The 53160-nt window shown below is 34.8% G+C and carries 46 protein-coding genes and 4 pseudogenes; 40 read left to right on the top strand and 10 right to left on the bottom strand.

Annotated elements, in window-relative coordinates; genetic code table 11:
- The coding region (locus tag J416_RS14945; RefSeq protein WP_003463531.1) for an N-acetylglucosaminidase at nt 1-2724 on the top strand (2724 nt) is incomplete at its 5' end.
- Nucleotides 2725-2746: 22 nt separating this feature from the next.
- Here J416_RS14945 and J416_RS01770 read toward each other — a convergent pair.
- Entirely contained in the window at nt 2747-4759 is a 2013-nt protein-coding gene (locus tag J416_RS01770) for an acyltransferase family protein (protein WP_003463534.1), read from the bottom strand.
- A gap of 262 nt (nt 4760-5021) precedes the next feature.
- Between J416_RS01770 and J416_RS01775 the strand changes: the two genes are divergently transcribed.
- From J416_RS01775 to J416_RS01795, 5 genes are all read left to right on the top strand, one after another.
- Nucleotides 5022-5606 carry a methyltransferase domain-containing protein gene (locus tag J416_RS01775; protein ID WP_003463535.1) on the top strand — a complete coding sequence of 195 codons (585 nt, stop codon included), beginning with the start codon at nt 5022-5024 and terminating at the stop codon, nt 5604-5606.
- A 2-nt stretch (nt 5607-5608) separates the two neighbouring features.
- Nucleotides 5609-5953: a hypothetical protein gene (locus tag J416_RS01780; protein WP_003463548.1), complete on the top strand. Its 345-nt coding sequence runs from the start codon at nt 5609-5611 to the stop codon at nt 5951-5953.
- A gap of 46 nt (nt 5954-5999) precedes the next feature.
- Nucleotides 6000-8051 carry a glycosyltransferase family 2 protein gene (locus tag J416_RS01785; RefSeq protein ID WP_003463550.1) on the top strand — a complete coding sequence of 684 codons (2052 nt, stop codon included), beginning with the start codon at nt 6000-6002 and terminating at the stop codon, nt 8049-8051.
- A gap of 410 nt (nt 8052-8461) precedes the next feature.
- The gene (locus tag J416_RS14950) at nt 8462-11779 is read left to right on the top strand and encodes a M14 family metallopeptidase (protein WP_003463552.1); all 3318 of its coding nucleotides are present in this window, start codon (nt 8462-8464) and stop codon (nt 11777-11779) included.
- A 129-nt stretch (nt 11780-11908) separates the two neighbouring features.
- Nucleotides 11909-12739, top strand: a complete 831-nt coding sequence (locus tag J416_RS01795; protein WP_003463554.1) for a hypothetical protein — start codon at nt 11909-11911, stop codon at nt 12737-12739.
- A gap of 36 nt (nt 12740-12775) precedes the next feature.
- Here J416_RS01795 and J416_RS01800 read toward each other — a convergent pair whose 3' ends face one another.
- The 3 genes from J416_RS01800 to J416_RS01810 form a co-directional block, all read right to left on the bottom strand.
- A complete protein-coding gene (locus J416_RS01800) occupies nt 12776-13918 on the bottom strand; it encodes a hypothetical protein (RefSeq protein WP_003463556.1) in 1143 nt (380 codons plus the stop codon).
- A gap of 3 nt (nt 13919-13921) precedes the next feature.
- The gene (locus J416_RS01805; protein ID WP_003463559.1) at nt 13922-14455 is read right to left on the bottom strand and encodes an RNA polymerase sigma factor; all 534 of its coding nucleotides are present in this window, start codon (nt 14453-14455) and stop codon (nt 13922-13924) included.
- A 119-nt stretch (nt 14456-14574) separates the two neighbouring features.
- Entirely contained in the window at nt 14575-15642 is a 1068-nt protein-coding gene (locus J416_RS01810; RefSeq protein WP_003463563.1) for an LCP family protein, read from the bottom strand.
- Nucleotides 15643-15915: 273 nt separating this feature from the next.
- Between J416_RS01810 and J416_RS01815 the strand changes: the two genes are divergently transcribed.
- The 5 genes from J416_RS01815 (at nt 15916) to J416_RS01835 (ending at nt 19163) form a co-directional block, all read left to right on the top strand.
- A complete protein-coding gene (locus J416_RS01815; RefSeq protein ID WP_003463567.1) occupies nt 15916-17082 on the top strand; it encodes a nucleotide sugar dehydrogenase in 1167 nt (388 codons plus the stop codon).
- Between the two features lie 173 nt (nt 17083-17255).
- Nucleotides 17256-18332, top strand: coding sequence for a glycosyltransferase family 4 protein (locus J416_RS01820; protein WP_003463568.1), 1077 nt, complete (start codon nt 17256-17258; stop codon nt 18330-18332).
- 166 nt (nt 18333-18498) lie between these two features.
- On the top strand, nt 18499-18726 hold the full coding sequence (locus J416_RS01825) for a DUF1659 domain-containing protein (protein WP_003463570.1): 228 nt from the start codon (nt 18499-18501) through the stop codon (nt 18724-18726).
- Nucleotides 18727-18764: 38 nt separating this feature from the next.
- Nucleotides 18765-18977 (top strand): DUF2922 domain-containing protein, encoded by a 213-nt coding sequence (locus J416_RS01830; RefSeq protein WP_003463572.1) that lies wholly within the window; start codon nt 18765-18767, stop codon nt 18975-18977.
- 48 nt (nt 18978-19025) lie between these two features.
- Nucleotides 19026-19163: a YvrJ family protein gene (locus J416_RS01835; protein WP_003463574.1), complete on the top strand. Its 138-nt coding sequence runs from the start codon at nt 19026-19028 to the stop codon at nt 19161-19163.
- 287 nt (nt 19164-19450) lie between these two features.
- Here the strand turns inward: J416_RS01835 and J416_RS15250 are convergent, their stop codons facing one another.
- From J416_RS15250 to J416_RS15615, 3 genes are all read right to left on the bottom strand, one after another.
- Nucleotides 19451-19606, bottom strand: coding sequence for a DUF1540 domain-containing protein (locus J416_RS15250; protein ID WP_003463577.1), 156 nt, complete (start codon nt 19604-19606; stop codon nt 19451-19453).
- Nucleotides 19607-19650: 44 nt separating this feature from the next.
- Entirely contained in the window at nt 19651-20928 is a 1278-nt protein-coding gene (locus J416_RS01840; protein WP_003463579.1) for a helix-turn-helix domain-containing protein, read from the bottom strand.
- 79 nt (nt 20929-21007) lie between these two features.
- Nucleotides 21008-21181 (bottom strand): hypothetical protein, encoded by a 174-nt coding sequence (locus J416_RS15615; RefSeq protein ID WP_156809476.1) that lies wholly within the window; start codon nt 21179-21181, stop codon nt 21008-21010.
- Nucleotides 21182-21303: 122 nt separating this feature from the next.
- Here J416_RS15615 and J416_RS01845 point away from each other — a divergent pair, with 122 nt between their 5' ends.
- A complete protein-coding gene (locus J416_RS01845) occupies nt 21304-21876 on the top strand; it encodes a nitroreductase family protein (protein WP_003463582.1) in 573 nt (190 codons plus the stop codon).
- Nucleotides 21877-22181: 305 nt separating this feature from the next.
- On the opposite strand, the gene J416_RS01850 is transcribed toward J416_RS01845, so the two are convergent.
- The gene (locus J416_RS01850; RefSeq protein WP_003463595.1) at nt 22182-23129 is read right to left on the bottom strand and encodes a nuclease-related domain-containing protein; all 948 of its coding nucleotides are present in this window, start codon (nt 23127-23129) and stop codon (nt 22182-22184) included.
- 583 nt (nt 23130-23712) lie between these two features.
- Here J416_RS01850 and J416_RS01855 point away from each other — a divergent pair.
- The 25 genes and pseudogenes from J416_RS01855 (at nt 23713) to J416_RS01975 (ending at nt 49392) form a co-directional block, all read left to right on the top strand.
- Nucleotides 23713-24342, top strand: a complete 630-nt coding sequence (locus J416_RS01855) for a response regulator transcription factor (RefSeq protein ID WP_003463596.1) — start codon at nt 23713-23715, stop codon at nt 24340-24342.
- 144 nt (nt 24343-24486) lie between these two features.
- Nucleotides 24487-25263 (top strand): YveK family protein, encoded by a 777-nt coding sequence (locus tag J416_RS01860; protein WP_003463600.1) that lies wholly within the window; start codon nt 24487-24489, stop codon nt 25261-25263.
- Entirely contained in the window at nt 25256-25951 is a 696-nt protein-coding gene (locus J416_RS01865) for a CpsD/CapB family tyrosine-protein kinase (protein ID WP_003463602.1), read from the top strand. Before J416_RS01860 ends, J416_RS01865 begins: the two co-directional genes overlap by 8 nt.
- 261 nt (nt 25952-26212) lie before the next feature.
- Nucleotides 26213-26974 (top strand): tyrosine-protein phosphatase, encoded by a 762-nt coding sequence (locus J416_RS01870; RefSeq protein ID WP_003463604.1) that lies wholly within the window; start codon nt 26213-26215, stop codon nt 26972-26974.
- A 147-nt stretch (nt 26975-27121) separates the two neighbouring features.
- Entirely contained in the window at nt 27122-27889 is a 768-nt protein-coding gene (locus tag J416_RS01875; RefSeq protein WP_003463606.1) for a tyrosine-protein phosphatase, read from the top strand.
- Between the two features lie 93 nt (nt 27890-27982).
- On the top strand, nt 27983-28867 hold the full coding sequence (gene galU, locus J416_RS01880; protein ID WP_003463612.1) for a UTP--glucose-1-phosphate uridylyltransferase GalU: 885 nt from the start codon (nt 27983-27985) through the stop codon (nt 28865-28867).
- A gap of 18 nt (nt 28868-28885) precedes the next feature.
- Nucleotides 28886-29572 carry a sugar transferase gene (locus tag J416_RS01885; protein ID WP_003463614.1) on the top strand — a complete coding sequence of 229 codons (687 nt, stop codon included), beginning with the start codon at nt 28886-28888 and terminating at the stop codon, nt 29570-29572.
- Between the two features lie 187 nt (nt 29573-29759).
- On the top strand, nt 29760-30923 hold the full coding sequence (locus J416_RS01890; RefSeq protein ID WP_003463616.1) for a glycosyltransferase: 1164 nt from the start codon (nt 29760-29762) through the stop codon (nt 30921-30923).
- A gap of 105 nt (nt 30924-31028) precedes the next feature.
- Entirely contained in the window at nt 31029-32438 is a 1410-nt protein-coding gene (locus J416_RS01895; protein WP_003463620.1) for a hypothetical protein, read from the top strand.
- A gap of 289 nt (nt 32439-32727) precedes the next feature.
- Nucleotides 32728-33711, top strand: coding sequence for an O-antigen ligase family protein (locus tag J416_RS01900; protein WP_169331755.1), 984 nt, complete (start codon nt 32728-32730; stop codon nt 33709-33711).
- 18 nt (nt 33712-33729) lie between these two features.
- Nucleotides 33730-34848, top strand: a complete 1119-nt coding sequence (locus J416_RS01905) for a glycosyltransferase family 4 protein (RefSeq protein ID WP_240407236.1) — start codon at nt 33730-33732, stop codon at nt 34846-34848.
- A gap of 17 nt (nt 34849-34865) precedes the next feature.
- Nucleotides 34866-35615: a WecB/TagA/CpsF family glycosyltransferase gene (locus tag J416_RS01910; RefSeq protein WP_003463632.1), complete on the top strand. Its 750-nt coding sequence runs from the start codon at nt 34866-34868 to the stop codon at nt 35613-35615.
- A 128-nt stretch (nt 35616-35743) separates the two neighbouring features.
- Nucleotides 35744-37115, top strand: a pseudogene (locus J416_RS01915) (sugar phosphate nucleotidyltransferase).
- A gap of 148 nt (nt 37116-37263) precedes the next feature.
- Nucleotides 37264-38244, top strand: coding sequence for an NAD-dependent 4,6-dehydratase LegB (locus J416_RS01920; RefSeq protein ID WP_003463649.1), 981 nt, complete (start codon nt 37264-37266; stop codon nt 38242-38244).
- A 16-nt stretch (nt 38245-38260) separates the two neighbouring features.
- Entirely contained in the window at nt 38261-39418 is a 1158-nt protein-coding gene (locus tag J416_RS01925) for a LegC family aminotransferase (protein ID WP_003463652.1), read from the top strand.
- A gap of 22 nt (nt 39419-39440) precedes the next feature.
- A complete protein-coding gene (locus J416_RS01930) occupies nt 39441-40487 on the top strand; it encodes a sugar phosphate nucleotidyltransferase (RefSeq protein WP_003463655.1) in 1047 nt (348 codons plus the stop codon).
- Complete coding sequence (locus J416_RS01935) at nt 40477-40962, top strand: PglD-related sugar-binding protein (RefSeq protein WP_003463657.1); 486 nt, start codon at nt 40477-40479, stop codon at nt 40960-40962. Before J416_RS01930 ends, J416_RS01935 begins: the two co-directional genes overlap by 11 nt.
- 154 nt (nt 40963-41116) lie before the next feature.
- Entirely contained in the window at nt 41117-42112 is a 996-nt protein-coding gene (gene neuB, locus J416_RS01940) for an N-acetylneuraminate synthase (RefSeq protein WP_003463666.1), read from the top strand.
- Nucleotides 42109-43284: a UDP-N-acetylglucosamine 2-epimerase gene (gene neuC / locus J416_RS01945; protein WP_003463670.1), complete on the top strand. Its 1176-nt coding sequence runs from the start codon at nt 42109-42111 to the stop codon at nt 43282-43284. The genes neuB and neuC overlap by 4 nt, the downstream gene beginning before the upstream one ends.
- Nucleotides 43277-43987 carry an acylneuraminate cytidylyltransferase family protein gene (locus J416_RS01950; RefSeq protein WP_003463673.1) on the top strand — a complete coding sequence of 237 codons (711 nt, stop codon included), beginning with the start codon at nt 43277-43279 and terminating at the stop codon, nt 43985-43987. The genes neuC and J416_RS01950 overlap by 8 nt, the downstream gene beginning before the upstream one ends.
- A complete protein-coding gene (locus J416_RS01955; protein ID WP_003463676.1) occupies nt 43977-45212 on the top strand; it encodes a lipopolysaccharide biosynthesis protein in 1236 nt (411 codons plus the stop codon). Before J416_RS01950 ends, J416_RS01955 begins: the two co-directional genes overlap by 11 nt.
- A gap of 208 nt (nt 45213-45420) precedes the next feature.
- Nucleotides 45421-45802, top strand: a pseudogene (locus J416_RS01960) (transposase); the annotation flags it as partial.
- A 240-nt stretch (nt 45803-46042) separates the two neighbouring features.
- Nucleotides 46043-46879, top strand: coding sequence for a sulfotransferase domain-containing protein (locus J416_RS01965; RefSeq protein WP_003463681.1), 837 nt, complete (start codon nt 46043-46045; stop codon nt 46877-46879).
- Nucleotides 46878-47411: pseudogene (locus J416_RS01970) on the top strand (UDP binding domain-containing protein); the annotation flags it as partial. The gene J416_RS01965 and the pseudogene J416_RS01970, both read left to right, overlap by 2 nt.
- A 130-nt stretch (nt 47412-47541) precedes the next feature.
- On the top strand, nt 47542-49392 hold the full coding sequence (locus tag J416_RS01975) for a hypothetical protein (protein WP_003463694.1): 1851 nt from the start codon (nt 47542-47544) through the stop codon (nt 49390-49392).
- 83 nt (nt 49393-49475) lie between these two features.
- Here J416_RS01975 and J416_RS01980 read toward each other — a convergent pair whose 3' ends face one another.
- Together J416_RS01980 and J416_RS01985 are read right to left on the bottom strand one after the other, a co-directional pair.
- Nucleotides 49476-49931 carry a competence protein ComK gene (locus J416_RS01980; RefSeq protein ID WP_003463698.1) on the bottom strand — a complete coding sequence of 152 codons (456 nt, stop codon included), beginning with the start codon at nt 49929-49931 and terminating at the stop codon, nt 49476-49478.
- Nucleotides 49928-50227 (bottom strand): helix-turn-helix domain-containing protein, encoded by a 300-nt coding sequence (locus J416_RS01985; protein ID WP_003463701.1) that lies wholly within the window; start codon nt 50225-50227, stop codon nt 49928-49930. Before J416_RS01985 ends, J416_RS01980 begins: the two co-directional genes overlap by 4 nt.
- Before the next feature lie 285 nt (nt 50228-50512).
- Here J416_RS01985 and J416_RS01990 point away from each other — a divergent pair, with 285 nt between their 5' ends.
- The 3 genes and pseudogenes from J416_RS01990 to J416_RS02000 all read left to right on the top strand — a co-directional run.
- Nucleotides 50513-52204: a T7SS effector LXG polymorphic toxin gene (locus J416_RS01990; RefSeq protein ID WP_003463704.1), complete on the top strand. Its 1692-nt coding sequence runs from the start codon at nt 50513-50515 to the stop codon at nt 52202-52204.
- An 8-nt stretch (nt 52205-52212) separates the two neighbouring features.
- On the top strand, nt 52213-52731 hold the full coding sequence (locus tag J416_RS01995) for a hypothetical protein (RefSeq protein ID WP_003463707.1): 519 nt from the start codon (nt 52213-52215) through the stop codon (nt 52729-52731).
- A 211-nt stretch (nt 52732-52942) separates the two neighbouring features.
- Nucleotides 52943-53160: pseudogene (locus tag J416_RS02000) on the top strand (hypothetical protein); the annotation flags it as partial.

Raw genomic sequence — 53160 nt, forward strand, 5'->3', positions numbered from 1 at the left:
GGCGATTATGCAACGGCAATCGCCCGTTATAACGCTATTTTAAATGCGCCCGGAGTCAATGACGCATTAGTAGCACAAACCGAGAAGCATTTAGCGCGTGCTGAAGAGGAAAAATCTGTACCAAAAGCAGATGCTATCTATGAAGAGGCAACGACGAATAATACTGTATCTGGTATTTTCAATGCCTATCTCAAAGGATATAACTGGTATCCAAATGATAACCGTTTTGTTGAAGGACTAAAGAACAGCGAAGAGCAATTGTTTGATTGGGCGGTCAGACAACACCATAACGCACGATATTCAACTGCAATTAAAAGATATGAAATGATTATCAACGCACCAATTGCTGAAGAAGATTTACTCAATCGTGTGAATCGTAAGATGGAGCAAGCTCAAAATGAAGAGCGTCCAGCGGATGTGATCTATCAATTAGCTCAAGAAGAACCGACGGCATCTGGTAAACTAGAATTAAATCTAGAAGGTTATGAGACTTATCCTGATGATGATAGATTCAATGAAGGATTAAAAAATAGTACGGATGCATTGTATAAATGGGCAACATCAAAACATCAATCTGGTAACTTCGAAACGGCTAATGATCGTTATGCAAAATTATTAGAAGTACCGAATTTAAGTTCAGAACTCGAAAAATTAATCCAGATAAGAAAGAGCTATGCAGAAGATGGCCAACGTACACCATCCGTTTCCGGTTTTCTGAATGAAGCAGAAAATGAAGATTATTCTTCTGCTAAACTTAATGTGTTAGCTGATGGATATCACATCCATAATGGCAATCAACAAATTGTAGAGCACATCAATCAGGCAGCCGCTTCATTATTGAATTGGGCAACTTCGAAACATTTGGAAGGTGAGTATGATACTGCTGAAGCACGGTATCAAAAAGTTCTTAATACACCAGGTATCTCTGACAAGAATAAAGAAGTAGCAGAAAGTAAACTTCAATATGCTGAAAATGATGAACCACTACCAAATGCTGATGACTTGTATAATGAATATGAGCAAGAAACAACAGCATCTGGTATGCTAGAAACGAGCAGTTTAGGATACAGACTTTATCCGAATGATCAACGTTTTGAAGATGCGCTTTATGAGAGTGTCGATGCCTTGTTGAATTGGGCTACGAGCCAACATGAAGAGCAACGTTATGATACAGCTGCTGATCGTTACAGTAAAATTTTAGCTACACCCGTCATTGATCAGCTATTGGCGAATGAAGCTGAAATCAAATTGGATTATGCTGAAGATCAGCAATCTATTCCTTCAGCAGACAATCTATATAGCCAAGCTGAAAGTGATGGGACAGCATCTGGAAGTTTTGAATTATTTGAGAAAGGGCTGATTTTATATCCTGATAATCAGGAATTATTGTCAGGTCTAAACTCAAGTGCGATGAACCTATTCTTATGGGCGAAAAATCAACATGAAGACCGCCGTTATCAAGTTGCTATCAAACGGTATGACAAATTGATCAATTCGCCTGTTGTCTCAGATAGTATTAAAAATATCGCTTCTAGAAATAAAGAAAATGCACAGAACCAGGAGTTACCTACAAGACAAATCATTGATCGTACGTATTCTCAAGATACCATATTCGAAGCATTGAATTCACAATTAAGTCTGTCGATACCACCACAAACGGATAAGTATCGTAATGACACAGGATATATTCATAGTGATTATGTATCCAGTGAAAATACTGGAGTCATCACAGGTAGTGGTGTTAATTTACGTGTAAATCCGAACCTGAATGATGATCCACCATACAATGTTGGTGAAGGAACTACTTTCAAAATGCTTGGTACAGTTGATGGAGAAAATGTGTCAGGTAGTACGAAATGGTATCACATTAAATATGACGGTGAAGAATTGTATGTTCATTCGAGTTTAGCAAAAGAGACAAGTGGATTGAGTCTGACACAGACGGCAAACGTATATGAAAAAACAAGCACCGATAGTCATGTATTTGACACGTTAACAGTAGATGACAATTTAACGGTGGTTGAAAAAACTGGTGATTGGTATGAAGTTGAATTGGGTCTATGGACAAATGCAAAATCATCAGAGGTGATGAGCTATCTTAATCCTGAAAACAACGACGTATACCAACACTTAGTTCTTGATTCAAGCCCTGGCGTAACCGCGAATCAGCTCAATCGATTGTTAACTGGTAGAGGAATATTAGAAGGAGCGGGACAGGCATTTATTGATGCTGGGTTAGAGCATTCGGTAAATGAGGTTTATCTGATTTCTCATGCAATACTAGAAACTGGAGCTGGAACAGATAATGTATCACCACTTGCCACTGGAGTCAAAGTTGGTAAAAATGATGATGGTGACTTAATGTTAGTTTCATCTGAAAACGAAGATAATTTAAGCTCAATCAAAACAGTTTATAATATGTTTGGTATTGATGCAGTAGACGATAATGCTTTATCAGCTGGAGCACGCAAAGCATATAGAGAAGGTTGGTTCTCACCAGAAGAAGCCATTAAAGGTGGGGCAGAATTCATAGGTGAGAGGTACATCCATAGTTCCTATAATCAGAATACACTCTATAAAATGCGTTGGAATCCAGAGAATCCTGGTAACCATCAATATGCAACAGACATGGGATGGGCTGTGAAACAAGTAAGTACGATGAAAAATATGTATAACCAGTTAGACAACCCAATCTTGCACTTTGACATTCCAGAATACCGCTAACAAATAAGCCTAGACAGTATTTTTAACTGTCTAGGCTATTTTTAGTATCGATTTTATCTAAAGTTATTTCTATATGTTCTTGCAATGGGGGAGCAAGTGTTTTGGCAAATGTCGCACTGAAATGGTGTGAATCACGATACACGATAATATTATTTAATACAGGATAACAAGTATCGTCATCGCAATAATAATCACTTAAATCTGCAAAGGTTACATTGTTAGGTACATCCTCTGTGTTTTCCCATGGTTTTGTATCTGCTAAGACTTTATCACGGTCAGTAGAGCATTCTTCGATACCTTTTTCCTCGATACATTGCGGTATATCCTCTGGCATATATGGATTATCTCGGACAGCAAACACATGTGTATTCCCTTCGAGTTTTTCCCACATTTCGAGATACCCCTGTGGAATTGTTTCTCCCTTTGAAACACTAGCAGTAGTAAAAACTAAGTCAGGGTTACTTTCAATTAAAGGTTCGACGACATTCTGATTCCAAGTCATACATGATTCAGATAGCACACCGTCAAAATCTTTTGTTGAGAATCGACAAGCATCTTTAATATATAAGTCAATTTGCAAATTCAAATTCTTTGCAATTTCCATGAGTGGTGTATACCAATGTCCTGAATGTGATCCCCCAATGAGGGCAATGGTATAACTAGGATTTTCCGTTTCACCAACGGAACAAGTCTTTACTTCAGTTTCGGTCATTTTTGTGTAGCACTCGCTTCGATCGTAAACTTTTGATAAATCTTCAGGTGCCTTAAGTAGACTTGGTATTAACTCATTGTTTGAAGATGTTGTATCACTATTTTTAGCTAACCGTGTACTCACTGTCTTAATCGAATCTTCGGTTGTACTTGCTGTAGTTGATTGTGTAAAGTACATATTCCAAGCTGTTGACATTGCGATGACCGGAATAAGAAATAATAATAGAATTGTCGTTAATCGTAACTTCGCTGTTTGCACACTTACCTTTCTTATTGGACTTTCTATTATTCTTGAACTAATGAAGGACAGCACAAACGCAATTAAAATGATATATAATCCATCGACAAACGGCACAGAATCGACATTGAAATGAGTGTAATAGAATATAAGTATGGGCCAATGCCATAAATAAAAGGCATAGGAAATACTACCGAAAAAAAGAAATGGTCGTGTCCCTAGCAAATGATGAACACTAAACTTATGATTGTTCTCAGCAGACACAAGAACGAGAATCACAGCAGTTGTTGGAATTAATGCTGCAAAACCTGGAAACGTGTTGGACACAGGAATCATCACACCAGTTAATGAGATAACTGCAACACCCATCCAGCCAATGATTAAATGAACCATACGGTTAAATTTTAAGTACGGTATAACGAGTGCTAATATACCACCTAAACTAAACTCCCACACTCTAGCAAAGGAATCAAAATAAGCCCATGACTGATTATTGGATGTGATATACATTGAATAGCCAAGTGATATGATAAAAACGAAACTTAGTGAAACGAGTAAAGTTTTTCGAATAGGTGTTTTTAACAATCGTTTGCTAACAAAAAACACAATTAAAATCAGTAAAGGCCAAGTAATATAAAACTGACCTTGAAGTGACAATGCCCAAAAATGTTGCAAAGGACTAGCACTATTATTTTGAGCAAGATAATCGATAGCATTGTTAGCTAATTGCCAATTTTGATAATAGAAAATCGAAGCAAATATTTCTGGGATCGTTTCTCCCCAACGCGATTTAGGTAATAGATAAATAGACATGACTGTTGTGAAGAAAATAACAATTAGAGCTAATGGAAGCAGTCTTCGAAACAGTCCAAATAAATAGTCGAAAAAACGTATTGTCCCATCTCTCGTAATTTTTGATACTAACGATGTTGTAATTAAATAACCAGACACAATAAAGAAAACATCTACACCACCAGATACAGAATTGATCCATATATGATAAATCGCTACTAATAATGCTGCTAGTGCACGTATTCCTTCTATTTCTGGGCGGAACCTTTTGTCTGGTATACGTAAATCGTTCATTTTATACCATCTCCAATAATGTTAAATAATTGAACAAAATTCATTTTATATGAATTAAAGGTAAATTTAAACCTTACATGTAAAAATTTTATAGAAAAATTCTTTAAAAAGAACTACTGAAATAACACAATTAAAATATACGCTCCCCCCGTAATTATCTTTTAAAAATGCGAACATTATGATATGATACGATTTGTAATTATACTGCAGTTTTTTGGAAATAATAGAAGTGAGTTAAAATATGGTAAGAGGAGTTGAAAGCTTGCTTAACGAAAAAGATAAAGATTATTGGAACCGCAGGATGTATATGTTTTATTATCAATATATCGATTTTTTAGTACGAGCTTTTGCTTCTGATGCTCACCGCTTATTAGACGTAGGGACTGCGAACACACAATATATAGAAAATTTTGAATGGATTCCGGAGAAATTCTCATTGGATATCGAAAATCCTTATCAATCACCAAACGTAACAGCAATTGAACAGGACTTTTTTCAATATACACCGGCTAGGGATTTTGATTTTGTTACCTGTCTACAAGTATTAGAACATATACCCAATGTAGAAGATTTTGCCCAAAAATTATTAGCGATCTCAGACAAAGTTTTAATTTCAGTTCCATATATGTGGCCAGAGGGATCGGAAGAAGGGCACATTCATGACCCGATAAATTTAGATAAAGTGAATCGGTGGATGGGTAGAGAACCATCATATTATATTATTGTGGAGGAACCTCTAAGGAATCCAAACACAGGAAAAAGCAAAAGGTTAATTTGCTATTATCAAAAAGACAAAATGAATTATGGCAATGCTTGGAAAAGGCTAAAAATCATTATAGGAGAATGAATATGGGGAGTAATTTAAAAGATGATATGAATATAGGTCAGAATCAAAATGATTTAATTGAACACATTAAAGAATTACTACAAGAACAAAATAATAATTATGAAATTTTAAGATTAGAAATGAAAGTACAAGACGTAAGAAATAGATTAAAATCTCTAAAAAATAAAAATAATGAGAAGCAACAAAAGATAATACAATTAGAAGAAAAAATTCATCACATGCAAAGGAAAACTTCAATGTTTAAAAGAAAACAAAGGCAATATCAAGAAAAGTATGATGTATTAACAAGCAGAAAGGCATGGAAATGGACCGCGCCTATTCGACGAATTGGAAGTATTTTGAAATGAATGCGATATTGCTATTATCTTTTACCGATAATGGAGGAGTTTAGAATTGAAAAACCATGATACAAATAAATTAGATCATAAAAAGGATACAATCACTAACTTGATTGATTTGATAAACGATTTAGAAACTGACCTGGAACAAGAACAGAGGTTGGAAAAAGAATTAGAAGAAAAAATTGATAATTTACAGATTGATCATGATGTAACGAAAGCACAATATAAAAAAGAACTTATAAAGAAAAAGAAAGCTGAAAAAAAATTATCTAAAGTAGAAAATAGTAGATCGTGGAAATTAACTTTTCCAGTAAGACAATTTCTTGCGACTATTGGTAATAATAGCAAAAGACGGAAAATTTCGACCGAAAATAGTAGTTCTGACAATACGCTAGCAGTAAAAGATGATAGTTTGAAGTTGCTAAATAGAAAATTATGGGGTGGGTTTGCAGAATATGCACTTGAGGAACTGGAGAAAGTCAAACAGTCACCTACACAACCTAAAGGCGAAAGAATAAAAGCTGCACGTTTCGTAGCACGTTGGTATTATGATAAGCAAGAGTATAAGAAAGCTCTTGAGGGTTTGTATTTCATTACAGAGATTAGTACTGAACGGATAACATTGAACCGTATTATACCTGAGGTCAAAGTGTTATTAAAGTTAAATGAGGTCGAAGTTGCCAGACATAAATTATTAAAATTACTTGATCATATCGGTGTAGATTCAGAAGTGTTACTTGGATTTTCTCACGTTGAAAGTCACCCTGAAGAAAGAATGAAGTGGCTAAATCTTATATATGAAAAGAATGGTTTTGAGCAAATCCAAAAGATAACAGACGCTTCACCCATCTCTCTACAGAATATCGAGTCTAGGAAAATCGATAAAAATGAGAATTTGGAACAATATAAAGTGACAATTCTAATTCCAGCTTATAATGCAGGAGATTCGATTCATATAGCTTTAAATAGTTTACTGAACCAAACAATTACGAATGTAGAAATTATCGTGGTGGATGATTTTAGTACGGACAATACAGCGGATGTTGTTCAGAGTTATGTAGATAATGATACTCGAATTAAATTAATCAAAAAAGAAATAAATGAAGGAGCATATGCTGCTAGAAACACAGGTTTACAATATGCAACTGGTGATTATATTACGGTTCATGATAGTGATGATTGGTCCCACCCACAAAAACTCGAAACTCAGTTGAGAGAAATTGTAAGACATCCAAATGCTATTGGTTCGATATCTTATTTAATCCGTGTATATGATGATTTATTTCCATTAAATGCTGGAACAGTGTTAAATGAACGTTTTAACATTATGAATTATTCATCACTTTTGTTTGATAGAAAAATACTTTCTGTTGTTGGTGGATGGGATAGTGTCCGAGTTGCTGGGGATTCTGAATTTGTATGGCGAATAGAGAAAATATTTGGAAATGAAAGTATATTACGTGTAGAACCAAAAATCCCATTATCATTAGCTTTATCTGCTCCGCAATCACTTACGGGTCAAAAAACGACAAATATTAAGTCCATTCATTTTGGGTTGAGAAAAATTTACAGAAATTGTTTCCAATGGTGGCATGACTCAGTGAATGATATGGACGAGTTGTATCTTGATCCGAAAAAAATAAACAGAAAATTCCCTTGTCCATCTCCTAATTTAATTCATAAACCAGAACATAATGTTTATGATGTAGTATTTATTGCAGATTTTACATTTGATAGAGATGAACAACCTTTGAAGGAGCTTATGGATGATGCGATTGCATATGGAAAAAGTATAGGTATCTATCATTGGCCATATTACCAAGAAGATGATATCAATCAGCCGATGGCTGATTATGTGTATGCTTTAGCTTTAAAGCATAATATACGCTTGCTTGTCCCTAATGAAGAGATAGAAGCAAGCAAACTATATGTAGGCACATCTCATATTTTGGATTATAAATTAGAAAGCGGTCCTAAGATTAACACAACAGATGCAGAAATATTAAACGACCAGAAAGAAAATAAGGCAGTAATTGAGCAAAGAATAGAAAACTTAGCAGAAGTTTGCTCTATTCAAACAAAAGCAATTTCCTATAAAAAATAACATGAAAAATAAAGGAGATCGGGAAAAAAGAGTAATTGGACAGGAAAATCCGAACATAATAAGCGTAGGCAAAATACGGAGACTCCTGTGGAAACTCACGCGAGCTGAAGATCCACAGTGTGAAGAACTCTTCTTTACACAGTTAGCTGAAGCCGTGTCCACGGAAAGCGAAGTATTTTGCCGACGCGTTATGTGTACGCAGAGATTGTTCGGATTTCGTTCTTCCTATTTAGTTTTGTCCCAGTCTCTGTTTTTTTTATGACTAGGATAATAACTGATTATGTACACATTCAATAAGTTGTCGCATAAAATATTAGATTTTTTATCTAAATAAAGTGAAATCAGTCCTATATTACTAGTACTAATTTTAGTATAATAAATGAAAATGTGGTCAAAAGGGGGAATCTAGTTTGAAAAAATCATTACTAACTATTCTTTTAATTTTGTTTTTGTTATTGCCGTTAACGATTCAAGTATCAGCCGAAGTAGAGTTCGACACTGTAGATGAGTGGTTGACATATGCAGAATCACATAATAAAGCCTCAAAAATTTTAGATGCTTATCAAAATGCATATCAACAATACCCAGAGAATGAACAGATTATAGCTGGATTGCAAGATGGAGCCTCTCAGTTGTTAGACTGGGCAACTATTCAACATGTTAATGGAAATATAGAAACAGCAAGAAATCGATATGAATTTATCTTAAATACGCCTGAATTAAACGAAAATATTCAAACTGAAGTGAACAAGAAATTAGAATATGCTGAAAACGATCAAGTGATACCGACTGTTACAGATATTCAAAATCAAGCAGATCAATTACATAAAGCATCTGAAATATTGAATGTATATAAAAAAGGACATCAGTTATATCCTGATAATCAAATGATTGGATCTCGTTTAAATGATAGTGCAGAATCTCTTTACCGTTGGGCGAAGACAAAGCATAAAGCAGGTGAGTTTACAACGGCTGAAACCCGCTATCAACGTATTTTAGACGTACCGACTTTAAATCAAGAGTTAAGAGGAGAAGTAAGTAAACATTTAGAATATGCTTCTAAACAACAGAAATCGCCGAATCAATTATTAGAATTAGCTCAATCTTCAAATTATGCCTCTGAGATTGTAGATCTTTATCACAAAGGGTATCAGTTATATTCTGAGGATACTAGATTCCAAGATGGATTACGAAATGCAGCTGAGAATTTGCTTGATTGGTCAACAAGAAAACATATTGATGGGAATATTGAAATAGCCAAACAACGCTATGAAAAAATCAATGCTCTGCCAGTATTAACGGATGTGTTAAAAAAAGAACTACGATTGAAACTAGATTACGCTAATGATAATAGAAGTCTACCGACTGCATCAGATATTATTAAAAAAGCAAAGAATTTATCAAAAGCATCAGATATAGTAAACACTTATCAAGAGGGCTATCAATTATATCCTGATAATACTGATATAGTAAATGGCCTACAAGAAGGTGTCCATTCTTTATTGAGTTGGGCAGAAGGTCAACATAAATTAAAACATTATAATACGGCGGTTGACCGCTATGAGAAAATCATAAATACACCTGCTTTAGAGAATGATGTGAAGCAGAAAGTAGAAAATAATCTAGCATATGCAAAGAATGAACAGATTTCTCCAAATCAATTGCTGGAAATGGCAGATGACACAAATAAAGCTTCCAAGATGCTGGAGATCTATTCTGAAGGCTATGAGTTATATCCAGAAGAAGACCAATTTGAAAAAGGGGTACAAGACGCAGCTAGAGCCTTGCTAAATTGGGCTACTTATCAACATCAAGAAGGTCGCATAAAAACAGCAGAAACTCGTTACCAACGCATTATAAATAGTCCAGTAAGTGATGATATGATTCATAAAGTTGAACAACGTCTGGCTTATGCAGAGCAGGGCGACATGCTTCCTTCTGTAGCAGAATTTTATGACAAAGCAGAACAAACGAATAAAGCATCAGAACAATTGCAAATATTTACGAATGGGTATGATTTATACCCTAATAATAGTGATTTGAAAGATGCATTAAAAGATAGTGTAATTAATTTATTGGATTGGGCAACCATAAAGCATCAAAAAGGGAAAATTGAAACAGCAGCACTACGTTATGAACGAATTAAAGGAAATCCTGTTTTAAATCAAACATTAAAAACAGAGTTAACTCGAAAAATAGATTTAGCTGAAGAAGGGAAGTCCTTACAAACGGAAAATGAGTTAATCAATCAAGCAGCCAAAGCTTCTAAAGCATCAGAGCAGTTGGACATTCTTGTGAATGCTTATCAATTATATCCTAGAAATGAAGAACTGGCACAAAAGTTAGAGCAAAGTGTTATAAATTTACTAGATTGGGCGACAAGAAAGCATCGAAATGGATCAGTAGACACGGCAAAAATTCGATATCAACGAATTTTAGATACTCCAAACTTAAATAAACAAATTAAAGATGAAGTAGACAAGAAATTAGCATATGCTAATAATTCACAGCCGTTACCCGAAATTCGTACTATCTTAGATAATATTAAACAGTCTGATAGAGCTTCAGAAATGCTTTCTATTGCGATTGATGGTTATGATTTATATCCTCGTAATCGACAAATAGAAAATGCATTAAATGAAAGTGCGCAAAATCTACTTAATTGGGCGATGAGTCAGCACCAAGATGGTGACTTTTCTACAGCGATTGATCGATATGAAACTATCATTCAAACTGAAGGAGTTAACTATGGAATTATATCACGAGCAAAAGAGTCACTAGCATTAGCTGAAAATAAGGAACGTATACATCTAGTCAATGATATAGTTAATGGCAATGTCGCTAACTACTCTTATAAGCAAATGAGATCAGATATTCAAAAGTTAGAACAATCTTATGGCGATCTGATTGAAACACGTATAATAGGAAATTCTGTTGATGACCGCAACCTTTATGCGGTGAAATTGGGAAATGGTGATCAGGAAATTTTCTTTAACGCTGCACATCATGCACGTGAGCATATGACGACAAACGTCTTAATGGAAATGATTGACGAATATGCACAAGCATACAATTTAAATGATCGATATAATGGTTATGATGTAAGAGATATATTGAATGAGGTATCTATATGGTTTGTTCCGATGGTAAATCCAGATGGTGTTATGCTTGTACAAGAAGGAGCATCTTCAGCGGATGACCCGAGCGAAGTGATTTCGATTAATAACGGCAGCAGAGATTTCGATCGTTGGAAAGCCAATGTGCGTGGGGTAGACTTAAATCGACAATATCCTTATCTATGGAAAACGGTAGCGAATAATCCTGGTTATCCGAATTACATGAATTATAAAGGTCGTGCTCCTTTAACGGAACCAGAAACAAAAGCGATCTATGACTTTACCAATAATCACAATTTCTTAGCTGCGATTGCTTACCATTCGTCCGGTGAATTAATCTATACAAGATATGGCTTCGATTCACATTCTAGAAATGTAGCTGAAGGTGTCGAACGAATTACTGGTTATCAACCAATTGATTTACAATCAAGCACAAGTGGAGCGGGTTATACTGACTGGTTTGTAAAAGAGAAAAACCTTCCGGGTATTACACCAGAAATATCCCCTTATGTCGGTGAAAGACCTGTACCTTTGAGCAATTGGAACAGTATTTGGAATGAAAACAAAACAGTAGGGCTGTATATAGCAGATTATATTCGTGACAACTTTTAACATGATCCCCCTTTTTGTGACTAAGGGGGAGGGGTACTCTTGGTTGTACTTAAGATTAAATTTATGTTAACAATTACACAAAATAAAGGAGATAAAATAATAAAATTCTTTTAAGTAGAGGTATCAAAAATGTTAGGTTTTAAAGAAGTTTCAACAAAATTTAGAAAACTGAAAAAAGGTCAGTTAGAATTTTTGGATGAACCGTTTATCTTATCTGTAGAAAAAAAAGGTGTAAATTTTGAATTTTTAATAAGAGTAAATAAAAGTAGTGATAAGGCGATCGCACTCGGATCAGGAGCATATGATGCTACATCTGACTTGAACCCCCCTATTTTTCAAAGACACAAATGGATGAAACACTTTGGAGAGAATTTAATTTACTATAATGATCCTACACTGTATGCAGGGCAAATTAATATTGGTTGGGGATTTGGTGATAAAAAGAGACACTATCTGTCGGAAATAGCGGAAATTATAGATATACTACTGTCATTAATGGGAATTGACAGGAAAAAAACATTATTTTATGGAAGTTCTGCAGCTGGATATATGTCATTAATGCTAGGTGGGTTCCTACAAGGATCAAGTGTGTTAGTTAATAATCCTCAGACGATTGTATGGAACTATTATGATCGACACGTAAATTCGATGTTTAAAGCGACTTTACCGAAACTAACAAGGGAACAAATTATTGAGAGGTATCCGAAAAGATTGAATGTCGCTGAATTTTATAAAGATATTGAATATGTGCCTCCAATACGGTATTTGCAGAATTTATCAAGTACGAGAGATGTTGATAAACATATGAATCCATTTTTTTCTGGTATTGCTGGATTGGAAGATCGAGTATATTCACAAGCGATTGACTTAGTTTTGTATGCAAATGCGGAACTTGGACATAGTCCTTTAAGTGCAAAGGATTCATTATATTATATCAATAAAACGTTAGATGAGATGTAAAGAAGAGCACACAATACTTTTTGCTGTATTGTGTGCTTAAAATATACTCTTGAGTATCTTTTCTTCATTTGGTTTAACAAGAACTTTTATTACGGAGTTGTTATCTGTTGCAAATGTTACGACTACGGTTTGTTTAGGGATTTCTAGGTTTACTAAACCATTCGCATAATATTTGACGCTGGCATTGTCCTTGTTTTGAACCGTATGTTGTCTACTCGTATTCAGTGATAGGAAAGCCATCTGTCGTATTGATTCCTTTGAATAGTCCCCTTTTGCTTCTACATATTGTTCAATCTGTGTTTCTAGATCTTGGTATTGATATTTTTGATAAAATGTATCTAAGTTAAATGGATCTTCTATAGGAGTGGTTTGAACTTCTCGAATGATTTCCTTATCTTTGTATTTAACAACTGGACCATAAGTATTAAAGTCATATTCCTTAGTTGGGACGATACTATTATCCCTTGTTAAGAAAAAAAAGGCTTGATCATCGGCCTGTAGCAACTCTCCATAATTGTAGGCTATTACTTTTTCTGATTTTGCTTTTTGTAATTCCTTTTCCGTAAAGTTGAACTTCTCATTCATATTCATCGTCATCATATATTCATATTTTGTGATGATAGCCCCTCTCTTAATAATGGTAATGATCTGATTTTTTTGTAATGAATCATTATAGGTATCCGTTACTAGTACTTTTGCTTTTGTATATGCCATTTGGTTCTTTTTATAAATGAAAGATTTTGTTCCTAGGATCCTTCCTTTAATTACAGCATCTGCATTGTAAACGAAATCTTCCAAGGTCGATTGATATAATATATCCTTAGTACTTGTTGGTGTCTGTTCAGCTGTATTAGGAAGAGAGCTTGCCTCTATTTGATAACCTTTGTCTTCTAACAGACTTTTTTCATAGTTGATATTGATTGTTGGCATTTCTTTGGTAGCAATAGAGTCCATACTGTGGCTGTCATGTAACGTGTAAATGGGTGATTGAATCGTCCATATGATGAAGCTTATAACAAGCATACATATAGCCGGTACGCTCGCCAACCGAATAAAGTGTTGTCGTCTCTTTTGTTGATTCGCATGAGACCATATATCAGAAAAATGAACGGAAGTTGATTGTAGATTTAGATTATCGGTCATTACCTTCTTAATCTCTTGATTTTGATCATTAGACATTTCTTATTTTCCTCCCATCCTATGTTGTATCATTTGTTTCACAACTTGCTCGTTATTTCTTAATTTATTTAATCCATAGTGCAGTCGAGATTTGCAAGTGCCTAAAGGTATACCTAATATGTTAGCTACCTCAAAAAGGGTATACTCAAAATAAAAATGTAAGATAATGATTTCTTTGCTTTTTCGTGGCAATCGTATAATTTCGGACCATAATTCTTCATTGGATTCTTTAGTAAGTACCGTATGTTCTATATGCTGTTGTTCTGTCGTGATGTTCGATTTACCAAAAACAGAAAAAAGTTTCTGTTTCCGCATGACATTACGGGTAATGTTTATTGTGATTTTATATATCCAAGGTTCTATGTTTCTTGAAGGATCATATAAGTGATATTTGCGAATGATTTGTATAAATGTTTCGTGAGTGATGTCATCAGCTAATCCTTTAGACTTTGTGAGAAAATAAGCAGTGCGATATACGAAGTTCGCGTATTTCTTATATAATTCCGAAAAATATTCTTTGCTTGGCGAATCATCCATATTTTCGTTCCCCCCTTCACCCTTACTACACGTGAAAAGCATAAACGGTTCGGTTTTATAAGCAAATTTCTTAAAAATAAAGCCCTTAACGTAATCGAAACGTTAAGGGCGAGTTTCATTTAATCGGTTTGTTCTGTATTTGCCTCGTCATTTGATTGGATAGATTCATCTACGTTTGATTCTTGTCCATTCTCTTCTTCATCCAACTCCAAATGTTCTTGTAATGTCTGTTTTTTCTCGGCTAGGTCGGCTTCATTTAATTGGTAATAGTAGATGCCTTCTAGCATTAAATCACTGCCATCAAGCGTAAATGTCTCAATGTCAAAGCTGCCAGATGTACCGTAGGAAACAAGACTTTTCATTTCATCGAATGTCATGTTCGTTGTCATGTTGTCTCCGACGGCTTCAAGCATTTCATCTAATTTTAACAAACCATTCACGGACGTCCCTTTTTGAATGATGGCTTGTAAAATATCTTGCTGTCGTTTGCCACGTTCAATATCATTATCAAGCTTACGCGTACGTGCTAGTGCTAATGCTTCTTCACCATTTAACTCTTGTTCACCAGGGTATAAGTGAATCGAATTTTTCTCATCATCAGAATTAGACTCAGAAAATTCATACGGAACTTCAGCGGTTATACCACCTAATGCATTAATCGCATCGACAAATGCATTGAAATTCAGCCGTACATAATAATCAACGGGAACATCCATCATCGTTTCTACAGACTCGATAGTAGCATTCACACCCCCAAAAGCATGGGCATGTGTAATCTTATCTTGATAACCGACTTCCGGAATTTGTACATAAGAGTCTCTCGGAATACTTAACATTTTAATACTGTTATCATTTTTGTTTAATGTGGCTAGAATTAAAGCGTCTGACAAGGCATTTCCTTCATTATCTCGGTGTTCACTGTTATCAATACCAACGAACAAAATGGACACGTGATCTTTACCGGGATCGACTTCTTGTGCACGTAATTCTGATTTTTCCCGACCATCATCTTCATAAGAATCATCTGCTACTTTCTGAGCTGTCGTAAATAAATCATAGGCATACACCGAAGTGACAGCAACAAGCAATAGCAGAGGGACAAGTATTGAAAACAAAATAATTTTGCGTTTTCTCTTTTTCTTCGTATGTTTCAATGTTTTACGTGAATCGACATCTTCTTTAGCCATATGCTCTCCCCCATAATTTCCTGAATTTCAGATAAACACTAAGCTATATTTTACTATGAAATGTAAATAAGGTAAATTGTTTCATAGAAAAATATTGACATTTTTATATAAAAACTTACATAGATTTTAACTTTCATAGAATAAGACGTACAACTGTCAAAAAAAGTTTCACCTATTAAAACATTTATTAAAAGCTATCTAAATCATGCAGAATATGTTAATATATAAGATGTTTACTCACGATAAAATATAAGAATCAAAGAGGGATTAGAAATGAAACTTGCTGTAGCAGGAACAGGATATGTTGGTTTATCCAATGCGGTATTGTTATCACAACATCATCAAGTGATGGCTTATGATATTGTAGAGGAAAAGGTCAATCAAATTAATAACAATCAATCACCGATTATTGATGAAGAAATACAAGAATATTTAGAAAATAAACATTTGAATTTAGTAGCGACGAACAACGCAGAAAAGGCATTCCAAGATAAGGATTTTATCATCATCTCAACGCCGACCAATTATGATCCGGACAAAAATTATTTCGACACAAGTACGGTCGAAGCGGTGATTGATCAAGTATTGTCGATCAATTCAGATGCAACAATGGTGATTAAATCTACGATTCCTGTCGGTTATACATTGGAATTGCGTGAGAAGTTCCAAACCGATAATATTATTTTTTCACCGGAGTTTTTACGTGAAGGAAAAGCTTTATATGATAACCTTTATCCTTCTCGAATCATTGTCGGCGAACAGTCTGAACGGGCACAAACATTTGCGAACCTTTTGGCAGAGGGTGCCATTAAAGAAGATATTCCGATCCTCTTCACCGATTCAACAGAAGCAGAAGCGATTAAATTGTTTGCCAATACGTATTTAGCTATGCGCGTTGCGTTTTTTAATGAATTGGATACGTATGCTGAAGTAAGAGGGCTTAACACCAAACAAATTATTGAAGGTGTTGGTTTAGATCCTCGAATTGGCACACACTATAATAACCCGTCATTCGGCTATGGTGGTTATTGCTTACCGAAAGATACGAAGCAACTATTAGCGAACTATGAAGATGTACCGAATAATATTATGGCAGCGATTGTGGACGCGAACCGTACCCGGAAAGATCATGTCGCTGCGAGTATTTTGGCAAAAGACCCTGATGTTGTCGGTATTTACCGGCTGACAATGAAAACAGATTCGGATAACTTTCGACAATCGGCGATACAGGGTGTCATGAAGCGGCTGAAAGCAAAAGGTGTCGAAGTGATTGTATATGAGCCTGCGTTAACAGATGAAACTTTTTATAATTCTCGTGTCGTTGGTGACTTTGAAGAGTTTAAATCGATCGCTGACGTCATTGTTGCTAATCGTCTGACAGATGACTTACAACCTGTGAAAGACAAAGTTTATACGAGAGATCTGTTTAGTAGAGACTAAAGGAAGAGTGCTCCAATCGTGAGCATTTTTCTATCTACCGACGAATACACTGAAGAGGATACGAATTTTTTATAGAGTAGATGGTTAGACTTGTTAAGAAATTTATGTTAAATCGGTTGGTAATATGTTAAAATTTATAAACGGTCAACCTTATCGTTAAGTAGGTGCTTAGTATGTATAATATTATGGAGTTAGTCATCGCATTTATCATTTCTTCAATGGTTGCGTTTGGCTCAACACCACTCGTCAAAAAATTAGCAATTAAATTAAATGCAGTTGATATACCAGATGAAGATCGGAAGCAACATGAGGAGATTAAAGCAAGCCTTGGGGGCATATCGATTGTAATCGGTGTTGCAGCGGGGCTCTTTTATCTTCAACCAGAGCATCCGCATATGTTAGAACTAATCATCGGTGGTTTAATTATCTTTGCGACCGGATTGATAGATGACTTAATTGGCTTAAAAGCATACCAGAAACTTATTGGACAAGTTGGAGCAGCTCTTGTAGTTGCCTCGTCTGGTTTGATGATTGATAAATTAACAATGCCGTTTCTCGGTACTGTTCATTTTGATAATTTCGCCTTTATTCTAACGATTCTCTGGGTCGTTGGTGTGAGCAATGCGATCAATTTAATTGATGGCTTAGATGGCCTTGCTGCAGGTGTTTCAGCAATTGGTCTTACCAGTATTTTAATTATCGCAATCACGGATTATCGCATGATTGTCGTGTACTTAGGGATTATATTAGTCGGCAGTTGTCTAGGGTTTTTATACCACAATTTTTACCCGGCAAGAATTTTCATGGGAGATACCGGCGCATTATTCTTAGGGTATTCGATTGCTGTGATTTCCATGCTTGGTTTATTTAAAAATGTGGCCTTATTTAGTTTTATAATCCCGATTATTGTAATTGCGGTGCCTATTTTTGATACGATGTTTGCGATTATCCGACGCATGATCAATCGTCAAAGTATCGGAAAGGCCGATCACAAACATATTCATCACCAATTGGTTGAAATGGGATATAGCCACAGCACAGCCGTTTTAATCATTTATGCGTTTAGCGCATTTTTTGGTATGATGGCAATTATCTTTAATAGTGCCACAATGCTTACTTCACTAATCATTATTGCTTTTATTATTTTAGGGATTCAAATTATTGCCGAGTTGTCCGGTATTGTATTTAATGGTCAAAAACCGATTTTAACTAGCTTGAAGAAACTTGTTGGCAAAAATCAAAGAATATAGCGCAAGCAAAAGTCAGTGCAAACTGGCTTTTTTTTATGTTGGTTAAGGGGTGATTCGTGTAATTTTGGTCTCATGGGTGATAATTCTGTCGTGAGTTGAAGAATTTACATTTTACACACCTCTTTCGCTACCGGATTGATTATAGGGGTGAAAGGAGGTGAGCGATATGGCCGTTACAGAAAGAACGAATTCGCGTCTCCAGCTTGTGTTTGAAAACGGCGTTGATCCAGTGTCTGGTGACACCGTTTATGCCACACGTTCATTCAACAATGTCAAACTGGACGCGACTGCTGATCAATTGTTTGCCATCACCGAGGTCTTAACACCACTTCAAAACCGCACGCTGAACAAAATCGAGCGTGATGATACGGAATTAATCATGGCGGATGAGTAATCGCTGGCCTGTAATCGAGTGAAAAGGAGGTGATTGTTGTGAAAAAGATTGAGTTGAAATTCGAAAATGAAGAAGGTCATACAGTCAACGTGTCGCTGGATGATCCAGTGGAACCAGTTGATACAGCAGCGGTGAACGAGGCGATGGATACGATCTTAGCTCAGAATGCATTTTTCTCTTCAGGTGGCGAACTTGTAGGCAAGAAAAGCGCCCGCATCGTTGAACGAAATGTAACTCCAATTGAATTATAATGGAAGTGAGGGAGTTTGCTATACGCAAACTCCTTGGAGGTGAATGAAATGGATGAAACGTGGATGTCGTTTATCAAAGATTTGGGCTTTCCGATCGCGGTGACTTTTTATTTATTACACCGCATCGAAACCAAGTTAAATCGATTAATCGAATCCATCGTCGCCTTACCTGAAAAAATGAAATAACGTAAGTGCGTCACGCGGGAATTCCGTGCGTCAGGCTAGAATTATGTGCGTCACGCCAGAATCCCGCACGTCACACCAGAATTCCGTGCGTCAGGCTAGAATTATGTGCGTCACACCAGAATTCCGTGTGTCACGCCAGAATCTCCCGCGCCACACCAGAATCCCGCATGTCACACCAGAATTACGCACGCCACACCAGAATCGCACGCGCAGACATCACAACCACCCTCTATCCAAACAAACCTCAGCTAACCACTTGCGTTAGCTGAGGTCATTAAAGAAGGCAGTCAGACGGTTGGTTCAAAGGTTTGGCAATCGGTCTCTTTCACATCGTTTGCCTGTTTCCCGTTATGGCTCACGATATAAATGTTCTCGGCAATACAGCGATTACCCTCTTTCCAGTACTTACAATTGTTAACCTCACACATGACATCTTTCGCCATCCTACCCACCTCCTATAGCATTATTTTTTCACGTAGCGCTCTCCTTATGTCTGGTGTTTCGTGGTAATTTTCGTTCGATATCGTTCACGCGCCTCTGCTACAAGTTCGATCCCTTTTAAAAAATACACAGCAGCTCCCTTATAATTGCGTTTGTTATGATACGATTGGCCGATGAATTTATAGCAATCGAATCGGGCAGGATAATTTCCCGTCTTCTCATAAAAAGGGATGATTTCTTTTTCAATATGGTCAATTGAAGCGCGCCCGTTGATATTGTATTTCAACATTTCCAAATGATAGCGATACGTTTGATTCTTTTGTATCGTTAACCCTGATTCTACATAATCTAAAGCATGTTCATACTTACCCATTTCAAAATAGATCGTGGCCACATGATACACGGAAATAATCCGTTTCTCTTGTCGACGCTCCAATTGAATGGCATCACGTAGATGTTGAAGCGCTGGTTGTACCTTATTTTGTTGAAATTGCGCTATCGCTAATCTTCGCAGGAACAAAATTTTATACATGCTTAATCGCGGATCGTTAGGAAATTGATAAATCAGTGAGGCCAATGCCTTTTCAGCGTTTTCGTGATTTTTTCGTAGAATATCATTAGCAGAGAGTACTAAGAAGCAGAAGTACGTAGGAATGAAGTTGTAATCTTCCCGATATAGCCTCATGGCGTAGCGGGCATGATCGGTTGAATTGTGCGTCATTTCCATATGATATTGTAAAAAAGCAAGCAGCAAATTAATTTCGGGATCGTTTTCGTAGAAGTGGTTGTCCAAATCGATCGCACGCTTTAAATAGTGGAAGGCTTTTAAGTATTCGTGTGTTTTCAAATAGTACAGGCCGATCCATTTCAAACATTGGAATGAATCTTCCTTCACTAGCAGCGTAGCCAATGATTCCATCGAAACAAGCTTTAGGTTCGCTTCTTCCATGTCGTTCATGAGTAATACATGGCGAAATCGATAAAGGGAATAGAGATGATTGACATAATGTGAATGAGATGTGGGGAACATCTTCTCTAAGCGTTTCGCGATCGATTCAGCTTGATCTAAGTACATTTTGTCTAGTGCGTCTTTCCAAGTCGACAATTCTTGCTTCAATTGTTCATCCGTCTGATAAATGGTTGAAAGTTCCTTGACGTGTAAAGCTTCTGCCAGTTGATCCAACAATTCTTGTGTCGGCGTGTGTTTCCCTGCTTCGACTTTACTAATCTGAGAATGCGAGCAATTGACTTTTCCAGCTAAATGCTTTTGCGACCAGCCTAATGCTTTGCGGTAGTCGCGAATGATATGTCCGATCTCATACAAATCTTTCCCATCCTTTCCAATTTTATTACAATAAAATAATTCGATAGGAAATGACAGATTCCTGCCTATTTTTAGAAATTTATCGGAATTTGTTCATTTTTATCCAACCTTCAACGACAAATCCGACCATCACGACCACTAAAAGGATGAGAAACGTCTTCATTCCAATCATCGGCACGACAAAAATAAGCCACGGCACAAACACGATGAATCCGAAAATCATCATAAAGAAAAAAGAAAAGATGTCACGCATGTTGATCCCTCCTTATATCATACGCTATGACAGATGCCTTGTTTTGGTGCGTTTGTTTTGAGTGGTGGTGATAAATGTGTTTATAATAGAGTGGTAAAAAAATAGACAGGGGGAAATCTATTATGGCTAACATAAATGTACAAGATTACCGAAAAGCGGATTACGCAATTGATGATATGTTTTTACAACGTTGGTCGCCGCGTGCATTTTCGGATGAAGAGATTGACGAAGAAACGCTCATGAGTGTATTGGAAGCAGCACGCTGGGCACCATCTGGTAGCAATAAACAACCGTGGCATTTTGTCATCGCACGTAATCAGGAGGATCGCGAGCGCTTCCAATCTTTTATTATGGATGGAAATCGTGTGTGGTGTGACAAAGCACCTGCTTACGTACTCATTCTATCCGACCGTGAAGCAGGCGGTTCGCACGCATTCGACGCTGGCACTGCTTGGGGCTTCCTTTCTCTTCAAGCGATGAAAAAAGGATTGATCACACACGCAATGGGTGGCTTCCATAAAGATCAAGCACGCGAGGAATTAGGCATTCCAGAAAAATATGATGTGCACGCTGTGATTGCGATCGGTTATCAAGATGAGATGGAAAAACTCGATGAACAACTCCAAGAGCGTGAAAAACCATCTGACCGCCGCAAACTCGCCGACAGCCTCACCGAAGGCACCTTCAAAGAATAACATCCTCCCCCGCGAGGATGTTTATTTAGTGTGGAGCGTCAGGCTAGAATCCGGTACGCCACGCCAGAATCCCGCACGTCAGGCTAGAAATCCGCGCGTCACGCCAGAATTCCGCACGTCAGGCGAGAATCCTGTGCGTCACGTTAGAATGTTGAGCGTCACGCTAGAATTCCGCACCTCACGCCAGAATCTCGTGCGTCACGCTAGAATATCGCACGCCACGCCAGAATTCCGCGCGTCAGGCTAGAATTCCGTGCGCCACGCTAGAATCTCGCACGCCAACACACCACACGCATAATCCACCCTCATTTCCCTTTTTCCATAAAATAAACGCTCCCTTTCGTCGAGCCATCACGCGCTAACATATCACTACTATTCATGAGCGTCCATGCCGTATGTGACTTCTCAATCTGCAAAAAACGCCGACAATCCATATTCGTCATTTGATCACTAACAAAATAAAAATAATCAATAAACGCTTCAATATGCGCATCCCTCGAACGACAACCGCAATGCTTGCATTTCCAGATATACCGCGACCGTTGCATCCCCAGCCGCTGACACGAAGGGCAAGCCGTACCACACAAAATATCATCTGCATCCACTTGAAAATCAATCCGCGGCTCACAATGCGCTTCCATCAATCGCTCACCGATCTGCACCACCTCGCGCATACTCAATCGTTCGCGACGATACTTCTCATAAAAGGTAAGAATCGTCGACTTTAATCGTTTAAAATGCATAATCTTTTGATGAACCCACTGACTACTTTCATCAGCATGAACACTCGCACGCGCATCAGCCAACCCCACCAAATAAAAAATCGGATAATTCGACACACGTATCCATTTTTGTAACTGATCACGCTGCTCTTTGGCTTGATGAATCGGGTCGTCCATCGGATACTTCTCATAATGGAAATTGTTCGCATTTTGGGTAAAAGTGAAGCGGTCGTTCTGACTTTTGACTTCGATAATGCAACCGAATGAGGGCGTAAGAAGTAAGCAGTCGATTTGAAAATGGGAGCCATCAGAAGCGGGTAAGCGGAGATCATGAAGAATGACCATCTTCCTAATGTCGGCATTGATGCGCCGAATGTAGTAGGGCAAGGCAGCCTCAGCTTCGTAGCCTTTTTCAAGATTGTTCAGCTCTTGCAACAACCGTTTGCGATGCGGGCTCTGCTTTTTCAGCCGTGATAACAGCCGCCGCAGATAGTATAACCGCTTTGGCACGGTGAGTTTTTTGATAATCATGATTTCACCTCCTTTTCATACGCTACATATATTCGACAATTTTGGGTAAATTCCTTCTTGTAAGAAAAAGGTCGTGAAAATTCCTGTTTTGTAGAGGATCTGGCAGTGTGGGGTGCGATAATTCTAGCGTGGTGGGTGAGATTCTGGCCTGGCGCGCGGAATTCTGGCGTGACGCACGGAATTCTGGCCTCACGCACAGGATTCTGGCCTGACGCGCGGAATTCTGGCCTGACGTACGGAATTCTAGCGTGACGCACAACCGACTCATAAACAAAAATTTAAACATTTCTAACTAGTTTAATGACAATTTATGTAATTAAACGGTAAAAAAGTATGAATTTCCGCTTTATTCCAATGATTTTCTTGTCAAAATAAGGCGAAAAAGGTATTATAATCATAGTGCAAAAATTCCATACAAGAGATAACTAATCGAAAGCTTAGCCTACTGTATAATCCAAAAGGGCTAATTCTATCTCGCTAGAATTAGCCCTTCAATGTATAAAAATGAGTGCAAACATCATGACCAACCTCCCTGGATATCTCATTACGAAAGGAACATTTCAAAGGAGGAATTAATAGAATTATGAGAATTGCTGTTATGAAAGAACCATCTGTGTACAGAGAAGGACTAGTCGGCGTGCTTCGGAGTGCATTTCCAAGATATGAAACAGTCGTTATGAATCCGCAAGAAGAAGAGAAATTGTCGAAATATATTGTTGATTTGCTCGTTGTCGATATCGACTCACATCACGACACCATACCACTTATCCAACACTATGCAGACCAAGGGAAAAAAATCATCGTCTGGACAGAAAACTTACAACACCCAGGTTTAGTCGATCTATTTCGACTCCAGTTACAAGGTTACTTTTTCAATGGAATGGAGAAAGACGAACTTGTACATGCCATCCAGAAGATCTTGATCGGCCAACCATATGTGCATGAAGAACTATCATCCGTTTTATTAGGTACTTATCGAGAAATCAATAATCTGAAAGAAACTCGTCCGGTAGGCGTGTTTACAAATCGTGAGTGGGAAATCATGGGGCTACTTACCAAAGGATATAACAATGAAAAAATTGGCACGAAACTATACATAACTGAAAAAACCGTCAAGAACCATGTTAGCTCCATTCTAAAAAAACTAGGAGTTCCAGATCGAACCAACGCCGTACTTACCGCACTACGAAATCGCTGGTTCACCATTTCTTAAAGTAAAGTTCCTCATTACAGGTGCTTTACTTTTTTTCTTTTATTATTTTTTTGAAAAGCTTATCACAAACTTAATAGATTATGTTATAATTTCTTTTGTGCTTACTGCTTACATACTCAATCTATTTCGGGGGTAAAACGAGTTATGGAAGAAACAATTTCACTGAAAGAAATATTTGAAGTATTAAAAAAACGAATCGCATTAATCATTCTTTTAACGATAGGAGCTGCAATCGTAAGTGCAGTTGTTAGTTTCTGGATCATCACACCAACTTACGAATCATCGACACAATTCATTGTCAATCAAGACTCAGGCGAACAAGAAACGGTGAATTTAAATGAAATTCGTTCCAATGTAGAAATTATCAATACCTATAATGATATTATTACAAGTAATCGAATTCTAGACCAAGTAGTGGAAGAAGTGAATTTAACAATTTCACCAGGAGCTCTTGCAGAAAAAATAACGGTATCAAGCACCGATAGTTCACAAGTCGTAACATTAACGGCAAACGATACTGATCCAGATGTGGCAACAGAAATCGCCAATACAACGGTCCAAATCTTTCAAAATGATTTGCCTGAATTAATGAACGTCAATAACGTCAACATTCTCACCGAAGCAACGGTTTCGAGTAACCCAACACCTGTGAGCCCGAAGCCGATGCTTAATATTGCGATTGCGATTGTGCTTGGCTTAATGATCGGTGTCGGACTCGCCTTCTTACTTGAATATATGGACAACACGATTGAATCAGAAACCGATGTCGAAGAACGTATGGAATTGCCGATTCTTGGCGTCGTGTCCCATATTGATGAAAAAGACATGTTAAAAACATCCATGAATCAACCGTCAGCGCAAGGATCGTCAGCGCAAGGATCAGGATCAATGGCTAGAAAAGGGGAGAGAGCACATGGTTAAACGAAAGAAAAAAGCAAACCAATCAACAGCTCGTCACTTAATTACAAAACTGAATCCTCGCTCGCCAATATCGGAACAATACAAGACGATTCGTACCAATATCCAGTTCTCATCAGTTGATGGCGAATTACGTAAAATGTTTGTCACATCATCAGGTCCATCAGAAGGGAAGTCATCAACCACAGCGAATTTAGCCATCGTGTTTGCGCAACAAGGAAAAAAAGTGTTGCTCATCGACGCCGATATGCGTAAACCGACATTGCATTATACATTTCGTGTGGACAACCGTCGCGGGTTAAGCAGTGTGTTAGTTGGTGAATTATCATTAGATGAGTCCATCAAACATAGTGACGTCTCTAATTTAGATGTTCTTACGTGTGGTCCGATTCCGCCGAACCCGTCTGAACTTCTTGGTTCAAAATCGATGGAAATTGTGACAGAACAGGCTCTAGAACAATACGATATGGTCATTTTCGATACACCGCCAGTCCTTGCGGTAACCGATGCACAAATTCTTTCAAATCTTTGTGATGGTGCCGTCCTCGTTGTTCGCAGTAACCAGACAGAATACGACGCAGCCACGAAGGCAAAAGAATTACTAGAAGTAGGGGACGCGAAATTATTAGGCGTTGTGCTTAACGACCGTGAATTAAAACGAAGCAATTACTACTATTATTATGGGAATTAACCATATATCTATTACGAACGTAAGAACTCCAGCTTAGACCTACAAGCTGGAGTTTTTTTAGTGCAAGTCACCACATATTCGTTCGATAAACTAAACAGTCCTACCAGAAACATAACCGATATTACCAAAATAACCCATATATAAACCAAAAGTAATGTTCTTAAAATAGAACAAAATCCTTCTCAAGACCTATATATTATGTTATTCTTTAAAAAGAACAATATTAGAAGTAATAAAGAACGGAAAGGAGCTGTTAACGCTATGATCGATATCCATCCGTATATCCTCCCTTTACACGAAAATGGACCGAATCATATGCAAGGTGCTGTAGAGATAGCGCGAGAAGCAGAACGTGACGGTGTTCATACTATCATTGCAGCACCGAAATATCATCCTGATACATCTGAATTCCTCATCAACGATATTCATACAACGGTAGATGGATTGAATGCTAAGCTAAAAGAAGAGAACATTGAAGTGATCATATTAGCAGCAGAGACTATTCGTCTCCATGGTGATCTTCTAGAAGAAGTCGAGCAACATCACGTAACAGCTATTGGAAGTAGTGAGAGTTATGTGCTGATAGATGTACCGAACCATCAACTGCCGATGTATTTTAGTGAAGTGATCTATGATATGCAGTTAAAACAGTACAAGCCTGTGTTCATTCATCCGGAAAAAAATTCACTATTTATCGAAGAACCGAACGCAATATACGATTTTGTCAAAAAAGGTGCCCTTGTCCAAATTAGCGCTACGAGTTTATTAGGGAAAAATGGGCGAAAAATTCAAAAGTTCTCCCGTAGATTACTAGAACATCAACTCGTTCACTTTCTTGGATCTGGAGCAAAAACACCAAATGATTATGCACTTGAAAAAGCGTATCAATATATCACGAAAGAATTTGGTGCTCACCAAAGTGAACAACTGCAATTGAATGTAAAGAATATGTTAAGAGGGGAAACGGTCATTAGTGATGAACCCGTACGATTACGTAAGAAAAAATTGTTTGGTATCATTTAACTTTATTTAACAAATAAATTATACCCCAGCCTGTTTCCTTCCTGGTAGATTCCTGTTATAATTATGATAGATTTGTGACGAAAGTAATGGAATGGACAATGATAAGAACGATCATTGTTCATTCTTGAAAAAGGGGATGAATCATCTGTGATCGATATACATTGTCACATACTACCAGGTGTAGATGATGGCTCGAAGCATATGGAGCAAAGTGTCGAAATGGCGAAAACTGCCGTATCAGAGGGAATCCGCACGATTATTGCGACGCCTCATCATAAGAACGGCACGTATGATAATTATAAATTCGAGATCATTGAAGCCGTTCAACAATTAAATACGCGTTTGCAAGAAGAGAATGTACCATTAACGGTTCTTCCAGGACAAGAAACGCGGATTTACGGAGAAATGATCCAAGGAATTGAAGACAATGAATTGTTACCACTGAACGAGACCAGTGGATATTTGTTTGTAGAGCTTCCATCCAATCATGTCCCGCGTTACACGAAACAGTTAATGTACGATTTGCAAATGCAAGAGATCAAACCGATCATTGTTCATCCAGAACGAAACAAAGAAATTATTGAGAACCCAGATACATTATATGAATTAGTGAAACATGGCACCCTTACACAAGTAACCGCAGCGAGCCTTGCGGGGAAATTCGGCAAGAAAATTAAGAAATTTAGCACGCAATTAATCGATGCGAACTTAACGCATTTTATTGCATCCGATGCGCATAATACAACTACAAGAGGATTTGTCATGCAGGAAGCATATCGTATACTGAAAGATGAATTCGATGCTTCATTAGCTTACTGGTTCATGGAAAATACACAATACTTAGTGAATGGTGACTTTGTTGTCGGTGATCAACCCGACCGCATTAAACGAAAGAAATTTATGGGAATCTTTTAGTTGAAAAGTCCTAATATTTATTATAAAATGTAAAATTGTTGAATGTTTTCGTATATGAAGAATATATTTCATGATGGTGGAGGAATGAGTACGATGAAAAAGGTAAGAAAAGCGATTATCCCAGCAGCTGGTTTAGGGACGAGATTTTTACCAGCAACAAAAGCAATGCCGAAAGAAATGCTTCCAATTGTAGATAAGCCAACGATTCAATATATCATTGAAGAAGCGATTGCGTCAGGCATTGAAGATATTATTATTGTTACAGGAAAAGGGAAACGTGCAATCGAAGACCACTTTGATAACAACTTTGAACTAGAAGATAACTTATACCAAAAAGGGAAACTCGACTTACTAGAAAAGGCACAACAACCAGCCAAAGTCGATATTCACTATATCCGCCAAAAGAACCCGCTTGGCTTAGGACATGCGGTATGGTGTGCGCGTAAGTTTATTGGCGACGAACCATTTGCGGTATTACTCGGTGATGACATCGTTCAATCCGATGACCCGTGCTTGAAACAACTCATCGATCAGTATGAAGAAACAGGCGGATCAATTATCGGTGTGCAGCAAGTCCCTGAGGATGAAACACATCGTTATGGTATTGTCGATCCCAAAGAACAAATCGGTCAGCGTTATTCGGTTAATAAATTCGTAGAAAAACCGGAAAAAGGAACATCACCATCTAACCTAGCCATTATGGGGCGTTATGTACTGTCACCAAAAATCTTTAAATATTTAGACGCACACGAATTTGGCGCAGGTGGCGAAATTCAATTAACCGATGCGATTCAGAAAGTGAACGAATCCCAAAGCGTATTTGCCTATGACTTTGACGGCCGTCGCTTTGACGTTGGTGAAAAATTAGGTTTTATCAAAACAACATTAGAATTTGCACTAGAGAATGAAGAAATTGGGGAAGACGTGAAGGCGTTTATGAAAGAGCTCATGGAGAGTGAAGCGAACGTGTCAAATTAAGATGAAGAGGTGAAGGAATTGACTGTATCGACTTCTAGACAATCAACAGTCACACAACAAACAGTAGTTCAAGAACAATCCATAGTAGTAAATGATTCACCCTTTTATCTATTCATGAAACGGATGATGGATATTTGCTTATCCATCATTGGACTTATTTTATTATCACCTATTTTTATCATTACTGCTATTTTAATTAAAATTGAAGACCCTAAAGGTCCGATACTTTTTAACCAAAATCGCGTTGGAAAGCTAGAGAAACAATTTAAAATGTACAAATTTCGATCGATGGTTTCTAATGCGGAAGAATTAAAATTAAGATTACTAGATCAGAATGAAGCAGAAGGTCCAGTATTTAAAATCAAAGATGACCCTCGAGTAACGAAAGTCGGTCGTTTTATAAGAAAAACGAGTATTGATGAGTTACCTCAATTAATCAATGTACTTAAAGGGCAAATGAGTTTAGTCGGTCCACGCCCACCATTACCCGATGAAGTAGCACAGTATAATACATATGAAAAACAACGGTTATTAGTGAAACCTGGACTTACGTGTTATTGGCAAGTAAGTGGTAGAAGTAATTTAGGGTTTGAAGAGTGGGTGGAGTTGGATGTTAAATATATTGAAGAGCGAAATCTTTTGCTTGATATCAAATTAATATTTAAGACATTTATCGTCTTATTCGGATCCAAAGATGCATATTGAGGAATGATATAAGAATTTAAAAAATATTCATGAAGAGTAACAATAAAATATAAAAGCTTCAATACAACCATTTTGTAATAGAAATTGAAAACTAAGAGATTTTATCTAAATTTGTATTTTATTATAGTAAACTAATTTAAATAATTTATAGTATAAAATAGAACATCATTAAACTAAGGAGTTCTAAATGAGAATAGTTTTTTTAAGTCATACACATAGAAATTCATTATTTAAAGTTGGGAGTTTTCATTTAGCAAAAAAATATGCTGAAATGGGACATGAAGTGTTATTTGTATCAATACCAATATCAATAATAACTATTTTAAAGAATATATTTAACAAAAAGACTTCGAAGCAAAATGATCTTCATAGTAAAATTTCATTAATATTTGGTAGAAAGGATGATGTATATAAAAATATAATTGACTTCATCCCCTTTTCTTTTATCCCATATAGCCGATTACCAATTCTTGATAGTAAATTTGTTGCTCTATTTTGTAGCTCAATCACATTTCCTAGAATAAAGTCAATTTTAAAAAAGTATAACTTTGATTATGCTGATCTGGTTTTTATGGATGAGCCGTCATTCTTATACATGAGAAAGTATATAAAATCTAAAAGATGGGTTTATCGAATTACTGATATTTATAGTCAAATGCCTACAGCTAAAAAAAGCACTTCTAAAATAGAAAAAAATATATCTGAATTTGCTAATACATTCGTAGCTACTTCTAAGCCAGTAGCTGAGTATTTTGAAAATAAATATAATAAAAAGACTAAAGTATTAGAAAATGGTGTGGACTTTGAACATTTTCAAAGTGTTCAAAAAAAACCACAGGAATATAATGAAATGAACAATCCGGTTGCAGTGTATGTCGGAAATGTTGATTCAAGATTTGATTGGGAGTTAATAATTAATTTAGCAGACGGGAATTCACATGTGAATTTTGTGGTTATAGGTCCGGTTTCAATATATATACCAAATACTGACAACCGTAAAAATGTATGGATGTTAGGGCCGAAGACATATGATTTAATCCCTGCATATTTAAAATACGCTGATGTGGGTTTATTGCCTTTGGTACAGGGAAATAGTAACTCTGGTAGAAGTCCAATGAAATTATATGAGTATGGCGCCGCTGGATTGCCAGTAATAGCGACAAGAACCCCAGAACTAACCAGAAGAAATTTGCCTTTTGTATATTTAGCAGATAATTATAAAGAATTTAATCAAAAGCTAAAAAAAGGAATACAAAATAAACAACGTCTTGTTGACATTGCGAAGATAACTTCAAAGGAAAAATCATGGGATAATATAGCAATTGAATTACTCGAAGAATGTACTAAATAACCTATTGAGTAGAGTGTAAAGATTTTCATGAAAGTTTTTGCTCCTCAGAACTTTTTATTTAAATACATAATCGAAAAATCATTGGATAAGAGGGGGAAGCGAAAATTGCAAATTAAAGATACAAAAAAAATATGTGAAGAAATTTGGCATTTAGAAGATAAATATAAACTATTTGATATTCAAATTAATGGAGTTAAATTGTGGGAATTAATTAGACTCCCAGTTTTAAATGAAATAACACGTCAAAGAGAAATATTTGGACAAGCACATACTACCAAAAACTCTCTTTCGTCTAAATTTAAAGCATTACCAACATTTATCTATAATTCGTTAACTAAGAATCCTTTTTTTAGTAACAGGGAAGTTGATGTAATAATTTTTGATCATGAAAGAAAGGTGAGAGTAGATAATAAATATATAGACATTTATACAGATCCTATAATAAAAAAACTTTCAAGTGATAAATACGAAGTTATTGAAGAAGATTATTTAAAGAAACACTGGACTAGCAGAAAGGATAGTTTTAGAAATTATAATGATTTTTATTTTTTTTATACCTTTAAGGATAGAATGCTCCTGAGAGTGAAATTTACAGAGGAAGAAATATTTAAAATCACAAAATTGCAAAAAATTATTAATAACCATTTTAGTGTAAATTTAGACTTATTTAACCAATCCAAAAAAGCTATTAAGGAATTTAAACTAAAATATCGTTATCACTATAATTTATTAAAGATAAGAAAACCAAAAGAAATCTTTCTTGTTGTTTCTTATACCAGACAAGGGTTAGTTAAAGCAGCAAAGGATTTAGGAATATTAGTAAATGAAATACAGCACGGAATAATTTCTCCGTACCATCTAGGTTATAATTATCCAGGGAGTAAAAATCAAGAATATTTCCCAGATGTTCTTTACTTGTTTGGTGAGTATTGGAAAGAAGCATCAAACTTTCCTATAAAAAAAGATAGATTAAAAGTATTAGGTTTTCCTTTTCTATATAATAACATTATAAAGAAAAAAAAATTAATGGAGCATAAAAAACAACAAATTCTCTTTATTTCCCAAGGAACTATAGGTAACAAACTTTCCACTATTGCTTTAGAAACGGCAATAGCTATGAGTGATTACAAAATTGTATATAAATTGCATCCTGGAGAATTTGAGCGTTGGAAAACTACATATCCTGACCTTGTGAGAGCAAACAAACTGGAGAATTTTCAAGTTGTAGATAGTAATGAACGAGACTTACATACTTATTTGGCTGAATCTAAATTTCAAGTAGGAGTATATTCAACTGCAATATATGAGGGATTAGCTTTAAAATGTAATACAATTATTTTGAAAATTCCTGGATATTACTATATGGAGGAATTAATTAAACAAGGCTTTGTTTATTTAGTGGAAGATTCAGACGGACTTATGAACGTAATTAATAATAGCGGTTTTTCAGATATAGATTTGTTTAATTTTTTCGGTTCACCTAACCTTGAATTATATGAGGGGCTAGTAGAATAAAATCATTTTGCTACTGTATTAGATGCTTTAGTGTCACAACCTATATCGAAAGTAAACGTGAGAGGAAATGTATATGTATAATAAGTTGTTATATAATGAAAGAGAATTTAGTTTAGTATTAGTCTTAGTGAACTTAATACCAATAATTTCTTTATCTTTTCCACTAAACGGTTTTCAGTATGGTAATACATTATACCAAATGGGTATTCTATTATTGATAACTATACTATATATAGTTGTATTTTTCCATATATTAAGGCAGTTACTTATACATAGGTTAGTATTAATAATGGCTGCTTTGTTAATATCAGTTATAGGATTAGGAATCTTAAGGGATTTTAATTTTAACTATATTTATTTAGTTTATTTTATTGGAATGATATACCTGCTAAGTTTTCAAGTAGTTAAACTTGAAGTATTATTAAAAATAACTAATAGAATTTATAGTTTATATGTGCTACTTTCCTTTTTGTTGTACTTAGATATCATTAATTTAAACGGAAGGGAACTAAACAATTTTCACTATAATATATTTGGATATAACTTCGAAACATTCATTGGGTATTATGGTTCTACAGCCTCAATTGATTCAATAAGTCTGTTTGTTGCTTTGTTAAACTTATTATTTAATAAAGGCAAATCTAGATGGTTAATAGTTGTAATTACAGTTATTATAAGTATTGGTACTTTACGAGAAACACCATTTGTTGCATTAATCCTGTCCTTATTCTTTATACAATGTATAAAGTATATAGGTAAGTTTATTAAATACTTTATCCCTATGTTTATTTTTATTGCATTTTTTATTCCATATAGTATTATCCAGATTAGTAATAGCGCTTCTATAATCAAAGAGTTTTTTGTAACAATCACTAGTGCAAGAACCCCTATATGGAATCAAATGTTAGACATTTATATTAATTCAAATGTTTATGGGAAATTATTTGGTTTTGGAAATACTGAGTTGTTTAAAATAACACCTTTTGGCAAATACGATATAATTAGTGGATATCAAATGATTGAGGTGATTAATCCACATAATAACTATTTTACTATACTTATACAATATGGCTTATTTGTGTTTTTTGGCTTCTTAATTTTTATAATATATAAATTAAGGAAAATTGATGATTTCAAGTTTCTATTAATTATCTTTTATATATTAATAATTGCAATCACAAACAATCAGATATTTACTTTTCATTTTCCTATATATTTAATTTGGTTAATATTATTATTGAATAATAATATTATTATTAAGAACAAGGGATAGGTGATTTATTTGAAGATTATGATAGATGCCACTAGTTTAGCTCGTACAAAAACTGGAATTGAAGTTTATACAGAAAATTTAGTAAGTGCTTTAATCGATAAGTTAAAAAATCAGGATACTTTATATATTTTATTAAGAAAAGAGGTGCCTGAATGGATAACTGAGATAACGAAAGATAACATTTTTCCTGTTTTAAGTCCAGTAAATTCTCAGATATTATGTGAACAACTATGGATACCTTTAATCAAATTAAAGTATAAACCAGATATAATCCATTTTCCTGCTTTTCCACCTTCAATATTTATAAAACATGATATCTTCTTTACTATGCATGACGCAACGATGTGGAAATTTCCAGAAACACTTTCATATAAAAATAAACTTTATATGAAACCATTGTCGAAGATAGCCCTTAACCGTGCAAAAAAAGTATTAACAGTCTCTCAAACTTCACTTGACGAAATCTCTAAAGCATTTCCTCAAGTTAGCCATAAAATCATAAATACTGGAATATCCATTAAAAACGACTTTCATAAAGTGACTGATAGAGAAAGATTAAATGAAGTGAAAGCAACTTATCATTTGCCAGATAGATTTTTATTAACTGTGGGCAGTATAGAGCCGAGAAAAAATTTACCTTTTTTAATAGAAACATATAATCAATTCCTTAATGATAAAGAAGAAAATAAAAAGATAAAGTTAGTTATTACAGGTAGGAGTGCTTGGGGAAGCAAAGAAATAAAAAATATTATAAAGCAATATAGTCTTGAAAATCAAGTGATCTTTACTGGATATGTGCCCGAAAAAGAGTTAAAGTCTCTTTATAGTTTAACTGAATATTTTGTATTCCCATCAATTTATGAGGGATTTGGTTTGCCGTTATTAGAAGCAATGGCATGCGAGACACCAGTAATAACATCTAATGTCTCTTCATTACCAGAAGTTGCTGGTAATGCCGCTAAATACTTTAATCCGTACGACAAGCAGAGTCTTTTAGAAGTATTATATGAATGTATAGATAATCAGAATTTATCTAAGGACTTATCAAAAAAGGCGCTTCTCAGAAGGGGAGAATTCTCATGGGATTTAGTTGCTGATAAAATATATAAAAATTATCAGAATTCTAGTTCTAAATAAAATATCAGGGTGATGTCATGAAAAAAGTCAGTCTCTTTAATATAAATTTTGATAATTATGATTTTAATGACCTGTCCAAATTTATCGATAACTCTATAAGTAGAGGAGATAATAGATTTATTGTAACCTGTAATGTTGATCACATTATAAAATTAAGAAAAAGTAAAAGTTTTTCAGAAGTATATAGAGCAGCTGATGTAGTAGTTGCTGACGGTGCTCCAATTGTATGGTCATCTAAAATATTAGGTAAACCACTTAAAAGTAAATTATCTGGTTCTGATATTCTACCCATACTAGGTAGTTCTTTTGAAAACAAAAAATACAAAATATTCTTATTAGGTGCTAAAGAAGGAGTTGCCAAAAAGGCATCTGAGAACTTAAAAAAAACCTTTCCTAATATAAATATAGTCGGTTATTACTCTCCGCCAATAGGTTTTGAAGAAAGCTCATATGAAAACGAAAAAATAAAAAAAATGTTAAAAAGAGCTAAACCTGATATATTATTTGTAGCTTTGGGTGCACCAAAGCAAGAATTGTGGATTTATAATAATTATCAAGATTACAATATCCCTATATCTATTGGAGTTGGAGCTACGCTAGATTTTATCGCCGGGAATATAAAACGAGCTCCAGTTTTTATGCAAAAAATAGGTCTTGAATGGTTTTGGCGACTATTGAAAGAACCAAAACGAATGTGGAAACGGTACTTAGTTGAAGACAGTAAATTTATTTACATTTTTATCAAGGAATTACTAAAGAAAAAATAAAAATTAAATATTATAAAAGGGTTTATGCAATGTTTTTTTCGTCAGGACAAACGATTTCTAAAATACTAGATAGTTCAGGTCGCAACTACATTGTCTAAGTGAATAGGATTTAGAAGGAGGATTTACTAATGCGTTTAGTCTTATTGTCGGGGGGATCTGGTAAGCGTTTGTGGCCATTGTCAAATGATACAAGATCCAAACAATTCTTAAAATTGTTAAAAAGCGATGATGATAGCCTCGAATCGATGGCTCAAAGAGTTTGGCGGCAATTAAAGAAAAGCAACTTAGATCAAAATACAGTAATTTCAACTAGTCAAGCACAGTTAGAAATGATTAGAAGTCAATTAGGCGATGTACCAGTTATAACGGAGCAACTAGAGAGATACATTTCCTGCTATTGCTTTAGCAAGTGTTTACCTATACTCGATTCAGCAAATTAGCTTAGATGAGACAGTTGTGATATTACCAGTAGATCCATATGTTGAAGATAGTTTTTTTGAAACAGTTAAAGAAATGGAAAAGGCGCTTAACCAGTCTAATTCAGAATTAGCGTTAATGGGAGTTAAGCCTACTTATCCATCTGAGAAATATGGATACATAGTACCAAAAAAAACTGAAAATAGTGATTTTCAGTTTGTCAATAATTTCAGAGAAAAACCCGACAAAGATACTGCTGAATATTTGATAAAACAAAATGCACTATGGAATTGCGGTGTATTTGCTTTTAAGATGGGATACATTATTGATCTATTAGTGGATAAGGAATTACCCATAAAATATAATGATTTAATAGAGCAATATGAGGATATGAAAAAAACTAGTTTTGACTATGAAGTTGTAGAGAAAACAGAAAACATAGCGGTTATACCTTACAACGGGTACTGGAAAGATTTAGGTACTTGGAATACATTAACTGAAGAAATGTCCAATGATATTATCGGAAATGGGAAAATGGAAGGAAGTATTAACTCTCATATTTTAAATGAAACAAATATTCCAATCACGTTATTAGGACTGGATAATACCGTGGTAGCTGCGAGCTCAACAGGGATATTAGTTTCTGATAAGGAATCTAGTCCTAAAATAAAAGAATATATAGATGATACTTCAGAGCATTTGATGTATGCTGAAGAATTTTGGGGGTCATATTGGATACTAAATCATTCTAAATACGTAGAAGGGACAGAATCTTTAACTAAACAAATCAATTTAACATCAAAACATAATTTACCTTATAAAGTACATTATAATAAAAATAAAGTATGGACTATTGTTCGAGGTGAAGGAACAGTTGTTTTGGATACACATGTACAAGAAGCAAATGAAGGCGATGTTATTCAAATTTCTTTTGGGGTTAAACACGCCATAAGAGCTATTACTAATTTAGAAATAATTGAGGTACAGATAGGTACTGATTTATTAAAAATAGACCCTAGCGAATTGGCATATAACTGGGATGATATCACAGATATCACAAATGGTTTAAAAGTGTATGAGTAAACTTACTATTTTGATTTCAATTTCAAAGATCAAATATAATATCGCACTATCCTAAATATTTTGAGTTAATTGAGAGAGGTTACGGTTTCGATTAAATGAATTGAACCATGCAAGGAATTAAATTTTAGTTAAAGGAGTTCTCATTACAATGAAAAACATATTAATTACTGGAGCAGAGGGGTTTATTGGAAGTCATTTAACCGAAGAGCTAGTAAAAAGAGGAAATAAGGTAAAGGGATTTGTATATTATAATTCATTCAATTCATGGGGATGGTTAGATACATTACCTGAAGAAATTATGAAGGAGGTTGAAGTGTTTACAGGTGATATAAGAGACCCAAATGGAGTCAAAGAGGCAATGAAAGATATAGATGAAGTATATCACCTTGCCGCTTTAATTGCTATACCATTTAGTTATCACTCACCAGATACTTATGTCGATACTAATATTAAAGGTACATTAAATGTACTTCAAGCTGGCCGTGAACTAGATGTATCGCGTTTGTTAATTACATCTACTTCTGAAGTGTATGGAACTGCACAATATGTTCCTATTGATGAACATCATCCATATCAAGGTCAATCCCCATACTCTGCAACTAAAATAGGCGCTGATCGTTTAGCTGAATCGTTCTACAGGAGTTTTGAAACTCCGTTAACAATTGTGCGTCCTTTTAATACATATGGACCTCGTCAATCAGCAAGAGCTGTAATACCTACTATAATTACACAACTTTTGACTGGCAAAGAAGAAATAGAATTAGGGTCATTAACTCCTACTCGGGATTTTAATTATGTGAAAGATACTGTAAATGGATTTATCGAAATTGCTAAATCAAATAAAACAGTAGGAGAAGAAATAAATATTGCGACTCAAAAAGAGATTTCCATAGGCGAATTAGCAGAAGAACTTATTCGACAAATTAATCCAAAAGCTAAAATCGTAACGGATGATCAACGTCTACGTCCCGAAAAAAGTGAAGTCAATAGATTGTTAGGTTCAAATGATAAAATCACATCATTAACGAATTGGAAACCAAATTATACCTTTGAAGAGGGACTAACAGAAACAATTGAATTCTTTAGAAAGAATTTAGAGAAATATAAAACCGATATTTATAATATTTAAGTAAAAGAGGGGTTTTATGACACAATCATTTATACCATTATCAGTTCCAACTTTAAATGGTAATGAACTGACGTATGTGACCAAAGCAATTGAAGATGAATGGGTATCTACTGCGGGTCCGTATATAAAGGATTTTGAAAATGAAATTAAAGATTATGTGAATACAGGTGGAGCAGTAGCAGTGCAAAATGGAACTTCAGGTATACATATTGCATTAAAATTATTAGGTGTTACTGAAGAGGATGAAGTAATAGCCCCTACTTTAACATTTATTGCAGCAATAAATCCTATTAGTTATTGTGGTGCATCACCAATATTTATGGATTGTGATGATTCATTAGGAATGGATGCTGACAAGCTAAGAAATTTTTTAGAAAATGAGTGTTTTGTGAAAAATGGGAAGATAATAAATAAAAAAACAAGTAAAGTAATTCGAGCTATTATAGTAGTGCATGTCTTTGGAAATATGGCAGACATGGAATCAATCATGGAATTAGCAGACGAGTATAAATTACCTGTGATTGAAGATGCAACAGAAGCAATTGGTACTTATTATACAAGTGGCTATTTAAAAGGAAAATATGCAGGTACTATTGGTACAATTGGAATTTACTCGTTTAATGGCAATAAAATAATGACAACTGGCGGCGGTGGAATGATAGTTTCTAATAATAATGAATTATTAGAGAAGGCGAGATACTTAACGACTCAAGCCAAAAGTGATAATTTATTCTATAGACATGATGAAATAGGATATAATTATCGCATGACCAACCTTCAAGCAGCCTTAGGTCTAGCTCAATTCGAGCAATTGGAAACATTCATAGACACGAAGAAAAGAAATTATCACTTGTATAAAAGTGAGTTAGAGTCTATTGAAGGCTTATCACTAATAGATTTTAGAGATAATACTAGGCCAAATTATTGGTTCTATGGATTAAAGCTATCGGATGCATATCAATTAGGACGCAAAGAGTTGATTAAGAGACTGGCAGATCAAAATATACAAGCTAGACCAATTTGGGATTTAATACATGACCAATTACCATACAAAAATATGCAATCTCATCAAATTGATAAAGCTTATCATTATTTGAGTAGTATTATTAATCTACCTTGTAGTTCTAACTTGACTTCTCAAGAAGTTAACCGAGTACTAAATGTGTTAGGTTAAATAATAAATGAGGAGGATATATGTGGAAGTAAAACAGTTTATGATAGATGAAGAGAATACTTTAGTAGAAGCTATGTCCCAATTAGATAAAGTGGCAAAAAAAGTGTTATTTGTCAGTCGAAATGGAGCATTGGTTGCAGCTATTACAGATGGTGATATCAGGAGGTGGATTTTAAATAAAGGTGATTTGGATGCTACTGTTCAAAACATCGCTAATTATGAACCCAAGTATTTATTCGAACAGTATAAACATCTTGCAAAGAAAAAAATGAAGGAATTCTCTATAGAGGCAATTCCAATTGTTACTGAAGAAAAACATTTAGTCTCTGTAATTACATGGACAGATGAAATTGCAAATAAACCAAAAATTGATACGCCTGTTGTAATGATGGCAGGAGGATTTGGTACAAGGCTTTATCCATATACTAGAATACTACCTAAACCTTTAATTCCAATTGGAGATGTTCCGATTGCCGAGCATATCATTAATCGCTTTAACAAGGCGGGAGTCAGTGAATTTCATTTAATAGTAAATCATAAAAAAAATATGATTAAATCTTACTTTAATGAAATTGATAAGAACTATCATATTAGTTATGCAGATGAAGAACAGCCGCTTGGCACTGGAGGTGGATTAAGTTTATTGAAAGGGAAGGTAAATACAACCTTTTTCCTTACAAATTGTGATATCTTAATTGAAGAAGAGTATCATAAAATATATGATTTTCATAAAGAGAAAGGAAATTTAATAACCATGGTTTGTTCTTTAAAAAATGTTTCCATTCCATATGGGGTGGTTGAAGTAGGTGACGATGGAGAAATTGAAGCCATGAAGGAAAAACCAGAATTCTCTTTTTTTACTAATACTGGCATGTATGTAGTAGAACCTATTATTATTGAAGAACTAACTGAAAATACTTCTATTGGCTTTCCTGATATTATTAAGAAATATCAAGAAAAAGGTGAGAAAGTAGGGGTTTATCCAATAAGTGAGCATTCTTGGATGGATATGGGTCAGCATAATGAATTAGAAAAAATGAGAAAGAGACTTGAAGACAATGAATCGTAAGTTATTGTTAGTTGGAGGAGGAGGACATTGTAAATCCATTCTTGATACGTTATATAGAATAGGTGAATATCAAGATATAGCGATTATTGATAAGAAAGAAAATATTGGAAAAAATATACTTGAAACACCAATAATAGGTACTGATGATGATTTAAAGAATTTATATATTGAAGGATATAAAGAGGCATTTATTTCTATCGGTACAATAACTAATTTTAATACGAAAATTAAATTAGTTAACCATTTACATAAAATAGGTTTTTATTTGCCTAATATTATAGATCCTACAGCCATTATAAGTAATTATTGTGAGATAGGAAAAGGAATATTTGTAGGGAAATCTGCTATTGTAAATGCAAACACAAAATTAGAGGATTTTTCAATTATTAACTCTCAAGCAATTTGTGAGCACGATGTAACCATTGAAAAATATACACATATTGCTCCAGGGTCAGTGATATTAGCAATGCCATAATTGGTAAAAGGATACATGTAGGAGCAGGGTCAATTATACAGCAAGGTATTACAATAGGATCAGATACAGTGATTGGTATGGGAAGTAATGTGATTAGTAATATAAACTCAAATTCACTTGCTTACGGTAATCCATGTAAGGTGGTAGATTATATATGAGCGTATTTATAATAGCAGAAGCAGGAGTGAATCATAACGGTTCATTAGAGTTGGCAAAAAAATTAGTTGATGCAGCTTGCTATGCGGGAGCAGATTGCATCAAATTTCAAACATTTATAGCGAAGAACACAGTTGCCAAGGAAGCGAAAAAAGCTTCATATCAAGAACAAAGTGACAATCTAGACGAATCACAATTAGAAATGCTACAGAAACTGGAGTTATCTTTTGATGAATTTAAGAATTTAAAACTTTATTGTGATAAAAAGAATATTACTTTCTTATCAACGGGCTTTGACATAGAAAGCTTACATTTCCTAAATGATTTAGAAATGCCATTATGGAAGATTCCTTCCGGTGAAATTACAAATTACCCATATTTAGTACAAATAGCGAATTTTAATAAACCTATCATTCTATCAACAGGAATGGCTACACAAAAGGAAGTTGAAGATGCAGTTAATGTACTAAAAGAGAATAAGGTAAATAAATTAACAATTTTGCATTGTACAACTGAATATCCAACACCAATGAATGAAGTGAATTTATTAGCAATGAGAGATTTGAAAAATAATTTTAATTTAGAAGTCGGATATTCTGATCATACAATGGGTATTGAAGTACCAACTGCAGCAGTTGCACTAGGAGCTTCAGTAATAGAAAAACATTTTACTTTGGATCGTTTAATGGAGGGGCCAGACCATAAGGCTAGTTTAGAACCAAAAGAATTAAGGAAAATGGTTCAAAACATTAGAAATATCGAAAAGGCTTTAGGTACAGGCGTTAAAGAACCCACATTATCAGAACTAAGTAATAAAGAGGTTGCACGAAAGAGTATTGTAGCCAAAACAGAAATTTTAGAGGGAGAACTTTTTACTGAAGATAATATTACGGTTAAAAGGCCAGGCTATGGAATTTCGCCTATGAAATGGAAAGAAGTCATAGGCAAGGTTTCTAAAAAAAATTTTAAAGAAGATGAGTTGATTGAGATATGATGAATATTGCTGTATTAACAGCTACTAGAGCGGAATATGGATTATTAAAGCCATTATTAACTAAAATTAATGATGACGAGGATTTTCATCTTAATCTAATCGTAACCGGAGCTCACCTCTCTCCTGAATTCGGTCTTACATATAAAGAAATAGAAGAAGATGGATTTATTATAGATAAAAAAATTGAAATGTTAATTAGTGCTGATTCATCCGCCTCTATATCAAAATCTATGGGGTTAGCTTTAATGGGGTTTGCAGATTATTTTGCAGATAATAAACTTGATTTATTGATTGTATTGGGAGATAGATATGAAACTCTAGCTGTTGCATTAGCAGCAATGAACCAAAAAATTCCCATTGCACATCTATATGGTGGGGAAACTACCGAAGGTGCAGTAGATGAGTCAATCAGACATGCTTTAACAAAATTAAGTTATTTTCATTTTACAAGTACTGAAGAATATAAAAAACGTGTAATTCAGTTAGGAGAGAGCCCAGCAAGGGTTAATGTAGTGGGTGGCCTTGGTGTTGAGAATATAAAGAGTCAATCTTTATTACCTAAAGGAGAATTTGCAAAATACGTCAATATAGAAGAAGGTAAACCATATGCTATGGTAACATTTCACCCTGTTACATTAGACGATAGTGAGAATGCAGGATATCAAGTTGATGAAATGTTAAAAGCAATAAATGAATTTCCAAATATTAATTTTTTAATAACAAAAGCAAATGCAGATGCTAATGGCCGAATTATCAATCAAAAAATAGATGAGTATGTGTCTTTAAATGAACATGCTAGAGCATTTACTTCATTAGGGATGAAAAGATATTTATCAGGTTTAAAATACGCTGCCTTTGTATTAGGGAATTCGTCAAGTGGTATTTTGGAGGCACCAAGTTTTGGGATTCCTACTGTTAATATAGGTGATAGACAAAAAGGTCGAATTCAATCGGACAGTGTTATTAATTGTGAACCATTAAAAGTCAGTATAGTGGCTGCAATAGAAAAGGCAATGAATGTTGAATATAGAAAAAGAGCGAAACAAACGATAAATCCATACGGTAAGGGAAATGCATCCGAAAAGATTATTAAGTTTTTAAAGTCAAATAAGAATTTTAAAAATATAAATCTAAAAAAGAATTTTTATGATCTAGGTGAAGTACATGAATAGAATTGCTATAATTCCAGCAAGAAGTGGATCAAAAGGATTACCGGGGAAAAATATAAAAAAATTAAATGGGAAACCACTGATAGCATATACGATTGAAGCAGCGAAGAATTCTAATGAATTTGATGAAATAATTGTTTCAACAGATTCACAAGAGTATGCAAACATATCAAAATCATTTGGTGCAAATGTGCCTTTTCTAAGAGATAATTCTTTAGCAACAGACAAATCCCCTACATGGGATGCAGTGAAAGAGGTTTTAACCTGGTTTCAAGAAAAACGAAATATTAACTTTTCGACAGTTTGTGTTTTACAACCAACCTCACCTTTAAGAGATAGTCATGATATAATTAAAGCGTTTAGTGTATTTAAAGTAAAGCAAGCAAAATCTGTAGTGTCTGTCTCTGAAGTTGATTATAATCCTAATTTAACGAACATATTACCTGATAATCATTCTTTGAATGGATTTATATCAACAGATAATGAGAAAAAAAGAAGGCAAGAATTAGAAGAATATTACAGGTTAAATGGAGCAATTTATATCAGAAGAGCAGAAGAAATATTGAAAGATGATCCTATTTATACTGAAGAGACTTATGCCTATATTATGTCTAAAGAAAATTCTATTGATATTGATGATTATATAGACTTTTTATTCGCAGAGGTAGTTATGAAGTACAAAGAAGGTAGCAATTGTGATAAATAAAGTAAGGCAAAATAAATTTTTAAAAAATTCTATATTATATACCATAGGTGGAATGATGACTCCATTTATCGGGTTTATTATGTTGCCGGTTTATACTAATTATTTACCTCCATCTGAGTATGGTATAATGACGACAATTCAAACCTTAGTAGGCATGCTCCAAATACTCCTATTATTGTCTTTAAATGGAGCCGTGACTAGATTTTATTATGACTATTTGGATAATAAAAAAGAACAAAAAAAATATTTAGGGAGTATATTCATATTTGTCTTTGCATTTTCAACTATTATGGGGATACTAATGATTATTCTTCATGAACAAATAGGTAATATAATATTTTTAAATATACCTATTACCCCTTATTATTTTTATTTTATAGGATTGTCATGGCTAAATGCTTTATTGGCTTTAACTTTGTCCCTATTCCGTGCTCAAGAGCGGGCTGGTTTATTTGTAAGTATTAACATAATAAAAGCAATATTAATTATGCTATTGACTATGTATTTTATTATAATAATGGGATTTGGTGCAGAAAGTGCTTTATTGTCACAATTTATTGTGCTTTTCATAATAGTAATAGTTGTAATGTTATATTGTGTTAAATTTATTTCATTTAACATAAATTTAGGTTATATTAAATCCAGTTTGATCTTCAGTTTACCATTATTGCCACATGTTGCAAGTGGCTGGATTATATCCTCATCAGATCGAATAATATTGGAAAAATTTGTGACATTGGATCAATTAGGAATCTATTCATTAGCTGTACAAATATCAATGGTATTATCATTATTCTATACTAGTGTCAATAACGCCTTTGTACCTAGGTATACTAGATTGCGTCAAGAGAATAGGCAAATGCAATCACAACAATTATTGAAAATTTTCTTTTACGTTGTAATTATATTTGGTGTTATCTCCATACCAATTTCAATGTTTGGTACTAAAATACTGAGTGATGAATCCTACAACGGAGCAATATGGCTAATTCCATTTTTGATTGTAGGTCACATATTAAAAGGTATTTATTATGTACCGGTTGCCAAGCTGTTTTACAGTAAGGATACTAAAGCTATAGCGACTAGCAGTACGCTGGCAGCAATTTCAAATGTAGGAATAAATTTCGCGCTAATCCCCTTTATTGGAATTAACGGGGCGATTGTTTCTACTATATTTGCTGAAGTTTTTCGCACATTACTTATATATAGAGCAAGTGAAAAGTAAATAGATCAATGTAAAGTATTGAAAAAGACAATGTGTCAACAACGGTTTGAATTTCCCTATTTTCAACGGAATGAAATTCCCCAAAAATAACGGATAATCATTTTATACTTTAATACTTAGGAGTGATGTTAGTCTAAAAATTGGACACGGTAAATGGGGAGAATTTCAAGTATAATGAAATTAACAATTTTACAGGAGTGTCCATAGAATGAGAAAAACATATGATAAAGAGTTTAAATTACAAGCAGTCCGTATGGTCAAGGAGGACGGCAAGAGAATTGTGGAGGTTGCACGGGAATTAGATGTAGCTGAACCAACTCTTCATAATTGGGTGAAGAAATACAATCAAGGTAAGGATGATGTCTTCGTTGGTAGTGGCTATGTACAACCTGAAAAAAAGATGGAATATGACCTACAAAAACGAATCCGTGATCTAGAAGAGGAAAATGCTATCTTAAAAAGGCTATGGGCATCTTCGCAAAAGACCAGAAGTAATCTATGACTTCATCTACAAGCACCGACACGACTTTCGTGTAGTGAAGATGTGCGAAGTATTAGATGTTTCAGTGGTCAGCTTTTATAATTACAAGCGCTTAATCAATACAGCTGTGTAGATGATATTACCCTCTCTGGTAGGTGAAGGGATGTTCCCCTTCTCCTACCAGAGAGGCCAGCAAGTGAAGCGCGGTAGGGGAAAACAACCTTCTTCCTATTCGCTGTGTCTATTTTCTTGACATAATATCAAATAGTAAATATTCATTCTTGGTAGCTATGGAATTTTTTATTTTAAATATAAGGAACGGACATAATTGATTGAGGGAGGTTTTCACATGAAAAAACTGGATTTTTTAATAGTTGGAACCATGAAATCAGGTACAAGTACTTTAAGTGATTATTTATCATTACATAATAATATTTTTATTCCAGATAACGAACTTCATTATTTTAATAACGACAAATTATATTTCAAAGATAAGAAATATTATGATAAATATTATTATAATGCTCAAGAAAGCCAAATATGTGGTGAAAAAACGCCCACATACTCCTATCTTTCAAAAGTTCCACCTAGAATATATAATATGAATCCAAATGCAAAATTAATTTGGATATTTAGGGAGCCAGTTGCAAGAACCTATTCAAATTATTGGCATGCAATTGTTCGAGGAGCGGAAAAGTTATCTTTTACAGAATGCGTTGAAAGTGAAAGTGAATTTATGAAAGAAAATATTTTCAGGGGGTATGTTAATAGAAGTATTTATATAGAACAAGTCAAAGAATATCTAAAATATTTTGATATAAAACAAATGCATTTTATATTATTTGAAGAGTTGGTTGCAGATCCCAAGAATACTATTTTAAATACTTTAGATTTTTTAGAAGTTGAAAAGAATTCCTTTACTTTCCCAAATAATAAAATAAAGTCAAATGAAAGGAAAAGTCTACCGAGAAGTAATCTCCTTCAATATTATTCAAGAAAGCTTCTTAAAAATACATTCCTTTTTAAGGTATTTGATAAAATAAATCAAAAACCAGTTAACAAATATCCACCTATGGATAATGATTTAAAGAAAGAATTAATTGAATATTTTATGCCGTATAATAAAGAGTTGGAAAAGATCGTTAATAAAGATCTTACTTCAACGACTTCTTATTGGCATTATTAATAAATTGGATTCATATGCAGAAATACGTGGACTGAATACGAAACAGATTATTGAAGGCGTTGGGTTAGATCCTCGTATTGGTGAACATTATAATAACCCATCTTTTGGTTATGGTGGCTATTGTTTGCCGAAGGATACAAAGCAATTGCTAGCGAATTACGAAGACGTGCCCAATAATATGATCAGTGCGATTGTGGATGCGAACAGTACACGAAAAAATCATATAGCTGATCGTATTCTAGCGAAGAACCCAGAAGTTGTCGGGATTTATCGTTTAACAATGAAGACTGATTCGGATAATTTCCGTCAATCGGCGATACAGGGAATAATGAAGCGTATCAAAGCCAAAGGTATCGAGATTGTTGTTTACGAACCATCATTGGATACAGAGGAATTTTACGGCTCAAAATTGATGAATAACTTCCAACAATTCAAACACACTTCAGAAGTCATCGTTGCCAACCGCCTAACAGATGACCTAACAGACGTGGAACATAAAGTCTACACAAGAGACCTATTCAGTAGAGACTAATTGGACGAGGGGATCGGATCCTCGTCCACATTTTTGTTCTTTAGGCGTGAGTGTCGCACTTGTACAAGTATTTTTTAAAATTATAGGAACATGAATTTCATCTAGTATTACATAAGGTGTGATCAGTATAATGTTATCAGATTACGATTATTCACGATTTAATGAGATCATTCATGAACAAGTAAAAGATGCTGATGGTGTTAATTTCATCAGATACTTAACAGGATCTCCAGATAAAAAGTATTCTGTTATTTGTGATTATGAGGTGAATGAAAATTACGTTTTCCCTTTTGATAATGATAGTAATCATAATGATAAGATATATTACGGTTTGCATCCTACTTTTGATTCGGAATTAGTCATAAAAGGAATATCGGATGGTAGTTTTCGGAATGATCATTTATTTGAGCAATTTTTACTCAACAATCGTGATAAATTCTCACTTCATGAAGAATATCAATCATTTGTAGAATCAATCTTTGCTATGACCGTACTACGAATGGCTACTCGATTTGGGTATAAATTTTCTTATACAGAGAAAGCTTTAAGAACGATTCGCAAACTAATTAAAAGTGAAAGCGTTGAATTAGTAGAAGCTGTTACATATAAATTCATGTCAAGCACGAAGGAAATTGCTTTTTTAGGAGGATTTACCGATTCACTTTTAAAAGTTCTTTCAAAGTCGAATCTTGTTTGGGAATTTGGGCAGAACAATTGTTTACAGGTCATGGATAGATCTGAAAGTCAAAAGGGTTATGATTTTCAATCTTTTTATTGTTATGATGTTTCTCCAGAATTATGTACAGGTAGTGTCTACTATTCTGGCGTTTTACCCAGGACTTATCATGTATCAACTAAAGAGAGCACTTCCAATAAGGACATTGAAACGATCATATTACATGTTGAAAGGACAACTTTTGCAACTTTAGATGCATTTGATAATGGTGAAGTTTGTAATCACCCGCTCTTGCAAACATCTAGGCAAAACATTGCGGAATTTTTTTATTTAGAAGATCAGGCGCAGGAAATTCTATTTCAAAAACATCCTAATCAAATATCCCGTGAGGAAATGTTTCAATGTGTCAATAAATATCTAAAATATTCTCCGAATACACATACAGTAGCTGTGTCGGGTAATATTTTAGATTTTGATGGTAATTTATTATTAGGAAGACGTCACGAAGATTCAATTGACCCTGATACATATTACTGTTCGGTAAATGGACAGAGCGAATTTGCTGATCATCACGTTAAATTCTATAAAGAATCTGTATTTGAAGATTATCCAACTCTACAGCCTAATGCCTTGGCGCGAAATGATTTTAATGGAGAACTTGATCGTGAAACAGAAGCCGAATTAAATATTGATCGTTTAAGTAGGAATTGGGAGTATTACGGAATATCCCTTTTAGGTATACGAAATAATAAATCAATACCGGATCAAAAAAGGAGAGTACATTTTAATATATTAGCTTTTAACAAAGTGAATGAATCCTTTTATGATATTGTAATGAAATCACAAACAGCAACAGAAAAATTTGAAAATCAACGAATCGAAAGTTTATCTATATGGTTTTACAAAAACTGGATAAGCCGATTCACCCACTATGTAAATGGAGTTATTGCATGGATCTCAGAATATAGTAATATTTTAACGTATCTTATTGCATTTTTATACTTGTTTTTGATTGGAGATATAGAATCATTAATAAGTGGTCAAACAAAAGACATTGTCATTAACAGTGTAACTTATTTGTTAGCATTAATTGCTCTGTTACATGCAGTTATCAAAGGGGTAAAGAAATTCTCCTACAATAGAATGATCAAACCATATAAAATAAAATCAAAATATTTATATGGGAATAGTAATCCTATCGATCGATTATCTTATTGGATGAACAAGCAATCCAAGATACAAAATGCACATCCGATCGCAACATTAATGATTTCCCTTTATATACTCCACAAACTAAAGAAATAACGGTAATTATAGCGCTTTAATCTTAACATTGAAAAGGTGATTCTGTGTTTATTCATAACGTACACCGAAAAATCCGCCCTCGATTATTCGTCTAGTTGCTCAAACACAACCTTACACATCCCCGCACGATCATACTGAGTTTGCAAAGTGTATAGAGAAATGTCGATGTTCAATATGCGCTCATTGATTAAACGAACAGCTGGGAGACCGTCTGGTTGAAGAAAAGTATCTTTGATTCCGTGGAAGAAAAGCCAGCTGCAATCATAATTGTGTGGTGATTCGGTGGGGATGGCATATAATCCTTTGGAGACTGCCATAGGAATCGGTGTCTTTTGGTGGAAGTCTAAGTGGTGCTGTACAGATTTTTTTCGACCTTCATAGTTGGCACCGTAATGGATGCAGTTTTCTTTGATGATTTGAAATGGAGCAGAGGTATGATCGATCTCTTGCTCCATTTCAATAATTTCAGTTCGAACGTGTACATCTCTTTTTGGCAGAATGGCTAATGTTTTGTCGGTGATTCGATATATGGTCGTCATTTCTTTTTCTTTTCCTTTCGATTGGCCACTTGTCTGACTTGTTCTTGAAAGGATGAATAGCCATATAATTTGAACTGTTCATTTATAAAGGAATAGGGTACGTCTAATAATTCTGCCAATGGTACGAATCGGGTGATAGCTATGTTTAGCTCGCCTTTTTCTAATTTCTGAATCGCACGAGTGCTCATGTTCACCGCCTCCGCCACTTCTTCCTGTGCCCATCCTTTTGTGATACGCTGCTTCTTGAAAAATTCCCCTAATACATATAGAAAATTATCCTGTTCAAATTCATTCATAAAAATACAACCTCTTACTTCATTTTCCTAAAATGCATAATTGGTTGTAACGAAATATATTGCGTATTATGGGTTAAAATGGAAAATAAGAAGAGGAAGTCAGATTCTCGGCTATATGGGCATATCAGTCCGTAAGTGGATGTTTTCAAATGATCTGCGGCTGATCATTTGGATCATATAGTTCTAATCACTTAAGAAAATTCCTTTTTAATACCTATTCTAGTAATAGAAGGAATATAGTAGAATATAATTGATATTATTTCCTTTTATGACTGGAGGTAGGAGATGGCCAATCGCCAGGTGCATATTGCAGAAGTAAGAGCTTTTCACGATGAATTAAAAAGAAATACAACAGCCATCCAAGACCAACTACATGAGATTCAATCAAATATCGATCAAATCATACAACTCGATGATTTTCAGGGAAAGTCCGCAGATGCGGCAAAGGATTATTTTCAAGTCTTTCATGGTACACTGATTCAAGCGTTTCAAGGAATATTTGAACAGCTCGAAAAAAATGTATCGAAACACCTAGAGGACTTTCAACAAGAGATTGATCCCCACCAACATGCGATTATTCAAGAGGAGTACCTAGAAGCACAAGAACATGATATCATCAATACATACGAACAATTGGATCGACTGGCATATGACGCTCGTCAGATCATCCATAGCGTTTCTGACCTCACGTCAGCGACGGCGCCATCAACTGCGCATATGGTGGAAAGCAGAGATGATAGCCTTCAAGTCATGAACAAGCTTGATCGGCAAACCGAGCATTTTTCCACGAGTTATAGACGTGATCATGAGCAGATGCAAAGCGCATTTCAGGAAATTGAGTCATTAATGAGTAAAGTGTCGAGTCATAAGCCAAGTGAACGGACAACAGACTGGTTTAGCGATCAATTACCTCGTGTTCAGTCTTTTGTTGCAGAAGCAAAGGAACAGGCCGGATTTCAGCATATGCTCACTAATCAAAAAGCGTTCACGAGAAATGTCAATATCCTGGAGCATAGCATAGGGCTCAAACAGTACGTAGGAAACACTTTTATGGCGCGTTCATCTAGTACAAGCGGATATGCCTTCATGTCAACTCAATTACAGCGAACAATTGAGGACAATTGGCGGTATCACTCTCTATCAAATCAAGTCACTCTGATGAAAAAACAAACCGACTTTTTGCCATTGACGCATCAGCGGGATACAAATTCCTTACAAGATAAGATGGAACGTTTACGTCAAGAGAGTTCTATAGATACCAATACCATGTCTGAAGAAGAAAAAAGAGCGATACAGTCCTATTTGCAAAAACTAGAGAACGGAGAAATCGAGAGCACGTCAAATGTCGAGGATTATGAACTGGGAGATTACCCTGAACCGAGTTTCAGAGATCAACAAAAAGTACTCGGCGGCATGCGGAGAAATGAGCCCGGTAATTTTGGTAGAGGGGTTTCAGCCACATTCGATTTCTTTACCGAAGATATGGCCACTATTGTTGATCCGAATGCTAGCGCATCTGATAAAGCTCTTGCGTCCCTCTTTACATTTGTGAAGCCAGCAAAGTTGATGGATAAAGCCGGTGATATTGGAGGAACGGCCACAAGAAGGTTTGGTAATAAGGGTATAAATAAGGCTAATCCTGAAAAAGTTGTTAATGCTTTATCAAACTTCCAAAGTAGGAAGATGACTTTTGGTAATCAACAGTTCTTACTAGATAAAAAAGGTATGAAACATATATTAGAAAGGCACCACCCCGAATATTGGAATGGAACTGTTAAAAAGAGCCAAACATTTCTTGATAAAAACTTATCGGTAGATGATGTGGCAAATATTACACAAAGTGTAATGAAACAGAACCGAGCTACTTTGATAAATCGTGGTACAACAAGTTCATATCAAATATCTGGAACTGTAAATGGAATTGAATATGTAGTAGGTTTAAATAAGGGGAAAATAGGTCAATTATATTCTAAGTAGGTGAGTTTATGTTTAATATTAAGACATTTATTAAAAGACCAAGTATGCAAATTGACAATTTAAATGAGGTCATTGAAAATCCAAATAGATATTTCATTAATATTGACGACGAAATAGAAATAAAAAAATATAATCAATATTTAGATTTTGATTATATAAATGGTGCTATAACCATCGAATACTATAACAATCTCATAATGGATTTTAGTCTGTGGGATTTAGTTGACCAATTATGGAGCTATTTAATTCAGTTAGTAGAAGATGTAGTGCAGACTGGATATGGTATGACTTATTTTCCAGACCAACCAGTGAAAATTGAAATGAAAGTTGTTTCAAAAGATTTATTATTATTTGCCCTTGATGAAGGGGAAATAATAAGAGAATTGTTACCAATGCAGGAGTTTATAAATGCTTTATTTAAAAGTGCTGAAAACTTTTATAGTAGTTTTATTGCATACTTTGAGAGAGAAATAGATTTTAGTTATGAATTAAATAAAATAAAAACTATTCAGGAACAAATCAATTAATTGATTTCATACCATATAACTTAATTTGTGGCGAGACTGGGACAAAAGAGTAATTAGAAAGGAAAAATCCGAACATTACTCTTGCTATTTAGTTTTGTCCCAGCCTCGTCTTTTTTGTATGGGGCGGAGTGCCGATTAAACCGCTTTTTACTTGGCGGAATAGAGATAGCCCTTGTAAGCGCTATATAGTATTTTGTAAAGTTATTGTGGTTTGCGTTCATACGAGGAACAAACAGCTGAGAATGCATCAGCCTATTACTCAAAAGCCACATCAGCAAAACAATATGATTTTTCGGCGTATGATAAAGAACGGATTGGAAATATGTGGGTCCTGAGTAAAAATGGGAAAGTCGATCAAGAGGCAGCGAGGGCTTCCGAAGCTTATAATGAAGCGATTAAAAATGGCGAAATTCAGTTAGAAGGACCAGA

Origin of the sequence: Gracilibacillus halophilus YIM-C55.5 (genome assembly GCF_000359605.1) — a bacterium.
GTDB lineage: Bacteria > Bacillota > Bacilli > Bacillales > Amphibacillaceae > Gracilibacillus > Gracilibacillus halophilus.

What these genes read in the sequence shown, in the direction of transcription:
- J416_RS01845 (WP_003463582.1), top strand. Translation starts at nt 21,304, where the DNA reads ATGGCTAACATAAATGTACAAGATTACCGAAAAGCGGATTACGCAATT.
- J416_RS01905 (WP_240407236.1), top strand. Translation starts at nt 33,730, where the DNA reads ATGATAGATGCCACTAGTTTAGCTCGTACAAAAACTGGAATTGAAGTT.
- J416_RS15250 (WP_003463577.1), bottom strand. Translation starts at nt 19,606, where the DNA reads ATGGCGAAAGATGTCATGTGTGAGGTTAACAATTGTAAGTACTGGAAA.
- J416_RS01950 (WP_003463673.1), top strand. Translation starts at nt 43,277, where the DNA reads ATGAATAGAATTGCTATAATTCCAGCAAGAAGTGGATCAAAAGGATTA.
- J416_RS01815 (WP_003463567.1), top strand. Translation starts at nt 15,916, where the DNA reads ATGAAACTTGCTGTAGCAGGAACAGGATATGTTGGTTTATCCAATGCG.
- J416_RS01980 (WP_003463698.1), bottom strand. Translation starts at nt 49,931, where the DNA reads ATGACGACCATATATCGAATCACCGACAAAACATTAGCCATTCTGCCA.
- J416_RS01900 (WP_169331755.1), top strand. Translation starts at nt 32,728, where the DNA reads ATGGCTGCTTTGTTAATATCAGTTATAGGATTAGGAATCTTAAGGGAT.
- J416_RS01810 (WP_003463563.1), bottom strand. Translation starts at nt 15,642, where the DNA reads ATGGCTAAAGAAGATGTCGATTCACGTAAAACATTGAAACATACGAAG.
- J416_RS01800 (WP_003463556.1), bottom strand. Translation starts at nt 13,918, where the DNA reads ATGTCTAATGATCAAAATCAAGAGATTAAGAAGGTAATGACCGATAAT.
- neuC (WP_003463670.1), top strand. Translation starts at nt 42,109, where the DNA reads ATGATGAATATTGCTGTATTAACAGCTACTAGAGCGGAATATGGATTA.
- J416_RS01920 (WP_003463649.1), top strand. Translation starts at nt 37,264, where the DNA reads ATGAAAAACATATTAATTACTGGAGCAGAGGGGTTTATTGGAAGTCAT.
- J416_RS01865 (WP_003463602.1), top strand. Translation starts at nt 25,256, where the DNA reads ATGGTTAAACGAAAGAAAAAAGCAAACCAATCAACAGCTCGTCACTTA.
- J416_RS01835 (WP_003463574.1), top strand. Translation starts at nt 19,026, where the DNA reads ATGGATGAAACGTGGATGTCGTTTATCAAAGATTTGGGCTTTCCGATC.
- J416_RS01910 (WP_003463632.1), top strand. Translation starts at nt 34,866, where the DNA reads ATGAAAAAAGTCAGTCTCTTTAATATAAATTTTGATAATTATGATTTT.
- J416_RS01770 (WP_003463534.1), bottom strand. Translation starts at nt 4,759, where the DNA reads ATGAACGATTTACGTATACCAGACAAAAGGTTCCGCCCAGAAATAGAA.
- J416_RS01890 (WP_003463616.1), top strand. Translation starts at nt 29,760, where the DNA reads ATGAGAATAGTTTTTTTAAGTCATACACATAGAAATTCATTATTTAAA.
- neuB (WP_003463666.1), top strand. Translation starts at nt 41,117, where the DNA reads ATGAGCGTATTTATAATAGCAGAAGCAGGAGTGAATCATAACGGTTCA.
- J416_RS01795 (WP_003463554.1), top strand. Translation starts at nt 11,909, where the DNA reads ATGTTAGGTTTTAAAGAAGTTTCAACAAAATTTAGAAAACTGAAAAAA.
- J416_RS01990 (WP_003463704.1), top strand. Translation starts at nt 50,513, where the DNA reads ATGGCCAATCGCCAGGTGCATATTGCAGAAGTAAGAGCTTTTCACGAT.
- J416_RS01975 (WP_003463694.1), top strand. Translation starts at nt 47,542, where the DNA reads ATGTTATCAGATTACGATTATTCACGATTTAATGAGATCATTCATGAA.
- J416_RS01805 (WP_003463559.1), bottom strand. Translation starts at nt 14,455, where the DNA reads ATGGATGATTCGCCAAGCAAAGAATATTTTTCGGAATTATATAAGAAA.
- J416_RS15615 (WP_156809476.1), bottom strand. Translation starts at nt 21,181, where the DNA reads ATGCGTGACATCTTTTCTTTTTTCTTTATGATGATTTTCGGATTCATC.
- J416_RS01965 (WP_003463681.1), top strand. Translation starts at nt 46,043, where the DNA reads ATGAAAAAACTGGATTTTTTAATAGTTGGAACCATGAAATCAGGTACA.
- J416_RS01870 (WP_003463604.1), top strand. Translation starts at nt 26,213, where the DNA reads ATGATCGATATCCATCCGTATATCCTCCCTTTACACGAAAATGGACCG.
- J416_RS01780 (WP_003463548.1), top strand. Translation starts at nt 5,609, where the DNA reads ATGGGGAGTAATTTAAAAGATGATATGAATATAGGTCAGAATCAAAAT.
- J416_RS01995 (WP_003463707.1), top strand. Translation starts at nt 52,213, where the DNA reads ATGTTTAATATTAAGACATTTATTAAAAGACCAAGTATGCAAATTGAC.
- J416_RS01820 (WP_003463568.1), top strand. Translation starts at nt 17,256, where the DNA reads ATGTATAATATTATGGAGTTAGTCATCGCATTTATCATTTCTTCAATG.
- J416_RS01825 (WP_003463570.1), top strand. Translation starts at nt 18,499, where the DNA reads ATGGCCGTTACAGAAAGAACGAATTCGCGTCTCCAGCTTGTGTTTGAA.
- J416_RS01850 (WP_003463595.1), bottom strand. Translation starts at nt 23,129, where the DNA reads ATGATTATCAAAAAACTCACCGTGCCAAAGCGGTTATACTATCTGCGG.
- J416_RS01925 (WP_003463652.1), top strand. Translation starts at nt 38,261, where the DNA reads ATGACACAATCATTTATACCATTATCAGTTCCAACTTTAAATGGTAAT.
- J416_RS01860 (WP_003463600.1), top strand. Translation starts at nt 24,487, where the DNA reads ATGGAAGAAACAATTTCACTGAAAGAAATATTTGAAGTATTAAAAAAA.
- J416_RS01985 (WP_003463701.1), bottom strand. Translation starts at nt 50,227, where the DNA reads ATGAATGAATTTGAACAGGATAATTTTCTATATGTATTAGGGGAATTT.
- J416_RS01935 (WP_003463657.1), top strand. Translation starts at nt 40,477, where the DNA reads ATGAATCGTAAGTTATTGTTAGTTGGAGGAGGAGGACATTGTAAATCC.
- galU (WP_003463612.1), top strand. Translation starts at nt 27,983, where the DNA reads ATGAAAAAGGTAAGAAAAGCGATTATCCCAGCAGCTGGTTTAGGGACG.
- J416_RS01855 (WP_003463596.1), top strand. Translation starts at nt 23,713, where the DNA reads ATGAGAATTGCTGTTATGAAAGAACCATCTGTGTACAGAGAAGGACTA.